This is a genomic window from Enterococcus sp. C63, from assembly GCF_040887215.1.
Taxonomy (GTDB): Bacteria; Bacillota; Bacilli; order Lactobacillales; family Enterococcaceae; genus Enterococcus_B; species Enterococcus_B hirae.
The window spans coordinates 1-47,740 of record NZ_JBFOFI010000012.1 but is presented as its reverse complement, the minus strand read 5'-3'; the positions used below and the strand labels follow the sequence as shown (position 1 = coordinate 47,740).

Here is a 47,740-nt window from a genome sequence, read left to right as displayed (position 1 = left end):
TCATGGTTTTACGGATGATAATCCAACTACTTCGGAGGATAAACCAGTCATTGATCCAACTAGAGCAGGTGCAGCAAATCCTACACTGACAGATGGAACAAATTACGCCCACATTGATCAGTTTGGAGAAATCGAAAACGCAAACTTGCATGTAGCTGGATGGCACATTGCTAACTATAAATACGAGTATATCTTCATTATGGATTACAATACTGGGAAAGAATTAGCTCGAGTAAAAGTTGATGGAATATATAGACCAGATGTAAATCAAGCTTATAATACTTCTGGAAATGTTGGTTATCATGTATCTTTCAATATGCGTAACTTCCCTAATAAAAAAGTTTACGTAATGATGCGTGCGACAAACGATCCAGAAGGAAATACTAAGGGTGGAGCACAAGATTTTCATGACAAGCGTTGGTATTTAAATATTCCACAACGATAAAAAATTCCCCCCTCTTTGAGGGGCGGTACATAAAAATTTATTATTTAGATTCTATAAACATGTGCAACTTATCTAACAAGAAAGTATATATTCTACAGAAGTAAACAAATAGCTTATATTTTAGGATGTACACAAATTGACAAGTATAATAAAACTTTGATAAAATACAAATGTTTTTTTATTTTTATGTGTGATTAGTTAGAACTTACTTAAATCCTATTATAATATTTTTGTTAATGATTTTAATAAAATGATTGGAGAGAAAATGATGGATCAAAAAGCGATTATCGAATCTATTGATTCTACAATCGATAGATTAAAAAAAGAAATTCGATTTTATAATAGAGTAATTGGTATCGGAAATATTATAAAAATAGTCTTATCAGCTAGTATCCCAATATTAATTGATCAGGCTTCCGAACACAGGTCTTTATTATTGATTGTTTCAATTGCTTCAGCAATAATTACAATTATACAAAGTGGGATGTCTGCATTTAATTATCAAGATAAAGTACAGACTTCGACAGAGTTATTAATGAAAATTGAAAAAGAAAAGTTGTTATATATAACGAAAACATCCCCATATAATAAAACAGATGAAGAAAATTTCCATTTAATCGTTACAACCCTTCAAACTGAATTAAATGATATTATCTCTGATTTTAATCAAGTTAATAACTAAAAATTTATTTAATTAGAAAGTAGTGCAGATAATACTAATTGTACAATTAAGAAAAGAGATAAGACTTTACATTCCTAAAAAAATGTAAAGTCTTATCTCTTTTCTTAATGCTATAAATTCATAATAACATTATGGACAATAAATTTAAAATTTATTCAGACTGTAGACAAACTCCTAAATTTAGAGTGTTGTTTGCAGTCTGACGACTCAAAAATGAGTCGTATAAATCAATTATAGTAATAAGTCATTGATTTCTTTAAATTCTTTATCAAGTTCTTTTTCATCATATTTTTCATATTTATCAGCTTCATGAAGAACTTTTTTAATTTCATGAATAGCCTTTCGTTCAACTAACCATTTTTTTAGGTTATGTTTTTTTTCTGGATTTTCAGATAACGTATCAAGTTCGTCTAACTCTTTATCCAGTTTATTGACAACAGAAACAATTTTGTTTACAACTTTTTCTTCTTTGTTTTCTAAATGTGACATTTATCTTCACGTCCTTTTTATTTGATAATTTAAGTATAGAACTTTGATATAGTTTATACAAATAAAAACGCTTCTTTGTGTATTCTGTGCTTTTCTTTTGGAATGAGGAAAACTTTGGAGTAATATGAACGTGGACAGAAAAATATTTAGGAGGAATAAACTATGTGTACGTCTATTACTTATGTAACAAGTGATCATTATTTTGGAAGGAATTTTGATTATGAAATATCTTACAATGAAGTAGTCACTATTACTCCAAGAAATTATAAGTTGAATTTTCGAAAGGTAAATGATTTGGATACTCATTATGCAATGATTGGTATTGCCGCTGGTATAGCTGACTACCCTCTTTATTACGATGCGACAAATGAAAAAGGATTGAGTATGGCTGGGCTAAATTTTTCTGGGTATGCTGATTATAAAGAAATACAAGAAGGGAAAGACAATGTATCTCCTTTTGAATTTATTCCTTGGATTTTAGGACAATGCTCAACAGTAGGAGAAGCTAAAAAATTGTTAAAAAATATCAATTTAGCAAATATAAATTATAGTGATGAACTTCCTTTATCCCCTTTACATTGGCTATTAGCTGATAAAGAAAAATCAATTGTCATTGAAAGTATGAAAGATGGACTTCATATATATGATAACCCTGTGGGCGTTCTTACCAATAATCCTTCATTTGACTATCAATTATTTAATTTAAACAATTATCGTGTCTTATCGAGTGAAACTCCTAAAAATAATTTTTCAAATCAAATAAGTTTGAATGCCTATAGCCGCGGTATGGGAGGGATAGGCTTGCCTGGAGATTTATCCTCAGTATCTCGTTTTGTTAAAGCGACTTTTACGAAGCTGAATTCTGTATCTGGAGATTCAGAGTCAGAAAGTATTAGTCAATTTTTCCATATCTTAGGTTCAGTAGAACAACAAAAAGGTTTGTGTGATGTTGGTGATGGAAAATATGAATATACAATTTATTCTTCTTGTTGCAATGTTGACAAAGGAATCTATTATTATCGAACATATGAAGACAGTCAAATTACTGCAATTGATATGAATAAAGAAGACTTAGATAGTCATAAGTTAATTAGTTATCCAATTATAGAAAAACAACAAATTAAATATATAAATTAGTTAATGTGTTGTGATTGATTATTTAATATAGATATAATACAAAAAAGGCAAAGATATTTTCAAAACATTTTTTCTTGATGTGATATCCTTGTCTTTTTTGTAATGTTTTTAACTTATTGCTTTTGCAAAATTTATTTACCTGTTTTCTGGATCAACAATAGTGTATATTATGCTATCCTTGTTTGGATTTTAGGACGTTTAAAGAGGCACTTTTTTACATAACTTAATCCATAGACCTTTTAAGCATGCTGTGAGATAATAATAAAGAAGAGTTTAAAGCGCACCCCAAACCACTTCCCTTAAGTGTATTACGCTTTAAACTCTTTTATATTTGAAGCCATTAAAAAGCATACCATATAACTATAAAAAATAATGGGAAAAAGACTTATAATTGGAGTGGTAGTTAATTAGTGACTTATTTTTGGTTTTATAGCACTGATACTATAAAATATAGATATCATCATATTACACAATCTTAATACTAACTTAAAAATATCTCCTTTTATAAGTATGGTGATAAAATCCGTTCCGGGCTACCTTTTTAGGTAGCCTACTTTAATCTTTATACCTTTCTGGATCAACGAAAGTATACTTTATATAGTCATAACGCCGATGACCGCTCCGTGCGTCTGACACATTCGTCACGATATCAAATATACATCTTTCTTCATTCTCGTTTTCGCAGCAGGGATTTTAAAGTAGTTTTTATTGGAAAAATAGAGATTAATTAATAAGCTATCTTCTATTGCTAATGGTCAGAGCAGACGGCTCATAACCGTCCTGTCGTAGGTTCGAGTCCTACAGGGTATATAAGGATAGATAAATATACAAGGAGGTAAAGAAATGGCTATTACTGTGAACATTTATTATAGTGGTACAAATGGAAATGCGAAAAAATTTGCAAAAGAGATGGTTTCAACTGGAGTTGTAGAAGATATCCGTGCAGAAAAAGGCAATATTAAATATGAATACTTTTTTTCAATGAATGATGAGGACACAATTCTTCTAATTGATAGTTGGACAGATCAAGATGCACTAGACAAACATCATGAATCTCCGATGATGGCTCATATTACTAAACTTAGAGAAAAATATGATTTGCATATGAAAGTTGAAAGATATGTAACAGATATAAAAAATATTTCCGCAAAAGACTCCGCTTTTATAAGAAAATAATGTGCTTATTTTATTTGATAGGATAGTTTTTCCTTTAGAGTGAGAAGAACACTTGTAGTAACAGTACTCTTAAGTTAATTTATCTATAACTAAACCATTTTTTATACACCTTCGGGTATTTTTTTATTTCAAAAATATAGAATATATAATCTCTTAAATTGGTAAAATAAATGTGTTAGATGTTTTGGTCTATCCGAAAGAGTAGACTTTTTTATGTGAATTTAATAACTGTATCTAATTTTAAATTAATTAATACAATGTTTTAAAAATAATGTTTGTATGCAGTTACATCTGACTTTATCCGAATTAAGAAAAAGATTTATAAAAATAAAATAAAAAAATACATATTTAAATTGACTGATTGTGAAATCATTAACTATAATTTGTTCAGTTTGTGTTAAGGAGAATGGTGATATGAATAAGAAAATTGTAGTAAGTGGATTAATTATAGGTGGATTAGTGTTAGCAGGGATCGCAGGGAAAAACTTTGCCGATGATATTTTGTTATGGGGTGGAGAAGATAATATTGAACAAATCAATCATAATTTGGAGTCATTAGATAAAGCACTAGAAAATAAAGAGCAAAATATTAGTAGTTTAAATTCACGATTATCTTCAAATAATCAAGAACTTGAGCAAGTAAAGGCTAACGTTGAAGAATATAAACAAAAAGTGTTGACTTTGGAAAATGAGAAAAATCAATTAACTATAGATAAAACAAATTTAGAGAATCAATTATCAGGAAAAAATGCTGAATTGCAAGGTAAACAAAATGAAATCAATGCTAAAATTGATGAAATAAATCAAAAAATAGCTGAAATAAATCAATTAAACACTGATTGGAATAATCGTTTACAAACAGAACAAAATAAATTTAATGATGCTCAAAATACTGTTAATAGTTTAAATCAACAAATTAATCAATTGTCAAATGAAAAAAATACTATTAAAAACCAATTGCAAAGTACTCAACAAAAACTAGAAAAAGAGCAATCAGAAAACAGTAATTTGAATAATTATATTGAAAAACTGGAAAAAGCCAAAAGCGATGTAGAAGACACAGCAAATAGATCACAAGAAATCGTGACTGAACATACAGGAAAATAGATGTATTTTTTAGTTTAAATTTCTTTAACAAAATAGTATTTTGTTGCTAAATAATTTTTATTTGAATATTCTACAAAAATATCTCCTCTCAAAATGGAGGGGAAGTACATATTTATATTTTTGCTGAACGACAGGAAACGGGGAAAGCTCTTTTTGTTTGTACTTCAAAAAGACTAAAACATATTAAAAAAGGTCTTCCACCTTTAAATAGATTTGAAATTTTACCAAATAAAGAGACTTCTAGAATTAAATCGCCATTTCGCATGCCAGTTCTGGTGGATTGTGATCGGTTATTTGTCTTAAGTGGTATCTCTATACCATTAACGTTACTTACAAATCGGAGGTATATATGTAGAGAATACCTAGAAAAAATTTTACAAATAAGGAAAAATAATATGAGATGTGAAATTGTGCCTTTAGAGATTAAATCAATGATTTCATTAAATCCTTTGCTAAATTTAAAACCGAAAGATTCAAATCTGACTTTGAGTAGCTAAAGACCTCAACCAATCATTCTTGGCTGAGTTTTTTTCGTTCTTATATTAATTGTTCTAACTCCGGTTTCAATATGCATATAAAAAAGTAAAAATAATAGAAAAACTAGTGATAGTTTTGGTGATAGTGATATTAAAAACCAGAAAAGATGGAAAAAGCAGGAGATAGATAAAATACTGATATTTCAGCGTTTTCTAACGGTACAAAAGAGAAAAAAAGTAATAAATGTACACATGATACAAGAAAAACATGTTCGCACTCCTAGGCAAACCAGGCTTTGAAGACCTTGCCAAAGAATTGAACGAACGTCTTTAAGATAAGGAGTTTTAGGTAATTATTAAAAATAATTATCCAAAACAATTTGCCTTTAAAATGAAAAGTGATACTCATTGAGGTATTTATAAAAAAGGATGGCTAATTATAGCCATCCTTTTTTGGTTTGTTGGCAGAGAAATATTTTGTCCAGAAAATTTTCGTTGTTGATTATTGATATAGTCATTGGACTTATCGAAGTTCGTTCAATACTTTCATATGACACTTGATCCTATAGTTGAATAATAGAGATATCTTTATGACTTATATCTTCATGCTTCATGCCAACTTTTCGGTTAGGCACTGCTTACACATAGCTACCATTATGGACAGTTAGGGGAGAGATGGGCACATTTGTCAATTCTGTGGGCAATAGTATTCACAGTTTTAATTTTTTAAATCAATCAAGCTTACTTTGCTCGGTTGGTCAGAGATTGTGAGCATACATCAAATGTGATTTTTATGTCGTCTGTAATGATTAAATCTTTGTTCAGATCTTTTCAATAGCTTTTATCCGTGCACGAATACTATCATTGACAAATATATCATTATTTTGATAAAATAATAATTGTTATTTAATAGCCATTTTTTTGATTTGTAATTAGCTGAAACATAGGTAAATCCAATTATAATAGTTTTACGACCAAATTTTAATAAAGTGAATGGAGAAATGATATGGATCAAAAAGCGTTTATTGAATCGATTGATTCTACAATTAATAAATTAAAAAAAGATATTCAATCGTATAATAGAATCATTGGCATAGGGAATATTATAAAAATCGTATTATCTGCTGCTATCCCTATTTTAATTCACGAGGCATCTGATCATAAGTCTTTGTTATTAGTCGTTTCGATTGCTTCCGCAATCATAACGATTATTCAAAGTGGAATGTCTGCGTTTAATTATCAAAACAAAGTACAAACCGCAACACAGGTTCTAATGAAAATAGAAAACGAGAAGCTACTTTATGTAACAAAAACATCCCCATATGATAAAACGGATGAAGAAAATTTTCATTTGATTGTTTCGACACTTCAAACGGAGTTGAATGATATCATTTCTGACTTTAATCAAGTAAGCAATTAACCATATCTTCCGTTTAAAGATAGAAAGGTACCAAAGAGATAGGAACAACAAGTAATCCTAGAACAGCATTTATGTATAAATAAAAAATAAACCTAATTTTGCTGATTTAAAAAGGTATCCAAACCTACTCGCTGAGACAGATGGATACCTTTTTTCTTTTACAAAAAAGTTCTGATTTTTTTAGACGGGAGTTATATACTTCAAAACCAATTTTTATTTTTTACCAATAAATTCTTTCTTGATTTTTTTAAAATCAATCAGTATTTTCGTGGGACCGAGCACATGATATTCTTTGACGACCAATTGGTTTCTTTGATTATAATAGCCACTGATTACTAATTTCATTCCTTCATCTACTTCAGCAAGAAAGTTTAAACCATGACCAGCGATTAAACAGTTCGTATCATTCAAGCTAAATCTTATCAAGGGACGAGCCCCAATTTGTAGTATTTTTATTTTTGTTACTGTGCCATATTTCTTAATCATTGTGGACTCTCCCTTATGAGCGATTTCGAGGATGCCAATCCGTAAATATTCTTTAATAGCATTATACGAACAAACGTTCCTTTTGTAAAGGAGAAACGTAAAAAAATTTATGGTATTTAAGCTAATATCCGACTATTAATATCAGGAAAATGGCTGTAAAATTTTTCTGTTTTTTTTATGACCATGCTTAAGTAAAGTTAGGAGAGACCGGACACCGGAAATGTTCACAATAAAAAATAAATTAGGGAGAAAAATCTTACATTGTGCTTTGAAAATGGATAAACGGTGTTCAAAGAGCTGACCTTCGGCGATAAGTCAAAAAATCTCAAAACATGAGGAGCTGTTTCGAGATTTTCATCCTTAATGCTCCTGCGATTACTCGTCGCAGTTTTTACTTGGTGAGCGCTCAGGTCAAAACGCTCTTTTCACAACCTCTGATTCACGGTGTTCAAGCATCAACTCCTTGAAATAAGCCGGAGAGTCCAAAATAGTAGAGACTATTTTCGGATTCTCCGGCTTAGTTATCAGAGCTAGACATTGCTGTCACAGTTCATTTTATTATTTTAGATTAACCTCGCTTACACAACGTATATCCACGTGCTTGGGCCTCTTGCAGCGAGATAGCTACGACAGAATTTGCGTTGTTAAGTCCCGAACAGTTCGGATTTAAATGATATTTTGTACCATGATCTGGAGCAATATAAACCGTTTGTTCGTTGTTTTGTTGCGGTGTTTGTGCTGCTGCAACTTGATTGGCTTGTTCTTGTGCGGCCGCAGCTTGCCGTTGTCGTTCTGCTTCAGCTGCCTCATTTGCTTTGATCGTTGCATCTACTGTAGCTAGTCGAGCAGACAAGTGTTGATTGCCGTTTGGAATAGCCTGGATTAAAGTAGCTGCTGAATTATAGTTTTCTCTAGTTGGATGAGCTTCAGCTTGTGATAGTGCTGTTGTTGCTTCATTTTCAGCTTGTTTTTGACGTTCTTCTTGTGCTTTACGCTCAGCTTCAATTTTCTGTTTTTCTTCTTCTTGTTTTTTGAGCTCAGCCTCAAGTTTCTGTCTTTCTTCTTCTTGTTTTTTGCGCTCAGCCTCAAGTTTTTGTTTTTCTTCTTCTTGTTTCTTACGCTCAGCTTCAAGTTTTTGTTTTTCTTTACGTTCAGCTTTTTGTTTCAGCTGCTCTTCACTAGAAGTACTTGATGTTCTTTTTGTTTCGATCTTTTTTTCAGATTGTGTGCTTGCTTTTGAACTATCGGAATGACTGGTAGGAGAGATAGACGCTCCGAAAATCATAAGAATAAATGCTGTTCCTATAATAATAAAGTTCCGTTTTTTATTCCCTTTTTTGAAAAATGATCGAATCAGTCCTACTAACCCCCAACAAATACCAATTAAACCTACTAACACTAAAAAAGTTCCCATTTTTTTCCTCCAAAAATAAAAATATTTTCCTTCCATGTAGGAATGAAAGAAATAAACCTCCTAATAAAAAAATATATCATTCTGTAATACTTCCCTAAAGATATACAAAGTTGTTTTTTATCTAAAAATTAAATTACAAAATAAAAAATGTGAATTTTTGATCACCTATTGATAAAAATAGATATATAAAGGAAATGATTTGCACAACAGCAGATTACGATAGTTACAAAGTGGAAAAGATCAGTCATTAAGTTAGTACAGTATAATTCTTGTTTTTAACGCTTAGAACCTGCTAAAAAAGCAATCAAACAAGTTAATAAGAATCTTTTAAGGTTAATATCAATGAAATGAATTTTTGCTATACTTATTAGAGGCTTATTGAATAAGGAGTTGAGTGAATTGGTTAAAAATAAATTATCAAATATGATTAGTATCAAGAAGAAAGGCGGAGGAAAGGTTAGGGTACATGGATAGAGTAAAGGAAATGCTTCAGTATGTTAGGCAAAAACAACTTTATTTTATTTGTGGTATCGCTCTAATTCTTACACTAATACGTCTTTATCTCTATTACAAAGCGACTTACAGCATCGATATGACAGCTAGCTATGATGACCAGCTTTTTATTCATTATGCCCGTAATTTAGTGGACGGGCAGTGGTTAGGAGAGTACAATGCTAAAACTTTATCAAAAGGTATTTCTTATAGCTTATTTTTAGCTTTTGCCAATAAAATTCAGCTACCATACTCGCTATTATTAGGTGGGTTTAATATTTTAGCTAGCGTGCTGATTACACTGAGTGTACAGCCGATCGTTAAAAAGAATAGTATCTTGTTTTTTATCTATGTCTTTTTTTTATTTTCACCAATCGGTTTTACCCATGAATATTCGACACGTATTTATCGAAACGCCATTGTAATTCCATCTGTCGTAATTATCGTTGCTTGTTTATTAGCTATTTATTATCGTAAATATCGTGCAACAAAAACTATTTTACCTTGGTTTTTCTTGTTGTCTCTAATCTTTCCATTTTACTGGTATATTCGCGAAGATTCACTCTGGTTGTTGCCGTTTGTTCTGGCAGCCTTAATCATTAGTTTTGTTCAGATTTTATTAGGAGTGGATTTTAGACCAACGAAAACTGTTGAAAAGTTTCTTTCACAAATTACCTTTGATCGAAGAAAACTGATCAAACTTAGTTTGTTTTTTCTTCCTATGATCAGCTTTATCGTGACAAACCAAATGATTAAGCATAAAAATGAAGAAGTCTATCATCTTGCAGTAGTCAATGATCGTACGAGCGGAGAGTTTGCTCAATTGATGAAGAACTTGATTCGAATAGATGATGGAACGAACATAAACAAAGAGAACAGTAGGATTTGGGTTTCTCATGAAGCGTTAAATAAAGCATTAGCTGTGTCACCTGCTTTTGCTAAAGAAGCTGCTAGAATCAAAGAATTATATACGACACATGCTTGGACTCAGGCAGGAAAAGTAAAGGAATTAAAGGGAGACATTATTTTTTGGGCACTGCGAGATGTGTTGAATGAGTCTGGCTACTATCAAAATAACGCAAAAGAAACCAATGAATTTTGGAAACAAGTCAATCAAGAGTTAAGGGCTGCTTATCGTAAGGGAGATTTGAAGAAGAAACGTGAAGTCTACTTAATGAGTACAGGAGATGGGAAGATTGCCGAGGATATTCCAGTACTCTTAGATTTTTTTAGGACAGCTTATAGTGACAATTTATTTTACAAAGATTTTCATCAAGGAGGGAATTACAGTTTTGGAACCCATGCGGATGTAGAAGCAGCGCAAAACTTTTTGCGGGTTCCTTTATTGAATAATTGGATTAATAGTGAAGATCCACAACCGCCAATTTTAGTTTTATCAAAAACAGCGAAAATCTCTAATATTATGATTGCGATTTATCAAAAGACAAGTGGTGTTGTTCTATGTTTAGCGATTTTAGGATTTTTATTTTTGATCTTAGGTTCAATCTATGCTAAAAAAGATCGTGGTTTTTATTGTTCTGCACTAGTCATTACTAGTGGTTTGATATTGACCCAGTTTTTATTTTTATTTGGGGTTTCATGGTTTTGTTCCTACTCGCCAGAGCAAAAAGATTATTTTCTAAGTGTGTATACGGGGGCAGGAGTACCAATCATGCAAATTGCGATGGTTCTAATCTTTCTGGGAATCAGCAAAATTTCATGGGGGAAAATAAAGTACAAACTCAAATTGAATAAATAATAAAAGACGTTTGCTAACTGTATTAGTTGCAAACGTCTTTATTCTTTTTTCGATCCCGAGTTGTTTTCGGTCATTAGAAATGATTCACTCCTTATTTGGATTCATTTAATGCACGGACAGCTTGTTCAATCGTGATACCAAATGCTACGTTGTTTTCATTTGTAGCATCAATTGCCATAAATTGATTGGATACAGTATCAAATGCAACTCGGTATTCAATATTTGTTTTAGTAAATGTCATGTAAGTCACCTCTTTTTTTATTAATGTAAATTGTGGTTGGAATTTTCTGTTAAATTTTCCTTCCTGTAATCAGTGTAGCACCCTTATTTTTTTTTCGCAATTAATTGCTATGTCAACAAGGGATTCTTAATTTTCTGTGAGTCCAATAAGCAATCCAATCAATAACAGGATAAATACAGTAGCTTGAATAACAATCATGAAATTCCCTCCTCACAGAATAGTTTAGATGCTTTTTCGGAGGTTTACACGAACAAAAGGCTAACAGTTTCAAACAAATCTGTCACTTATAAATTACAATTATATCTTGGTATTAGTTATGTGAGAAAAAGGGGAAACTAGATTGAAATCGTGTAATTCTAAGAAAAAATATAAAAAAATTCAATAAATCGTTTTCAAATCTTCTTTTTTTTGTTATTATAAATTAAAGATTAACAAAATAAAGGAGGGAATTGAGAAATGTTAAAATTAGAAATAGGCAAGTCATACATATGCAAACCGATTGGAGTGAACTATGAAGTGATTGGTTGCGTGGAACGTACATATACTAATACGGCTGTTATTTTTGTAGAAAGCTATGATCAGAGAGATCGGTTGGCTGTTTACGATAGTAAGTTTCGTCTACTAGTTAAACTGGACGAAATTTATACAGTAGCAGAATCTGCTTTGGTTTCATAAACACTTTTTTTGAGAAATATCGTAAACTTCTCTATAATTAGAGGAGAGAGAAGGGAGCGAAAAAACATGCAAAAAAGAAAGAGTTCAGGTAAAATGGGCATTATTTTAGCAGTTATTTCTGCTATTCCGGCAATCTTAGCAGTGGTTCGTGCGGTGAAAAGCGCGAGAGAAAGATAAAGTAATTGAAAAAGAACCCCATGGATTCAATCCATGGGGCTCTTTTTTTAACCAACACCTAAAACGAAATTCAATAATTTATCTGAATAGGTGATCTCTTCATCCATTGCTTTGATATTTTCATTTAAGATAGTCATTTGATCAGTAATGATCCCATCAACACCATAAAACATCATACGACTGATTCCATCTGAGTCGTTAACCGTCCAGACATACACTTTTTTACCATCTTGATGAGCTGAATCAATAAAATTCCGATTGATCGTACTATACTCCATCGTCAAAAAGTCAGCCGGAGTAACTGGTGGTCCAACAATATTGAATGGTAGGATGTAACCTACATAAAAATTAGGATTGGCATTTTTCAGATCAGATACCGTCTGATACGTAAGACTTTGTAGAATATGCTGATGAGTTAAAATGTTTTCTTCATATTTTTTGACAAAGCGATCAACGATATCTTTAGAATCATTTTTTGAATTTTTGATTTCGATTAAAAGTTTTTGATTTAATTCATTGGCTCTCTTTAAATAAGTATCAAAGGAAACGACAGGTTCTTTCGCACCGTTTTCAGTTACTTTTAACTTTTCTAATTCTTTCAAGGTTAGATCTTGTGGTGCTTTATTTATCCCTGTTAATTTTTTTAAGTTAAAATCATGCATGACAACGAATTGACCATCTTTGGTTTCTTGTACATCCATCTCCACATAATCAGGATGGTAGGTACGACTTGTTTTTTCTAAAGCAGCTAAAGTATTTTGGGCACTGTTACCTCCACTGACACCACGATGAGAAATCGTTACAGGTTTCGTTTGAGAAGCAGAAGTCAAATAATCCATATTGTAGAGACAAACACCTACACCAAAAAATACAGCAAATAAAACTAAGCTTGTATTTTTAAGAACAGAAAAACGTTTGTTAGGAGATTCTAAACGAAACCAGTTAGGAGTCTCAGGAAGAAAACCTTCATCATCCATGAAATCAATAATAATGTAAAAAATTCCGACTGTTGACATAACGATGTTGAATAAAAGGATAGCTTGAAGAATCGTCATTGCAAAAACAGCGCTAATCAATGAATAATTAGGGAAAAATTGTTCTACAATTATTTGTGCGAGGAGCACAATTAAATAGCCGGCAAATGAAATGAGTAAAATACTACCACCAATAATGATGAACTGTCCAAGGATTGCAAAAAAACGTGATTTGGTTAAATACCAACTTTCTCTAACCGCTTGTTTAAATGGTCGATCACGTAGAATCATTTCTGGTAAGGCAAAAATGAGACGGATACCAATGTAAGCTAAAAAGATATAAAACAGAATGAAGCTGCTAACCACGATCCAACGATTAGTAAAAATAAAATCCATGATAAAAGCTGGGATTTTGACTTTAGATAGTAAATCAGAATTAAAACTTAACCCACTAATCGGTAAAATAAGTACGAAATAAGCTAAGAAAAAAAGAAAAGTCAATGGGCGTATTTTTTTTAATTGACGAAACGTTGCTTGAAGTAACTGTTTCAACGAGATAGGTGTTTGTTTCTTAATAAAGTAAACACTCATCAATAAAAAAGTAAACTCAAAATAAACTAGGAGTAAGATAGTTAGTAAGACAGCAGTCAAAGACAATAAGACACCTGGGTGCTGTGAAAGGATCGTAGAGATATTATCACTAGATATATAATCAATGGCTCCTCGATTCAAGATGAATCTGGTCGTACTATTCAATAAGGGTAAACAAATAAATAAAATAAATAAATGCATAATCAAAACATCACGAAAATATGCTTGAGTTCCTTTAAGAAAGTCCCAAGCATTTCCTAAACTTCTTTTTAAATAAATTAACATTCAATCACCTACCATAAATATTATAACGTAAAAATAAAAATAAGTGGACAGATTGCGCAAATACTTAACGCAGTACGCCCACTTATAATAAACTATCCTAGTAATCCACTTAAGAAATGCCCACCATAAATCAAAGCCATGCTGTATAAGAAAATCGAGAGGGGTTTCGCCAATAAAATGATCCAAGTATATTTTTTTACAGAAATATTTGTTAGACCAGCCATTAAACAAAGCGCATCATCAGGGGCCACTGGTAGAAAAATTGCTAAAGCAAATAACTTTTCAAAGCGATTCTGGTTATCGAGCCAACCAACATACTTGTTATACGTCTTGTCACTGACCATAGATAAAATAAATGGTTTACCATACCGCCGACCAAGTAAAAAAATGATGATCGAACCGATACAAATTCCTACATAATTATAAATAAAACCAGCATAAGGTCCAAAAATTAATACACCGGCTGCTGTACTTATCCCTCCAGGAATGATTGGAATAACAACTTGCAGGATTTGGATTAAGATGAAAATGATAGGACCTAAGATAATTGAATCTCCAACTAATCCTCTTAAAGAATTTAAATCTTTAAATACACCCAAATTGATAAAATAAATCGTTAAGCCTATCGAAATTACTAATCCAATGATAGATATAAAATTGATCAATTTCCGTGATGCCGCAATGTTCAACGTCTATCAACTCCTTTGATACGTTTTCTTATATTACTAATGTACTTTATTAGTGACTCTTTGTGCCACTATTTTAAATGACAGTTATCAAACAATTTTGTAAGTTGTAATAAGTATAATTTAAAAACGATTCAAAAACATCCAACTAAAGATGTATTTGAAGTATTATTTTTGTGCCTGTAGTTTTAGGAAAAAATATCCTCTATTAAATGAAAAATCGGCGTTCAAGTATTAAATCTTTAAAATAAGCTGAGGAAACTAAAAGAAGAAGTTTTTGCTTTACCTCTTCTGCGTTTCTAGCATACTTACGTGGATAGAATACTCTGAACGCCATAACTATATGAAAGCTAAAGGGAATATCTCAGGGGAGTGAAAATCAGTGTCTCATTTTGTCTTTTCACTAAGCCTGTTGAATCAAAGGATTCGTCTAAATACTTTTATATTTAAGATGGGAAGTTCGTACATGAGTTCCACATCATCAATCAGACTTCCAAGTAATCGGAAATCTGATTGATCCAGAAAAACATTTCCAAGCTCTTGGTAATATAGATCCATAGTAGGATTTCTTGGTTCATTGAGCATTTCCGCTAACTCATGCAAATCAGAAGGAGGAGAATAACAAGTTCCTTGAATTTCAATATATAATCCTTCGGGTGTTGATTCTAGCCCAATCCTTATTTCAGTGATCTCGTGAGAATAAAGATAGGTTAAAAATTCACTAATGAGTCTTTTTGATAATTCTTTTTCCAATGCCATTCTTTTCCTTTCTGCCAACAGTCAGGCTGTCTAAGATCGGTACAAGAAAACCTGCAACGAATCCAGTTGAGAATCCACTATTATATAGGCTTAATCCGCCATGTAATGCACTGACGTTATGGACTAAGACAATATGCAAAAATCCAGCCAAAATACCAAAAATACTACCATAAAAACCACTAATAGGAGCAAGTGCAGTACCAAATATCGCTGCTACGATCATTGTTGTTTGAGAGGCATCATGGATAGTAGCCAGATATGAAGCAAGATAAATCCCTATAAGTATGGGGAAACTGTTCTTTAGATGACAACCAAAGGCACTGAATCCAACTGAAGATAGGATTGCACCAATAATCGGGCCGTTGAATTCACCACCAATAAGAAGAACATAGATGGAAAGCATCAGCCCTACTAACCCCATGTTTAGTAAGGTGGCACCGATACTTGAGATCGCCATAAAATCAGTAGTTACTTTTCCTGAAGTTTGAAAAATGTCATGTAAACCAGTGAGCTTCCATGAATTAATAAAAAGACCAAATAGCGTAGTTAAACTAAAAAAAAGAAAAATGACTAATGTAAGTTCTTGATGGTAGCCTGTTGAAACGAACGATTGAACTTCAATTGAAAAATCAAATAACCGAAGGATACCAGCCACGACCATGGCGATCAATCCAGAAGTAAAACCAATATTATACAAATTGAATCCACGATGAAAAATAAGGGTATGCGATGCCAAAGGAGGGAGTAAAAAACCAACGAGTATACCAGTCAGATTACCAAATAAAATACCTAAGCCCAATGGTAAGTTCATACCGAAAGTGATATAACTAACTACAGGTGACAAGGCACTAGCAAATAAGCCAACCATAATATACTGTGAAAATGGTTTATGTACAAAACGTGCATAGAGATAGACACCCAAAATAATGGAAAGAGAGTTATACAGATTTTTTCCAAAAAAAGAAAAGCCTGTGACGGTTAATACAGAAGCAAAGATTAGTCCATTTAGATAGACTTTATGATGATAGCAAAGAAGTACGGACAACAAAGTCAGGACACCAACATTGATAAATGCGCTTCCAAAACCACCTATTGCCAAATAATCGGTCATCAGATTACTAGGAGAAGTAAGGATATTGTTGAGTCCCTCAATAGTTTCAACCGGATGTCCAGAAACAAGTCCGATTATTAGAAAAAACAAGCCAGTAAATGTTAAATAAAAATACTTATTTTTTTGAGATGGCTTTTTTTTGATGGGGTGAATATAAATAACGTCGTTTTTATTAACCATTACATACCTTCTTTGTCGTTTTCTTTAACTATAACGTGAAAGAAATCTTTTGGTCAACTAACAGTTACAGAAAAATCAATTTTTGTAAGGGGAAACAGTATTTTTGTTTATTCTTAAATAATATTGTATCATTGTTAAAAATAAATAAGAAAAAAACTTAAAATATAACGTTTTGAGTAAATTATTTGCCAAAAACTGTGTATATCGGTTACAATAAAACAACATATACTGCAGTAAGAAGTGGGGGAGTTTTAATGAGAAGAAAAGTCTATACTAAAGATCAAATTCTAAAAGCTGCTTATGATGTTGTTGCAAAGGAAGGTTTTAAAGGGTTTACTGCGAGAAATATTGCTAAAAAAATGGGTATATCCACACAACCTATTTATTTAGAGTTCAAAAACATGGAGGATCTAAAAAATACTTTATTAGACTCAATTTTTGAACAACTCAAAGAAAATGTTTTTCCAGTTGAACGTACTGGAGATAAAATTATTGACCTAGGATTAAACTATATCTACTTTGCAAAAAAACATCATAGTCTTTACATGGCATTATATATCGACGAACATGGCGATGGACAAAAAATGCATGATTTTTCTTATAACTATTTCCGTGAAATCGTCAAACAAGATCATCGATACAACCAGTTGTCAGATGAATACGTTGATGCATTACACACTGGAACCTGGGTTGCAGTTACCGGAATCGCATCTTTAATGTCTTCAAACATCATGCACCCAACTGAAGAACAAATTATTTCGTTCATCAAGCGAACGATTGATTCTATTCTTTCTTTAGAAAATCCTGAAACAATTAGTTAGATCTACTTATGAAGTGTGATAACACAAGGTTCATTCCAATACTCTTTCTTACTTCACATTGGGCACTATTTAAGAAGGAGCAGAAAATGATTCTTGTGTTTTTTTGTCTTCTCATAAAATAAATATGCCGGTTTTTGATTTCTATCGGGAAATAGGCTTGACTTTTTACTAAAAAAAGTTTAAAAATAATAGGTATGGAAGGTTGGCAGAGTGGTAATGCACCGGACTCGAAATCCGGCGAACCGGCTAATACCGGCGCGCAGGTTCAAATCCTGTACCTTCCTTATATAACATTTCATAATAGAGGCGAAAACATTGATATACAGGCATTTGCTTGCAATGTTTTCGCCTCTGTTTTTTTGTTTGAATACGTCTTTGAATACGATCTGCTTAAATACCGATATATTTTGCGAATTGCGCTGCTGTTTTTTCTTTTCGTTTATCTGTAATGTGGATATATAGATCCATAGTGATTTGAATAGACGAGTGGCCTAAACGTTCTTGTACGTCCTTAATATTTGCACCGGCTTCTAAAAGTAAACTAGCATGTGTATGTCTAAGACCATGAATAGTAATACGTTTAAGATTATTTTGTTTGATAATCACTTCTAACCATTTACGAGGCTTAGATAATTGGAGATATTCGTTTTTCCGGTTAGAAAATACCAGTTGATTTTTGCTTAACGTATTAATTCCCAATGTTAACAACCATTTTCTTTGTTCTAATCGCCATTTCTTCAAGATGTTCATAGTTTCATCATCGACTGGTATATCTCGCTTAGAATTTTTGGTTTTAGGTTGCTCTACATAAAGGCGTCTATTTTTTCCTCTGGCGAGAGTTTTATTTATCTTGATATAATTATCGTTAAAATCAATATCTTTCCATGTGAGAGCTAAGAGCTCGCCTACGCGCATCCCTGTGAAGGCTAGTGTCCGAAAAAAAGAATATATACGAATATCTTTTTTCTTTTCTACTGATTTCAAAAAAATTTCTAGTTCTTCTTTACTAAAAAAGTTTAAAGTATCTTCTTCATGAATAGAGACCTTCCTTTTCGGAACTGTGATTTTTTTAAAGGGATTATCTTGTAGATATCCTAATTTAATAGCATAATCACATATACGCGAAGCATTATTGATGAATTCTCTATACAACACAAATTTTTTTACCTTTTCATTAGCGAACTTTTGAGCTATATCAATCGATATTTTGTTGATTTTAAGAGCACCAAATGCTGGTAATATATGATTCGCAAACTGTTCTTTTGTTTTAACGAAAGAACTTTCTTTTACTGTTTGCTCATAATTTACGATCCATAGATCGTATACTTCTTGAAAAGTTAACTCTTTAGACTTATTTAGACCATTATTTTCGTATTCCAATTGCAGTTTGGTCAGCGCTAATTGAGCTTCTTTTTTTGTTTTAAAACCTCTTCGTGTAGTTCTAACTTGTTTGCCAGTCAAGGGATCTACTCCCAAATAAGTTTGAAACTTCCACAATTTTTTACCGTTTTTCTTTTTGTATTGTTCGAATGTTGCCATTTTTTTCGTCCTTTCGCTCGGGTAAGTGTTCGGACTAAAATAGCTGGCATCACCTCCTTAAAATGATATGCTCGTTTTGGAATGTGTATTCGTACAGTAGATGATATTGTGTTATAATTGATTGAAAAAACTCCAGCCAACTAGAGGTGAATATATGCTTTTCAACAACTTCAATATTTTAACTGCACTGTTCCAATCTGTTATCACAGGATATTTTACGTATTTCCTTTTGAAAAGTAATGATTTGTTAGTTTTGTCAAATGCAAAAAAAGAAGAAAAGACAGCCATCGTGTCGTTTTTATCTATTCTAAATTGGTCGATCTATTGGATAATGCAACAAATTTTGAAGAATATCCTACCACACTTAGATTTTGCTTGGTTAACGACTGTTACGGCAGTTATAAGCTTTGTCTTAATCTTAGTTCTAGGAGTATATATTTTCCCTAAAGTACTTAGTTCCTTTTTCGAATGGTTCAATAAACTTCGTACAAAAAATAATAAACTGCCATTTACTAGAAAACCAATTCGAGATGAGGCCCTAGATGGAAAAAAATTAAAATATATTTATCTCTTTGATTTTGATGGTAAGTATATAGCTTCTGGTTATCTAAATGTCTATCAATATGATATAGATGAATACAATGAACTGTTATTGTATGCTCCTAAAGAGCCAGAGCTTACAAAGACGATTGAAGATGTTGAAAAATTATTTCAGAAATACGATATAAACATTCTTGTTGATTATGAAAAACGAGTAAAACTTTACATTGTTCCTATGGGCGAGGTTGAGGACGAGCTGGTAAGGGAGTAGGTCCTTTTTTGCCATCATTTCTTTTCTCGCCAGTTTTTATAGTACGGGTTTCACGTGAAGCGAAAATCATGGATGCATTCCCTCTCTTTCTCTGATACAATAGACAGCGTAAAGAAGCCTATTAAGGCTCCATTTTTTATCACGTCCACAAACTTTGATGAGGGAGGGGACGTGATTTTTTGTTCAAACATAAATTATAACGAGTCATGATGCTACATGCAGTATTAGTGTAGAATATATTGGCCAAAAGAAAGACCAAGATTTGAAAGAGAAAATGTGTAACTTTGTCTACCGTCTCCACCTACAGTCAGTCCTTCTAAATGCCGGTTTAACAGACCAAAATCGCTCAATCTGTTTAAGGAACCTAATACTAACATTTGATCTACACTAGGTATATTTGGAATACCACGCTTACCTCCATTTCGCATATACAATGCTAAAATTTCAATTTCTATTCTTGTTACTTTTGAAAGAATGTCAACGTATAGCTCGTCAATATCTTGATTATGCTGTTTTGTACCGAGCAAAAGATTTTTATAAGCATTAACAAAGTACACTATTTTATCATGTGATTTTGATTTTTCAATTTCGTCATGTATAGTTTCTATTATTCCAACTAACTGTTCTGAATTTTCACCATCTAAATCAAATTCTTCTAATGACTTCATTCTGTTTGCCAACTGTTTATAAAAATACTCTATTCTTTTGAATCTTTTTTCATTTTTAGTGCCAAAATAAAGAGTTTGTATACTTCCACCAACGTAGGGGATTAACCCGATTCCTGCCTCAATAACTGCATCTCTATAATCTTTAAAGGTTAGGTTTACATGGTTTTCTGCTTCTGGTTCAGTCATAGTTTTAATATCTCCATTCTCTTTTATTTATCTACTTGATATTTTCTAATGCTCTTATTTGAATAAATCCCAAAAACTAAACGAAGTTCTCTTGTAAACTTTGTTGTAAGCAGCCTTTTTGGGATCTTTGATCCATCCCGATCCTTTTTTACCGTAACCAGGAATTACTGCTTTTTTCACAGCTCTTTTTGCTTTACCAGTAGTTCTAGCGCTGATAGATTTTTTTATACTCGGTTTTCGTGGTCCTATTTTCATATAAAATTCTCCTTACGTTGTATTATAATTCACAAGTAACGATCGAATTCATCTGGTAATCCAAAGCAAACGAGCTTTTCATATTTTGTCATATGATCAAAGCCGTCCAATTTTGGATCAATAGTCAGATGAGTTGCGAAATAGTTTGCCTCTTTTTCAATTTTTAATTCGGATACTAGCGTTTTTTTAGACAACATAGGTGTGTTTTCATTTGAATGTAAAACACAGTGGCCTAATTCATGACTACAAGTTATCCATTTTCCCATTTCATCTAAGTTAGAATTTATGTGGATCATTTTTATTTGTTTTAATTTACTATAGTAACCATAAATTTCTCCCAAATCTTCTTCTAAAACTAGTATCTTCAATTCTCGTGCAATTCTAAAAGGATTGCGTGTTTGATATAGTTTTACCAGTTTATTAATTTTTTTATCAATTTGAGGTAAATACATAAACATCGCACTCCTTTTAATCGCGATATTTTTTAGGTGTATATTTTTTCTTAGCTTCTATCTTAGATATCCGCAATGCATTCTCTAAAGAAATAATGAGAGCTTCACGTGTAGCTTCGCTCATTTCACCATCCTTCTTCGAAAAAGCCATTCCATCAGCATTAGATAAATCGTCGATTAAGGATTGTAATTCTTTTTGAATATCACGTTCGTCTTTTTCCGTTAAATCGTAGTACCTTTTTTTCTCAGTGCGTCCTAATAGATAGTCGACAGATACATTGAAATAGTTTGCAACTAATTGCACTTTGTCAACACCAGGTGTATTTTTTCTCCAGCGGTTAATAACTCCATTACCAAATCCAAGAGCTTCTTCTAACTGTCTTATAGATATCTTTTTTTCATTGGCAAGTATTTTTATTTTTTCGTATAAATCCACTTGTATCAACCTTTCTGCTAAATACAAGGTTTAGATATACAAAAAATCTACAAAAACAATTGACAATGTAGCAAATTTGTATATAATAATCCTTGTAAGATAAATTGTAAGTAAAAAAAGCGAATTAAAAACATACTTCCTAGCATTAAGTTTGGCGACCGAGTGCAGTAAGAAGCTTTGCTATAGGCTTATTTAACTATGTTTTGATTGTAGAATATTTGTATAAGTATGTCAATGTTTTTATACAGAAAAACTTACTATTTATCTTACTAAAATATATTAGCGAGGTGAAAAAGATGCCAGATGCAAATATCGGCAGAGAAAAAGTTCTTCAATATTTAAAAGAAAATAATATTCAAAAAATCGATTTGGCTGTTTTGTATGGGATCCCTAAACAAGATATCGGTAATTATCTAGAAGGAAAATTGGTTGATACTCCAAAAGCAAAACAGTTGCTTGTCAAAATTATTGCGGATTTCAAAATCAGATAGGGAGGAAAACGAATGAAAGAACTAATCAAAGTAACAACAAATGAAGAGAATGAGCAGTTAGTAAGTGGTAGAGAGTTACATGAATTTTTGGAAGTAAAAGAGCGGTATAATGATTGGTTTCCGAGAATGAGAGAGTATGGATTCTCTGAAAATGTTGATTTTATAAGTTTTACTGAAAAATCAGTAAAAGGTGGAAGACCTCAGAAAAACCATTTTTTAAAGTTAGATATGGCAAAAGATATCTCAATGCTCCAACGAACAGAAAAAGGTAAACAAGCTCGCCAGTATTTTATTCAAGTAGAAAAAGAATATAAACAACAGTTGCTTGATACTTCAAAACTAAGTCCAGAACTCCAAATGTTCCAAGGAATATTTAATGCAGTAGCTAAGCAAGAGTTAGAGACAAAACGTTTAGCAACACAAATGGACAATATTACTGAAATTGTGGCATTGAATACAACTGACTGGCGTAGAGAATGTCGAAAACTCGTAAATAAAATGGCGGAAACTCAAGGCGGATACGGTGCTTATCAAGAAATTCAAACAGCGATATATGAAGAAGTTGATCGTAGAGCTGGTTCCTCTCTCAAAACTAGATTAACCAATTTACGTAACCGTATGGCTGGCGAAGGTGTTTCAAAATCCAAGCGAGATAAGACAAATAAGTTAGATGTAATCGAAAGTGATAAAAGGTTAAAAGAAATTTATTTATCTGTAGTCAAGGATTTCGCTATTAAGTATGGAGTTTGGAAAGAAAAATAAAATTTGATAGGAGGTTCAGGATTATGGAAGTAATCTTAACGCCTGAAAATGAGGCAGCACTACGTAGCTACATTCATGAAATCATAACTGATGAAATTGCAAAAGCAAGAAGAGATGCCTCAGTTGATAAACGTGTATTAAAGCAAATAGAGATAGCGAAATACTTCGGAGTATCAACTGCAACTATTCGTAAGTGGGAAGATAAAGGACTTCCATTCGGGCGTATAGGCGATCAAAAATTTTACGACAAAGAAAAATGTAGAGCATGGGTTCTAGCACAATAAAATATCGGGTAAGTGTTCGGACATAATAACAGCAAAGAGGGGGAAAGACATGGGCAAGTTTAATCGAGCATTAGTATTCAGCGCACCACTAATTATCTACGCTTTAGGTCTTTGGGGAAGCAAACAAGCATTAATCGGCACGATTGTTTACATGGTATGGATCTTCATAGGTCTTGATGAAGCTGAGTATAGAACCAAAAAAAGACACGATCGCCGGCAAGCATAATCGTGTCAAAAAAATAAAAATCACAAGGAGATTTTATCACATGAACGTAAAAATTGAAAACTTAATTAAAGAATTAGCGAATGAGCTACAAGAGCAAGAAGCCGGAATGTCGTTAAGTATTGTCAATTCAGAAGGCGAAACAATCATTGCACAAGGAGGCAGCGACATATTAGTCAGCTTAGGGGTTCTTGAACAATATGAAAAAACAAAAGAAAAATTGGAATATAGCGATTGTGATTGTCCTGGCCATCGTGAAGTTTTCAAAGGGTTTGGTATTGAACGTGAATACAGCGGAGAAGTTACAGAAGAGACAATCAAAGATTTTACTGACTTCCTTAAATTCTTAGCTAATGGAATGGGAGGTACACAAAAATGATTTCAGTAAAGGGATTAGGCGATGAAATATTCGAAGTAATGATGAATAAAGCGCAACAAGACATCCAAGAAAAAATTCTAACCACAGCAAGCTATGGACAAACGAGTTGCACTGTTCGTTCAAAAGGACTTACACCATCATTTCTAGTGGCACTGGAAAGTGAAGGCATTTCAAACATCAAGCAAGATGATGGCACCATCAAATTATTTTGGGAATTTTAGGAGGCCATGATGAAAGACTTTGATTCTTTAGGAGCTATGCAAGAACCACCAAAAGAAAGTAGTCCTATCGGAATTGACTGGCAAGACAATCCTATTTATGAAGGTGACTCTTGCTACTTAACCGAAGATGGATATGTACAAGAAGAGGATATTTTGGAATATGTACAACAATATTTTCCAAAGATTGAACTAGGAGGAGTTTAATATGTCAAATGAAATGGCTACTTTACAAAAAGATATTACTGATGTTGTTTTAGGAAAAATAACTGAATTGGAAAGTCAAGGTGTTAAGTTACCGAACAATTACAATGCAGCGAACGCATTAAAACAAGCATTTTTCAAAATCAATGAGGTAGCTCTAAGCCAACGAGAAGGTGGTGGGTTATACATGGAAAAATATGGTAATACGCCAGTTGGTAAAGCTAGTATAGCTAATGCGTTATTAGACATGATTCAGCAAGGATTGAACCCTGGAAAAAATCAATGCTATTTCATTGCTTATGGTCCAAAACTTCAAATGTCGAGATCGTACTTTGGTACTCAAGCAGCATTAAAACGACTTGATGGGATTAATGATGTCAAAGCAGAAGTAATCCGAAAAGATGATGTCTTTGAGATTGGTTCGATTGATAACGAGACAGTAGTCACAAAGTTTGTTCCTAGTTTTGAAAACATGGATAAAGAAATTATTGGAGCATTTGCAACAATCACTAAGTCTGACGGAAACAAAGTTTATACGATTATGACAAAAAAACAAATCGAAAAATCATGGTCAAAAGCTAAGACAAAAAGTGTTCAAAATGATTTCCCAGAAGAAATGGCCAAGCGTACAGTGATTAATCGTGCTGCTAAACCATTTATCAATACTAGTGATGATGCTGAACTTTTTTCAGATGCATTCAACCGAACGACCGAAAATGACTATGATTACAATCGCAAAGACGTTACACCTCAAATTGAAAAAGTGGCCACACTTGAAGAAAAACTTTTTTCAAATAAAACTGTCGAACCAATTCAAAAAGAAGCAGAAGAGATTGTGATTCCTAACGATATTCAAGAAGAAAATACTCGTATTGCGGATATGCCAGGACATCTAGAAGTTGAACAAGCTCATCCGATTGAAAAAGAAACATTGAACGAACCGATTCAAGAAGAATTATTAGATATTCCAGATTTCGGATGTGAGGAAGGTGCAGATGATGTCTCAGAATTTGAAGACGATGAGTACCCTTTCTGATGAGAATTATTACTCAAATGAAGCTGACTGGCAGTACATGTCAACGTCACAATATAAGTCCTTTTTAAAATGTGAAGCGGCCGCCTTGGCCAAACTCAAAGGGGATTGGCAACCGATATCTAATCCTAAAGCTCTTTTAGTCGGGAATTATGTACATTCGTATTTTGAATCGAAAGAGATACACGAAGCGTTCAAAGAAGAAAATAAATCCAAAATGTTTTCTAGTCGCAAGCCGTATGGATTATTGAAAGATTTCCAGATTGCTGAACAGATGATTGATCGATTAAAACAAGAAGAAGCTTTCATGAACATTTATCAAGGTGAGAAAGAAACGATTGTAACTGGTGAATTATTTGGAACTCAGTGGAAAGGCAAAATTGACTGCTTGAATTTAGAAGAAGAATACTTTGTTGATATCAAAACAACGAAAGACATGCATGAACGTAAATGGAATGAAGATTATGGATCAAGAGAAACATTCCTAGTCAATTTTGGATATGTACTTCAAATGGCTATATATCAGGAGTTACTTTTACAGCAATACGGAAAGACGTTTACACCGATCATTGCAGCAGTTTCTAAACAAACACCAAGTGAAGCAAGACTGATCACAATTGACCAGGACAATATGGATTATGAGCTGGTTATGTTAAAAGAAAAAATTGAAAGAATTGTCAGAGTGAAGAATGGTGAAGATAAGCCGAACCATTGCGGTTTATGCGAGTACTGTAGAGGTAATATTCCAATTACTGGATTCACTAGCATGGACGATCTTTAAACGGAGGTGCTTTGCGAATGAATCTAGGATACATCAAGTTATACCGTAAAGTGACTAGTTCATTCGTTTGGACCAATTCCGATATGTTCAAGCTATGGATATTGTGTTTAATGAAGGCTAGTCATGAAGATAGAAAATTTTTATTTAACGGTCAAGAAGTACGTTTGACAAGCGGACAATTCGTCACGGGAGCCCATGCAATGGCAAAAGAGTACAACGAAGGAGTACCGAGTGACAAAGCAATTGCATGGCGAACGCTATGGAGATGGCTTAAGAAATTTGAAAACGAAGAATTATTGACAATCCAATCGAACGCTAGATATAGCGTTATAACAATAATAAATTGGTCTGACTATCAATCTAGTGACAAGCCAGTGACAAGCGACGGACAATCGAGTGACAAGCCAGTGACAACAAACAAGAATGATAAGAATGAAAAGAATGATAAGAATAATAATTATGTCGCAACACGCAAAAAACGCGTGTACGCAGATGACGATCCAAATAAAAAATTGGCCATTCTTTTATTAAAACTAATTCGAAAAAATCAAAACATCAAAGAACCTGATTTGGATAAATGGGCGAATATGATTCGTTTAACAATTGAATCTGACAAACGAACTGGTAGAGAAGTTCAAGACATGATTGTGTGGGCCACTAGTAATGATTTCTGGTCTGGCGTGATTTTATCACCAACTAGCTTAAGAAAGCATTTCGATAAGATGGCTATCCAAAAAAATAAAAGAAAGCAACAAAATATTTCTAATGATGAGTTACCAGAAACAGGTGAGGATTGGTAATGGATAAAAAACTAAGTGCAATGGCTGCACCCTATGGCGGTTTGAGGATTGTTGATCATCCTTGCCCAAAATGCGGGGATCCATTGTACATGTGGAAATCAAAAAACAAAGATGGTACGGATCGATGCGGTCCTACATGTATCAATAAGAGTTGCGGATATCGAGAAATGGTAACGAAAAATCAAAAAGAAGCTATCAAAAAAGCGAATGAAGCAATGAAAAGGGATGCCATCAATCGAATGATTAACAGTTCAATGATTACGGACGATGCCATATGGACCTTCGATTTTGATGGATACAAAGTAGTTGATCAGGAAACAGCACAAATAAAAGGAATGGCTCAAGAATGGGCTAAAAAAATCGTAAGTGGTAGCACGATTCACGCGGTTATTACTGGTAGAACAGGAGCCGGAAAAACTCATCTAGCTGCTGCAGTGATCAAAGAAGTGATGATGGCATCTAATTATAAAATTGCCTGTTCATTTATAAGCTATCGAGAATTATTAGAGCAATTGAAGTTCGCGATGAATGATCCAGAAGCAAGAAAAGCTGTGACAGGATCGTTGATGGCTGAAATAAAAAAGACAGATTTTGTGGTGATTGATGATTTAGGTGCGGAGCTAGGTCGAATGGAAGAAAATAATCAAGCAACACCATACGATGTCGATGTTCTTACATCGCTCACAGAAGCCCGTTTAAACAAAGCTACGATATTCACGACTAATTTATCATCAAAGCAATTAAAACACGCGTACGGCGATCGAGTGTTCTCTCGTGTCATGAATGGAACAAAAGGGAACATTGCCGTATTCAAATCAACAACAGATAAAAGGAGGAATCCAGTTTGACCTTTGTAATTAAGAAAATGTGTTATTTAGACAAAAACGGAAAAGGCGTTATTTCATCTGAACAAGCACATCATTATGAGAGCTATGAAGCAGCTGAATTAGTTGCAAATACGTGCGGTGGTGAAGTTTTTAAAACACTGAACCCGAACGGAAGAGCGCTTCTCAAATTGCTAAACCAATCAAAAAAGAGCTAGGCAATCAAGCTTGGATGCGAGGTGCAAAATGACTTGCTTAAGATGTAACGATGAAATGGTCATTTGGTACAAAACTTCGCTTGGATGGTCAACATGTGAACCTTGCCCAGTTTGCAATGAGAAGGGGCAGAAAGCAAAAGAATACATGGAAAAACGGAAAAAGGAGTTGCGAGATGGCGACACGAAGCAAATACGGAAACAAAAAGATAGAAGTTGATGGCATCATGTTCGACTCGAAAGCAGAAGCTCGCTATTACATGAAACTAAAACGAAATGGCATGAGCTTCATGCCTTTGTCAGAAACTTATTGTGCGATGCAAGAAAATGTTTTGCTGCAAGAAGGCTATCTATGTAACGATCGTAAAATCGCACCAATTCATTACAGAGCAGATTTCGTTATTTACGAAAATGGCAAAGTGAAAAAAGTGATTGATGTGAAAGGTTATCAAGATGCGATCTCAATGCTGAAAATGAAGATGTTCGCGCATCGTTATGGTTTCCCAGTAATCTTTGCCAAATTTGATTCAAAGATTAATAAATTTATCGAAATGGATTGTTTTGAATCAGCAAGACAGCAACGAAAAAGACAATCAGACAGACGTAAGAAAAAATTGGAGGAAAAATAAAATGACAAATCAAGTAAATTTCAGACCAGAATTAAAGAAAGCCACATCAAAAGGAAATGGAAATACAAAAGTATTACTAGTTGTGAGTAACGGCTCGTTAGTCGGTAAAAAAGACGATTTAGACGCGTTGTTAGGCAAAACAGTATCTGTGACAATTCAACCGGAAACGATCGAATACACATTGCCAATCAACAAACAGACAAAGAAACCAAACGTTGAATACGTTGTGAATTCTGATGGAACAATTGAAATGTTGAAAGAAGAACAGACTTCGCTTGAAATTGGCGATAACGTTGAAGAAGTCGAAAACGTCACAGTTCTAGTATCAAAAGAAACAATTGACGAATTTATCAAAAAAGCAACGACGTTAGAATTACCTGAAAATGTCACTGTCAACGTTCGTGACGCTCTTATTCGTTTAGAAGACGGCGATAGCTTAAATGACATTGCTGCAGATCACGAACTATCTGAAACAGCTCTAATCGATCAAATCGAAACAGCTCGAAAATATTTTGCACCGTTTGCGGATACATGGTCAAAACATAAAGAAGACATCATTTTTCCAGAGAAATAATGCGTGGAACTGATCCAGTAATTATTTTGGAAGAAGCTAAATTTATTTGGACTCATGAGGAAATTGAGCAGGCTCGCTTGCTCTTTTCTCAAGGAGTTAAGCCGAGTAAAGTAGCTGAAATAATGGATCAAAAGATTCTTGATGTCGGATTACTTTTGCTCCATTTAGCAGAAAAAAATTTGATTTGAGGTGAAGATGATGATTCAACTTGCAGGAATACAAACTGGAAAAATTTATTTTGTTGGCAAGAACAAAAGTGAAACGAGTCAGTGGTTGCTGAAAACATTTACCGATAATAAAAAGTTACGAAAGCATTATCCAAATGAATTTTTGAAAGATGATCAGATTATGCCAGAACCAATGTTATTAATTCGAAAGAAAGACCACGAATAATGGATCTTATTAATCAATACAGTGACATCATCCTCAAGAAAATCATGATGAAGATCCAGAATGATAAAAAAGCAAAAGAACGAGCTGAAATAGTTAAATTGGAAATGGCTGAAACAGGATCGGGAGTTCGGACATCAAGACATTGGAAAGCAGCAGCAAACATCGAATTTTATTACAAAGAGATTCAAAAAGGGTTCGATCAGATGTGCGAACTGGATAAGCAAACAGGTTGGAGCAAGAAACTTCATCAAGATCGTTTCAAATTTGTAGAGAAATATAAAGAGATATTAGACGAATACATGGAGGTCAGCAAATGATACCGAAGTATAGAGTGTGGGATAAAAAAACAGAAACTATACAAGAGATAGAATCAATATCTTTCAAAGAAAAAAAGCTAGTGATTGATCAAAAATCTGTAACTTGGTTCAACTCTGATTATATTAGAAACTTTGACGAAGCTGAACTCATGCAATCCACAGGACTGAAAGATAAGAATGGTGTGGAGATATTTGAAGGGGATGTAGTATCAGTCAGCGTGCGAAATGGATTCGATTACTTAGATAATAAAGTTTGTATTGTCAAAAATTCAATAGATTATTCCGGATTAGTTTGTGCCACTGTTGATGAAGACTTAGAGTATCAAATTTTTAACACAGAGCTGTTTGAAGAATACACGTATGAAGTCATCGGAAATATATACGAGAATAGCGAGTTATTGGAGGAACAGCGATGAATAAACTGGAAGCCATCAATGAGTTAGAAAGTCTTAAAATGAAAAGTGAAGACATGAGAGCGGATTGTTTCAATAACGGTTTAAATGCTGGTATTACGGTAATGAAAAATAAGACATCACCTGTGTGGGCGATTAATCCATAATGTGATGATTGGTTTACTGAAGATGAATATATTGGATTAGACTTGGAGGAAAAAGAATGATTTATTCTATTATCTTTATTGTATTTTTTGTTTATATGCTAGTAATCATCCAAGAGGGGAACAAGAAATAATAGGAAAGAAGAACAATAAATTCTGGCCAATTTTTATTAAATAGTCAAAATCGAACGAAATGTTGTTGTGGAAAAACAATTGTATGGAAAAATAGAAAATAAAAAAGCCGGATTCCTCCGACTTTGGTTAATAATTCTGACACAATTATTATATCATAATTGGAGGAATCAATGGATGGTACTTTTCGATGTAAAGAAGTATGAGACACCAGAGGCAAAAGATGTGGATATGGAACGCACGAAACACAATGTCGCTGTATTCCTTTCCGCATATCTGTCAGCTAGATGTAGGGTAGGTCAACCTCGTGAACCTAAGGTAACAGCATCTTACTCCTTGGTTCCGCCTTCTACAGCAAATAATACATTTGAAGCAGAACGAATGATGATTGAGAAAGAGGAAGCACAAGAGGAATTTGAGTACTTGCACAAATTATTTATTCGTGGCTATTCAGCAATTCAGCATCCACATAAACCTGATATAACAGAAAGACGGAAAAAGATATTCTACGATCGCTATATCAACGGTATGTCAATTTATGTAACTGCCCAAAGAAATAATACGAGCGAGGAATCTGTTAAAGCAGAATCAAACAAAATCATCATTCAATTTGCTTCTTCCTTAGAACTGGTTGCTTTTAAGTAGCCAGTTTTTACACTTTTTATACCCATTTACTAACCAAATACTTTCCTTTTTATACCTTTTTTGTACCAATCAACTACCTAGCAAGTGATTTATTATGATAGTGTCGAAAGATTGCGAAAAAGGATCGACAAAATAAACGAAGGGAAGAAATCTCTCTCATCGTTTTAAATTATGCTTTGATAGACAGCAACTAATCAATCGCAAAAATATGAAAAAGGAAGTGAAAACCTCCTTTACTTTCCATTGTTTATCTATATCAACTGGTTGCTGTCTGTTTTGATATAAAAAAATTAGCTATCCTCAAAAGATAGCTAGCAATACAATTATTTTTTACTGCAACAAGAACGACAACAGTATTTGCATCCAGAAACATTTAAATTTGGTTTTTTGATACGAATATATCGGAGCGCTGATGAACATTCTATATAGTATCCAATTTCAATCGAATGATTTTTGTCAGGGGCATATGGACAGTCTATTTCATGTAGTATGTGAGTATTATTTTTTGTAGATGTTGTATCAATAACATAATTAGGCATATGAAAAACCTCCTTAATTAATTATATAACGACTAAAAATAATTTCGCAATACACTTATGTCGCTGTGGCGGAAATAGAGAGACGCGAAGGTGAAGGTAGGTTGCGTACGGCGAACTACTGGGACCTTGTACAAAACTAGAGCGGACTAGTGCATGAGTGGTGCAATCCCACTCCAGCGACTTTGGGTTTGCGGTACAAGATCCCGAAAGTAAAACCGCATTGAGATTGAGTAGTAGTGGAGGCAATCAGACCCATATACTATTCTATGGCTACTACAAGATGAATAGGCAATCTCAATTATATAGCATGCTAGAGCTATACCTCATGAGCTCCTCTGAGGTGTAGTTTTTACATATTAGATCACTCGTTGAGTGGTCTTTTTATTTTGAAAGGAGTTTTATCTATGAATGATTTTCATGAGGCTGTACTTACTTTTGATGTTACATCGGGTATGGGTCAAGTTTATAAAAAAGCAATTGAAGCTGAGAATAGTCCTAATGGGTTGAGAGATAATTGGAATGGTAATTATGCATATGTTGAAGTAGTAAATAAAGGCACAGGTTTTGAGTTTTTAGTAATAACATTACTATCCCACACTCTACCTAATCTGCAGGAAACTGTTGGGTGGTATGAACGAATGGGTGCAAAAGTAATCAGTACAAATTACAAAGGAGAGAATCAAAATGGTAATGAAAAAAATTAGATCATCAATTACTGGAACTGAGTATTGGGATTCAGAAAAGAAAAAGACTGTTGTGGTTCCAAACGGTCAAGAACCTAACTTTGATACAAGTGAACAATCTGATAAGACTGTAGTTGCCAAGGCGATCGTTGGCGATGGTGTCTTGTTCAAGGGGGATGAAGAAATTCATTTGTCAGGTGAAGAACTAGACAGTGATGGAAACACTACTGCTGGCTTTGGTGAAGGCGAAGTTACTAACGATCAGACTGTTGAAGAAACGAATGAACTGGAAAACATGACTGTAAAAGAATTACGTGCATATGCTAAGAAACATGGCGTTGATATTCCTGGTGCTATCCGTGCAAAAGGAGACATCCTAAAGTTTATCCGTGAATCAGAATGAAATACTGTCAGTTTGATGGATGCACGAACAAGATAGCAAAGGGGATCTATTGTGCTGAACACAAACGATCAAGTAAATCACGCAAGAAGAAGCAACAAGCAAAGACGATTTATCATCATGAGAACAAACCATTCTATCGAACACAGGCATGGAAAGATATGCGTCAATTTATTTATGAAAGAGAAGATGGCCACTGTCAGCGATGCGGTAAGTTCATCTTTGGAAAGAGAGCACACGTCCATCACATTGTACCAATCAAAGACAATGAACTGCTTAAGCTTGATCCAAATAATCTCATGCTCTTATGTTCAAAATGTCATCCAATTGTTGAAAATGAAACGGAAGATAAAAAAGTTTTTCCTTCGTATTTCAATTAAAGCCCCCCTATCTATTTTCAAAAAAATTTTTCGTGGGGGGATAGGGTAGCGGGGAGTCACGCGCATCGTTAGGTCAAATTTTTCAAAAACAAAGGGGGGTGTATACAAAAATGACGACTAAAGCGCAACGTAAAGCGATTATTGATGAAAAAGTAAGTGCTGAAAAAGCTCGTATTTTAGAAATAATGCGTAAGTCTGATTTGTACACTATCACTCTTGATCCGTTGATTGAATCATATCTGGATATTTTTGAAATATACCAACATAAATATTTATTGTGGAAAGAAAAAGGTTTTCCAGAAACTCAAAAATTCACGAATAAATCAGGTGCTACTAATCAATCAAAACATCCGTTAGCGCAACAAGTAGAAACTTGGGCTGATAAGAAAATGAAAGCTCTGGATTTATTAGGATTAACGAACAAAGCAAAAAATGGTAGACAAATTACTGGAGGATCGACTGCAAGAAAAGATGAAGAAATTACACGTCCGGAAGTAAAACCAGTAGATGAACTAGCAGCGCACAGAAATAAATGGCGTAAGAAGGCAGGTGCTGAAAAATGATTGAACCTGGTGTAAATTATGCTGATTTATTTGCAAAAGAAGTAAGAAAGCAACCTAAGAAGTATCCTAAAACCGTTCGTTTAGCAATAGATCGTTGGTATAGGTGGAAAAAAAGAAAAGACATTTGGTTTGATGTAGATCGGGCGAATGAAATGATGGATTGGGTAGAAACATTTATTGTTCACACAAAAGGAGAAATGGTAGGAAAACCATTTCTATTAGAATCCTGGGAAAAATTTATTTATTCTTGGATTTATGGTTGGGTTAAAGAAAATGAAAAAGGTCAAACTGTTCGCGTTACTCGTGAGGCTTATGTTCAAATCCCAAAAAAGAATGGTAAAACATTGATTGCCGTAGGTTCATTAGGTTATGCAATGTACGGTGAAGGTGCTTTATCAGTCGATTGTTATGCGTGTGCCTCTGATTTTGCTCAAGCTCAATATGCTGCTAAGCCTTTTGCGGCTACCATTTTAAACAATCCAATTCTACTTGAAGGAACAAAAATATTTAAAGGACCAAAGGGAACTGTTTCTAGTATTACTTATGACTATATTCATGAAGATATGGCTTACTCAAATAAATTTATTGTTCAAACCAAGAATATTGATAATATCGAGGGTTCAAATCCATATTTTGTGTTGAATGATGAATTGCATAAGCAAGAGAAAATGGAACAGTATGACAATTTTAAGTCTGCTCAAATATCTTTACCACAGCCATTGATGTTTAATATCTCAACTGCTGGGAAAGGTTCGTCGTCTGTTGGAATGCGTGTATATCGCGAAGCAAAAGAAGTGTTGAAACGTGATGATAATGATTCAAACTTTGTTCTAATCTATGAGCCAAATAAAAATTATGATTGGACGGATAGAAAAGTCTGGGAAATGTGCAATCCTAACTGGGGAATATCAGTCAATTTATCTGCTTTAGAATCAGCATTTAAAACAGCGCAACGGTCAGCTCATTCCAAAGCTGAATTTCTAACGAAACACTTGGATGTATTTGTGAATGGCGCAGATAATTTCTTTGAACAGGATCAAGTAGAGCCATGTTTAGTTACCACGCAAGAACTTGGTGATTTAAGTAATGAACCATGCTATATCGGTTTAGATTTATCACGTACACGAGATTTGACCTGTGTATCTTTAAACTTTCCAACATGGGATGAAGATGGTAAAGCGATTCTTAAAGTAAAGCAACTCTATTTTATTCCGAATGAAAATTTAGAGTTTCGAGAAAAAGAAGATAATGTTCCTTATAGTGATTTGGCTGAACAAGGTTTCGTTGAATTTTGCGATGGAAAAATGATTGATCAAGATCAGATTTTGCAGTACATAGAGGACTGCATGGATTTATACGATATACAGCAAGTGAACTACGATCCGGCAATGAGTGACAAACTTGTAGAAAAATTGGAAAACTTAGGGCTAGAATGTGTTGAAGTACCTCAATTTCCTAGAGTATTGAATTCGCCATTTGATGATGTTGAAAGATTATTTTATGAGAAACGGATACAATTTGATAATCCCTTATTCCTATATTGCACTTTGAACGTTGTAGCAATTACTAACATCAATGGACAAAAAGCGCCAAGTAAACGCCAGTCGAAGAAAAAGATTGACGGTTTCGTGGCGTTTTTGTGTGGTCATAAAGAAACGATGAATAAGATGACAGATATTGATTCGAACGAATTGGATGAATATCTCGATAGTATTTACAGGTAATTAGAAAGGCGGTGAGAAAAGATGAGAATTCGAGATAGAATATCAAACGCAGTATATTCATTCATGGAAAAACGAGGCTACATTGAAGATATATTCGGTCAAACCACTCGCTACACTCAAAGATATGTCACAGACAATTCAATTATGGAATCATCTGATGTGTATGAATTGGTTCAAGATATTTCAAACCAAGTAGCACTTGCAATACCAGTTGTGATTGGTCCTGATGGTAACGAAGTAAAGAATCATTTTTTGCTTAAAACATTGCAAAGTCCAAATGATTATCTAACGGGTTTTGAGTTTTCAAAGCTTGAGACGAACACGCTACTGATCAACGGAGAAACCTTCCCATTGACTGACCGAGATCAACTTCATTTAGCATACGGTGTGACAACTAAAATAAATGAACGTCTACAAGAAGAGTTTGAAATGAATGGTCAAAAAATACCAAGTCAGATGATTCGTCACATTAAGAATATCGGTACAGATTCTCTAAAAGGTGCAGGGATAATCGATTTAGCAAGAAGCACGCTAGAAGGCGTTCTAAGCGCAGAAAAGGTTTTGACGGATAAATATACCAAAGGCGGTTTACTCGCTTTTATGCTTAAACTGGATGCGCATATCAACCCGAATAACAGCGCCCAAACGAAAATTATTAAGGCAATACTTGATCAGTTAGAAAGAACACAAGATGACAGTAATCACTCGGTCAAAATGATACCTCTTGGTAAAGGGTACTCAATTGATACACTGAAAAGTCCAGTAGATGATGATGCAATCTTGAACTATCTAGGCGTGTACAAAAAGGATTTAGGGAAATTCTTGGGTATAAATGTTGATACCTATCAATCACTAATGAAGACAGACATCGAGAAAGCGATGATGTATCTGCATAATAAAGCAATCAAACCAATATTGAAGAACAAGAGCGAGCATTACACCGCTCTATTTTTTATGCCTAATTCTGGTTATCGAGTGGAATGGAAAATCAACATTTTGGATTTTGTTCCTTATTCAACAAAAACAAATATAGGATACAACATTGTTCGTACTGGAATTACAAGTCCAGATAATGTGGCAGAAATGCTTGGGTTCCCTAAACAAGGAACGCCAAAAACTGAAGCTGTTTATATTTCAAATGATCTGACAGAAATCGGCAAGAAACATGCTACAGATGATTCCTTACCAACGAATGATCAAAACTTGAAGGGAGGTGATGGAAATGAAGAAAAAGGAAATTCGAACGATTGACATCACCAATCTTTCAACACGTTCTGATGAAGAAACACAAACAAGAACGATTAGTGGTTATGCAGCAGTATTTAATAGCCCAACAAGATTATGGGAAGACTTGGATGAAGTGATAGCTCCCGGTGCCTTTTCAAGGGCTATTAGTAGTTCAGATGTTCGCTGCCTTTTCAATCATGATTGGTCCAATGTTTTAGGACGTACAAAAAGTGGCACGCTACGTTTATCAGAAGATGAACGTGGGTTGAAATTTGAAGTTGATCTTCCGGATACAACAGTTGCTAGGGATTTGATCAAATCGATGGAACGTGGCGATATCAATCAATGCAGTTTTGGATTCATACCAACTGAAGAAACATGGGACTACAACTCTACACCAATGCTTCGAACGATTCACGAGGTGGAATTGTATGAAGTTTCTATCGTGCCGTTGCCAGCATATGAAGATACCGAAGCAGCTTTAAGAAGCAAGGAAGACTTAGAAAAAGTAGTCGAAAAAAGAAAAAATTTAATCAAAAAAATCAATCAAGCACTAGGAGCTTAGGAGGAAAAGATTATGGATAAAGAATTATTAAAAAAACTGAAAGCACGTCAAGAGCAAAGACTGGAAGAGTTACGTGGAAAAATCGAATCTGGTGAATTGCGTGAAGCAGACATCGAAGGTGTGCAACAAGAAATTGATGCAGTCATTGAAGAATTAAATGGAATCAAAGATGCGTTGGTAGATGATGGTGATCCTGGCGATGCAGGAGATGGAAAAGATGGTGGTGTAGGAAATGGCACTGATGATACTGACAATCGTTCTGGCGATGAATCTAGTGGAGATGGTGCTGATGAAGGTGGAGAGGGAGAAGATAATCCTGAAAATCGTTCAGGCATGATTTCGCAAGAACAACGTGATGGATTGCTAGATTCCATTAAATCAGGATTAGAGGCAAGAAGTAAAATGACCAAGACACAAAAAGATCAACAATTACGAAAAGCATTTGCTAATTTTGTAATTGGAAATATTTCTGAAGCAGAAGCTCGAGCTTTAGGGATTGAAGCTGGCAACGGTTCAGTTACTGTCCCAGAAGTAATTGCATCTGAAGTTATTACTTATGCTCAAGAAGAAAATTTACTTCGTAAATACGGAACAGTGGTGCGAACATCAGGTGATGTAAAATATCCAATTCTTGTGAAAAAAGCAGACGCGAATGTCAATAAGAAAGAACGTTCAACTGATATTACTGAGACAGCTATTCAGTTTGATGAAATTTTACTTGATCCGGCTGAGTTTGATGCATTGGCAACAGTAACTAAGAAATTACTAAAAATGTCTGGTGTTCCAGTTGAAGATATTGTTGTCGAAGAATTGAAAAAAGCTTATGTACGAAAAGAAATCAATTATATGTTTAATGGAGATGATGCTGGAAATGAAAATCCAGGTGCATTGGCTAAAAAAGCTGTGTCATTTGAAAAACCGTTAGATTTGACTGCTCAAGGTGCTGGACAAAAATTATATGATGCATTAATTGAATTTAAAAATACACCAGTGACAGAAGTAATGAAAAAAGGTCGCTTTATTATTAATCGAGCTGCTTTGACTGCTATTGAAAAAATGAAAACAGACGATGGATTTCCTTTATTGCGACCATTCACACAAGCAGAAGGTGGAATTGGTTACCAATTAGTTGGCTATCCTGTAGATTGGACAGATGCAGCGGATAAAAAAGGTGAACCAGATACGCCAGTTTTATATTTTGGCGATTTTTCTGCATTCAAAATTCAAGAAGTTATTGGTGCCTTAGAGATTCAAAAACTTGTTGAAAAATTCTCTGGTAAAAATCAAATTGGATTCCAAATTTACAATTTATTAGATGGACAATTGGTTTATTCCCCATTTGAACCTGCAGTATATCGTTATGAAATTACAAAACCAGTTGGTGATTAAGATGGAAGAGCAAACTAAAGAATTGTCTTTAGAGGAAAAATTCAAATCACATATTCATTTTGAAGAGGGCATGGATGATTCTTTGCTCTCTTTTTATTTAGATATGGCAAAAGACTATGTTAAAACAGCAACTGGTGGCCAACAAGAATATCTTATTTTGATGGTTGCCGGCATTGCCTATGAATATAGAGCTTCAGAAGATGAACTAGATAAAGCAATGAATGCTATTACTCCATTTATTGTGCAAGGAGCAATTCAAAATGCCGAAGAGACAAACTAACAATTTCAGATGGAGAGCAGAGTTGCTAGATATCAAATCAGGGACTGACGAAAATGATCGTCCAACTACAGTTTACGAATTTAAGCGTCCAATATTTTATGAGGAACTCGGTGTGACTTCTCAAGAAAAATATTTATCACAGCAAGCCAAGACAGACGTTGTCAGGCGAATTAAAGTTCGATGGGATAAATCTATCACAGAGAAGCTAAATGCCCTCAAAATTGATTCTGTGACGTATAACATTACTCGGATTTATACAAATCCCGATACAAGAGAAATGGAGTTGAGTTTAGCTTATGTCGAATAACTTCAATGAATTAATAAAAGCATTGAAATCAACTAAGTTACCGGTGTTTAGAGACAAAGCAGCTAAAGAGACGAACTTTCCATATATCGTTTATTCAAATGTGAGCAAAAGTAAAAAAATGGCATCTTCAAAAGTTCATCGACGATTGCCGTATTATCAAGTTTCACTCTATACAACAGGAACAGAAAAAGATTTGTCAATTTTGGAATTAGCATTTGAAAAAGCTTGTATCCCTTATGCTGATTTTGTAGGTATACAAGGTGATGAGAACGACGATACCGTGACCAATTATTACACATATGTGAGGTGTATGGAAAATGGCCAATAATGCGAACGGATTTGCTGATATGGCGGATTATTTAGGAAATCTTTCAAAGGTAGATCCGAAAAAAATATCAATAGAATCTTTAGAAGAAGCTGCTAATTTTTACATGAAGCAACTATTGCCTAAGATACCTAAGTCGTTATTAAAGAAAAAACATATGAAAGATCATGTAAAAGTTGTAGTAGAAGATGATCGAGTAAAAGTCAAATTTGAAGATACAGCCTTTTACTGGCGTTTTGCCGAAAATGGGACAACAAAGCAACGCGCTCAACATTTTGCAAGTGGAACATATGAGCAAAATAAGCAACAGATTGAAGAGATTATGACAAAGAAAATTATTAAAATGTGGGAAGGGTGATTTAAGTGGGAAAGCAAGATACTTTCTATTTTGAAGGATTAGACGATATATTGATTGGTATGATGACTACTCCTGATACTGTTGGAGAAGCACCAACTTATAGCGAGATTGTTCGTTTACCAATTGCTACAAAATTGGGAATAAAGGGAAATGGAACAGCTCTTGAAAAATGGGCATCTAGCAAAATGTTTCGGCGCGTAAGTCGAGAAACAAAACATGAGTTAGCTCTGGATCATGTAGGAATTCCAATTGCTGTTATGGACGAATTGAAAGGTTTGATTGCTGAAAGTGGTGTAACCTTTGGCAAAAATACTGCTCGTGAATTTCCTTACTTCGCATTTGGTTTTATTGGAAATATTGAAAACGGTGGAAAGAAAGCTGTTTGGTATCCCAAAACACAGTTGTCCAATGTTATTGATGAAGAATATGCTACTGCTGATGATGAGACGAAAATTGATGATGTAACTGCGAACTTCATTTCATCTGGATTGAAGTATAACAACGTAATGTATTCAAGCTTTGATTCAAATAGAGACGGAGCTTCTCTCGAATTATTTAATAAATTCATTGCTCAACCTGTATATGATGAAGAACAGTGGAAAACATTGGCTAAAGTTGGAGGTGCAGGTTAATGGCTCGGTTATCTGATTATGGAATTCACGTTGAAGACTTAAAAAATTCTGCTACTGTCACTATTCAAGGTGTAGAATTCCCTATCTCATTTACTATGCAAACAATGGAATTTATAGCAGATGTATATGGTGGAGATTATTCGCAATTTGAGTCTGATATGAATACCATGCTATACAAAAAAGAAGGAAAAATTTCTTCTGCTAACTTATCGCCTAGTGACTTAAAAATCATGCGTGCCTTGATTTATGCAATGTTGCGCACTGGTGGTTTAGATGAAAATCCAGAAACTATTTTTAAATTCTTAGGAATGAGTGGAGAGGTGTTGTCTGCTTATAGTACCTGTATGGAAATTTTTGCTAGTCAGACATTTCAGGTAGAAGACCTAAAAAAATCCAAGAAGCCACAAGACTTTCAAAAAGCGCAAGCAAAAAGAAAGAAAAACAAAAAGAATCGGAAGAAATAGGAACTCCTTGGAGTTTTTATATTTATGTTGCTCTCACTCTATTAAATTGGAGTGAGAGTTTCTTTTTGAAATCTACGCCTAACTTGTGGCTGAAATCATACCTACAGTGGTTACAGCAAAATACTGAGTTTGAGCCACCTCAATCTATAACTATGGATAAGAGTCCGTGGTGGTAGGAAAGGAGCGCTAAAATGTCAGGGAAAGAATCAGATGTTGTTTTAAATTTTAAAACGAATGGCGAAGTTAGCTATTCAAAAACAATTAAAGAAATCAATAAAGAAATGAACTTAGCAGCTACCGAGTACAAAAACCAAGTGTCTGCCATGGATAAGAATGCAACTCAAACAGAGAAATTAACAGCTACTAAGAAAAAATTAGAAAAACAACTTTCTTTAGCAGAAAAGCGAACCCAGATGTTAAGGGAAGAGTATGAAAAATCAGTTAAAGAAACTGGTGAATATTCAGACCAATCTCAAAAACTCTATAAAAGACTTTTGGAATCTGAAACAGGAGAAAATAAACTGCGTTCTGCATTAGAGCAAACTAATGATGCATTAAAAGAACAGGGAAATGTTTCTGTTGATACCGCAAAAAAACTTCAAAAAATTGAAGAAGCTGGCGAAAAAGTTAAAGGTGTCGGTGAAAAAATGTCTATTGGCGTAACTGCACCAATTGTTGCTGCAGGTGCTGCAGGACTAGCAGCTTTTAGTGAAGTAGATGAAGCTCTTGATACTATTATTACTAAAACCGGAGCAACAGGTGATCAAGCTGATAGACTATCGCAATCCTTCGAAAATGTTGGTTCAAATACTCACTTGCCTTTACAAACGGTAGGAGAAGCCATTGGTGAAGTAAATACGCAATTTGGATTCATGGACAAAAAACTGGAAGATTCAACTAATTATCTACTACAGTACGCTGAAATCAATGATACAGATGTTTCACAATCGGCTATTTTTGCTCGCCAAGCAATTGAGGCTTATGACATGTCTTATGATGATTTAAATTCTGTATTAGATGTAACAACAAAGACATCTCAAAATACAGGACAATCTGTAGATGATTTAATGCAAAAGGCGATTGATGGCGCCCCTCAAATCAAACAATTAGGATTGAGTTTTGGAGAAGGTGTTACGTTGATGGGGCAATTCGAGCAAGCTGGTGTTGATTCTAGCGCAGCTTTGAGTAGTCTATCTAAAGCGACAGTTACCTATGCTAAAGATGGAAAAACTTTGTCACAAGGACTTGGAGAATTGCAAGATAAAATTAAAAATGCAAGCTCAGAAACTGAAGCAATTAATGCAGCCGCCGAAATTTTTGGTAACAAAGGCGGTCCTCGAATGGCTGATGCAATTAAAAGGGGGACTCTTAATCTAGAAGATTTAGCAAAAGTCGCCTCAGAAAGTGGCGGAGTAGTTGGTTTTACTTATGAAGCTACACTTGATCCTATTGATAAGGCAAATATGGCCATGAATAACGCAAAATTAGCAATGGCATCTGTGGGAGAAAGTGTACAAATAGCTTTGTTGCCTTTTTTTGAATTGGCAATAAATGCATTGCAACGATTTAAAATTTGGCTTGATTCACTTGATCAAGGGCAAAAAAATATGTTAGTAACAATAGCTTTAGTAGTAGCAGCAATTGGTCCACTATTAGTGATTTTAGGAACACTTATGGGTTCAATAACTAAAATTGTTGGTGGAGTTAAATCTTTTATAGGGATTTGGCAGACTTTATCTGGTTTTCTTGCAACGAATCCGTTTGTTTTAGTAATCGCAGGAATAACTTTATTGATTGCTGGATTTGTATTGGCATATAACAAAGTGAAATGGTTTCATGATGGAGTTAATGCATTTTTCAAAGGCATTTCAGATGTCGCCGTAGAAGTTTTTAAATTTATAGGTGGCTATATTTCTGGTGTTTTCGAAGGAATAGTGGTTAATTTCATGAATTTTTATAATGCGGGAAAGAGGATATTGACAGGATTTATTGACTTTATTACTAGTATATTTACAGGTGATTGGTCAAAAGCATGGCAAGGTGTTGTGGATATTTTTGGAGGCATTTTCGATGGTATTGTTGCTGTGGGAAAAGCTCCTATTAATGCCATGATTGGTTTGATTAATGGTTTTATTGGTGGACTGAATAATATCAAAATACCAAAATGGGTTCCTGGTATTGGTGGCAAATCATTTTCTATATCCAAGCTCCCATATTTAGCTCAAGGTGGTCATTTAATCAATGGACAAGCGATTGTTGGTGAAGCTGGACCAGAGTTACTAACTGCTAAAAATGGAAAAACTACTGTGACTCCATTATCTGATGAAGAAAAACGTAGAGGTATCGGTGGAAAAGTTTCTGGTGGTAATATCGAGCAACATATCCATATTGGCAAAGTTGATGCAAATAATCCATCGGAATTAGATCGAATGAACCGTAAATTTGCAAGAGCTAATCGACAAGCTATTTATGATTTGGGAGGTATTCCGGAATGAGTCAACGATTCATGAAACCAGATGAGCCAAATTTTATCTGGAAAAACTTAAATGCTACTCTCGATATGAATTGTATTATCGAGAGTGAACTTCCTGAGGTCATGCCAGCTAAAAGATATGAAACATATACTGTTCAAGGTAGAAATGGTGAATTGAATGAAACTTTTGGTGATTATGAATCTTTTGATTTAAAAATAGAGAATATCACTGTTCCCCATTCTAAACTTCGAGAGGTCAAAAAGTGGCTTTCTGGAAGTAGTAGACTAATTACGCATAATGATCCAGATAAATATTTAGATGCTATCTGTAGCATGAGTAAAGAAATTCTGTTCGAAAATGAATGGGGCTATTTTTATACCTTTGATGTTACTTTTCGCTGCCAGCCTTTCAAAAGAAAAGTTGGCGAAACACCTAAAAACTTCAATGTGTCTAAAGTTGAAATTTATGATCATGGAGACGAAAAAGCCCAACCATATCTTGAAATTGATTCAAAAGGTGGGGACATTTCAATAAAAATTGGCGATCGAATGTTAACTGTTTTAAACACTGTAACTGGAACTGTGGCGGTTGATACTGAACTGGGTAAAGTTGTTCAGGAAGGTTTATCGCTGTTTACAAAAGGCGATTGGCCGATTTTGGCACCAGGAAAAAACACCATCGAATTATCTGGTAAGTTCAATCAAATTCGATTTTGGAATAGGAGTGTGTATCTGTGACAAAAGAATTTATTTATGCTTATGACAAAATGCCAGATGATTTATCTGTGAATGGATTTTCTCTGGTTGATTGGGAAGACTTGCCAGAAATTAATCGAGTGTTAAACGGTCAGTATCGTTTTTATGGAAATTACGCTAGGAATGGTCAATATCGATCCTATTTGAAAAAAGGAAATTTTTTAAAAGCAAAAGTTCCTGATGGTTCATGGCAATATTTCGAAATTTACAATATCAAAAAGAATTTGACTTCGGTATCTGTTACGGCTCGTCATATTGGATTTATGGCCAACAAAAATTTCATCGTGGAATCATTTACTAGCAATGGGAATGGTACGCAAATTATGAATAGCTTAAAAAATAATTTGGCGTTCAAACAAAAATTCAATTACCTGTCAAATGTCGGAACCACTCATCAATTCACTGCGAAGCAAGTCCCACCAGTTGAAGCGATTATTGGTTCGAACAACGGAAATCAAAATTTGACTGGTGTTGCTAGTGCAGAATTGGACATGAATAATTACAATTTAAATCTAGTGAAGCAGATCGGTGCAGATAACGGATTTCGCATTGATTTTGGTGTCAATTTAGAATCAATCGAAGAGGAAATAGACGAGGAATCTATCGTAAATAGTCTGTTTCTAGTTGGTGGTGTTCCTGATAATGACTATGACCAGGACAAAGAACCAATTTCGTATGGCTATTTAGAGGTGGCAGGCGTAACAGATGAAAACCGCAGAATCGGTAAAAGAGAAAATGCCGATTGTAAAACTATTGATGAGCTTATTAAGTGGGGGAAAACACTATTTGATAACGACAGAATCCACGAACCAAAAGCCACTCATCAGGTAAGCATGGTTTCGCTTGAGCATACGCTCGAATACGGTGAAATGTATCGAAAGCTTTCAAATCTAAGCTTTGGTGATGTCGCTCACGTGAGAGCGAAAGAGCTAGATATCGAAATAAAAGAAAGGGTCGTTGAATATACCTATTTTCCAACGTTAGGAAAGTATAAAGACCTCGTTTTAGGCAATGATCTATCTCTTTACACATCGACAGTTAATTCGCAAACTCAAGAACTCAAAAAGAAAATTGATAATAGGACAGAAACATTAGTACAGAATGTACTAAATGCAACGGCATGGATCACTGGGAATTCTGGTGGACATGTCGTTTTTCGTCCAGAGAAAGCACCATCCGAGATACTTATTATGGATACTGATAATGTGGCTAGCGCAAAGCGTGTTTGGCGATGGAATTTGAATGGTTTAGGTTATTCAGATAATGGCGTAAATGGCCCATTCGGTATTGCAATAACTTCTAAAGGAGAGATTGTTGCTGATTTTATTAAAGTCGGTACAATCAACGCAGAAGTATTTGAAACTTCCTTTAATGCTTACGGTGATGTTCTGAAACTTGTTAAAGGTACACTGCAAATCTGGAATGAGAACAAAAAAATTATGGAACTAACTAAAAAAGGTATGGAATTCTGGAATTCTAAAGAATCAATTGGAACGATTGGTACAACTGATTCTGCTGGTAATCCTTTTCCTGGAGCTTCTACTCCCACACCTATTGAAGATAATTCTTTAGTTATTCGTACAAATGGAGACGGCAAATATATTTTGATTTCTCCTAAAGTCGGTAAAGGATTAGTTTTATTAGGAAATGGTAAAGCAATTTATTTTGGAGACTTAGATGTACAAGGCAAACTCACAGTCAACGGAAAAGAAATCACAGGGAACAACAGTGGAGGAAGTGATCCTGGAACTATCCCTCCTCAATTGACGACGGAAGCTGAAAAAAGAGCATGGAAAATTTGGACAATGCTGAAAGCTCGTGGCTATTCTGAATATGCAGCTGCAGGTATTCTAGGAAATATTCAAGGGGAAGTTGGAGCAAGTATGAACCCTGATACAGAACAACTTGGTGGTCCAGCTTATGGGATTGTTCAATGGGATGGTTCTGCTTATCCGTTAGTCGGATCACCAACTTGGCACGGACGAGAGTATGTTCAGCGTTTGATGAACACCGCAGGGATTCAAGAAGATTATCGAAGTATTGAAGCCCAAGTAAAATTATTAGATTGGTGTATGTTCAACGGTCAATGGCTCGGAAAAGTAAATCCAACCACAGTATCAGGATTTAAATCGATCAATGATGCCCAAAGTGCAGCGTATGCTTTTGAAATGAACTTTGAACGTCCAGCTTCTGCACATCCAGAACGCCAAAATTATGCCCAATCTTGGTATAACAAATTACATGGATTAACTAGTCCAGAACCTGGAGGGAATTTCATTTGTCCAATTCAAAAACCAGTGACAGTTACTTCAGAATGTGGATGGAGAACTAGTCCAATAAATGGCGGCCAAGAATTTCATAATGGAATTGATCTTGTAAATGGAAATCCTAATACACCTGTTTTTGCAGCATTAGATGGGGAAGTTGTTCAGGCTGGTGCTAATTATTATGACTGGTATGGTAATTACGTGGTTATTAAACATAATAATGGGAAGTGGACAGGTTATGCTCATTTGTCTCGTATTGATGTTTCTGTTGGACAAAAAGTCCAGAAAGGTGCTCAAATAGGCTTGATGGGAACAACTGGTCCATCTACAGGAGAACATCTACATTTTCAAATTATGAAAAATTATTGGCCACAGCCAGTTGTTGATTTTGAGAATCCAAGAAATTATATCCAATTTTAAGGTGGTGATTCTATGAGTAAATGGAATGTCGTTTTAAGTACAACAGAAACATATAATTATGTGGGGATGATTCAAGTTCGACAAGGAGATGTTTCAACCCAAAAATTGGTTGTTGAAGTGGTGGAACATGGGATATTAAAAACATTCGATGGCCTAGTGCCATTTTTTATTAACACAACAAAATTTGGCGAAAACCAACCTGTTGAACAAAAAGTACAAGAATACAGTCCAGGACAAGCAAGGCTTGTTTATACGTTAAGTGAGCCTGACTGGCAATGGGGCGGTGAAAACACCGCACATTTCAGTTTCCGATCACTTAATGGTGATGGAACTTGGAGTGAACAATTTAGCACACAGGATTTTACCTATCGAGTCATTTCTGGAATATCTAGAAGCCAGTTACGTGATTCTGGCTATGTGTGGACCTTTGAGGATTTGCTAAGAAAATTCAAAGATTACATGGTTCAGGGCAAAAATGACTGGGAGCAGTGGTTAGAAGATAATCGTGAAATACTGGAAAGTATCGATCCAGGTGGTACGATCATTAACATTCTGAATGAAGCGAAAGGAAATTATGAGAGTTTAGCTGATCGCTTAG

At 34.3% G+C, this 47,740-nt stretch carries 60 protein-coding genes, 1 tRNA gene and 2 pseudogenes; 49 read left to right on the top strand and 14 right to left on the bottom strand.

Going from position 1 to position 47,740, the window contains the following annotated elements; translation table 11 throughout:
• Together AB3H90_RS14235 and AB3H90_RS14230 are read left to right on the top strand one after the other, a co-directional pair.
• Window positions 1-445: pseudogene (locus AB3H90_RS14235) on the top strand (N-acetylmuramoyl-L-alanine amidase); the annotation flags it as partial.
• A gap of 250 nt (window positions 446-695) precedes the next feature.
• Complete coding sequence (locus AB3H90_RS14230) at window positions 696-1,127, top strand: DUF4231 domain-containing protein (protein WP_368016913.1); 432 nt, start codon at window positions 696-698, stop codon at window positions 1,125-1,127.
• Window positions 1,128-1,358: 231 nt separating this feature from the next.
• Here AB3H90_RS14230 and AB3H90_RS14225 read toward each other — a convergent pair whose 3' ends face one another.
• Window positions 1,359-1,616, bottom strand: coding sequence for a hypothetical protein (locus AB3H90_RS14225; protein ID WP_176581853.1), 258 nt, complete (start codon window positions 1,614-1,616; stop codon window positions 1,359-1,361).
• 162 nt (window positions 1,617-1,778) lie between these two features.
• Between AB3H90_RS14225 and bsh the strand changes: the two genes are divergently transcribed.
• Entirely contained in the window at window positions 1,779-2,753 is a 975-nt protein-coding gene (gene bsh, locus AB3H90_RS14220) for a choloylglycine hydrolase (protein WP_002295271.1), read from the top strand.
• Between the two features lie 555 nt (window positions 2,754-3,308).
• Here bsh and AB3H90_RS14215 read toward each other — a convergent pair.
• A pseudogene (locus AB3H90_RS14215) lies at window positions 3,309-3,505 on the bottom strand (DUF5960 family protein); the annotation flags it as partial.
• Between the two features lie 91 nt (window positions 3,506-3,596).
• On the opposite strand from AB3H90_RS14215, the gene AB3H90_RS14210 reads away from it, so the two are divergent.
• From AB3H90_RS14210 to AB3H90_RS14200, 3 genes are all read left to right on the top strand, one after another.
• Window positions 3,597-3,929: a putative quinol monooxygenase gene (locus AB3H90_RS14210; protein WP_010718759.1), complete on the top strand. Its 333-nt coding sequence runs from the start codon at window positions 3,597-3,599 to the stop codon at window positions 3,927-3,929.
• Window positions 3,930-4,343: 414 nt separating this feature from the next.
• Window positions 4,344-5,036 (top strand): DNA-directed RNA polymerase subunit omega, encoded by a 693-nt coding sequence (locus AB3H90_RS14205; RefSeq protein ID WP_081123338.1) that lies wholly within the window; start codon window positions 4,344-4,346, stop codon window positions 5,034-5,036.
• A gap of 1,482 nt (window positions 5,037-6,518) precedes the next feature.
• Window positions 6,519-6,932: a DUF4231 domain-containing protein gene (locus AB3H90_RS14200; RefSeq protein WP_010718761.1), complete on the top strand. Its 414-nt coding sequence runs from the start codon at window positions 6,519-6,521 to the stop codon at window positions 6,930-6,932.
• 213 nt (window positions 6,933-7,145) lie between these two features.
• Here AB3H90_RS14200 and AB3H90_RS14195 read toward each other — a convergent pair whose 3' ends face one another.
• Both AB3H90_RS14195 and AB3H90_RS14190 read right to left on the bottom strand, forming a co-directional pair.
• Window positions 7,146-7,418: a hypothetical protein gene (locus tag AB3H90_RS14195; protein ID WP_010737819.1), complete on the bottom strand. Its 273-nt coding sequence runs from the start codon at window positions 7,416-7,418 to the stop codon at window positions 7,146-7,148.
• A gap of 568 nt (window positions 7,419-7,986) precedes the next feature.
• On the bottom strand, window positions 7,987-8,832 hold the full coding sequence (locus tag AB3H90_RS14190; protein WP_368016912.1) for a hypothetical protein: 846 nt from the start codon (window positions 8,830-8,832) through the stop codon (window positions 7,987-7,989).
• A 466-nt stretch (window positions 8,833-9,298) separates the two neighbouring features.
• Here AB3H90_RS14190 and AB3H90_RS14185 point away from each other — a divergent pair, with 466 nt between their 5' ends.
• Window positions 9,299-11,083, top strand: a complete 1,785-nt coding sequence (locus AB3H90_RS14185) for a glucosyltransferase (protein ID WP_368016911.1) — start codon at window positions 9,299-9,301, stop codon at window positions 11,081-11,083.
• 91 nt (window positions 11,084-11,174) lie between these two features.
• Here AB3H90_RS14185 and AB3H90_RS14180 read toward each other — a convergent pair whose 3' ends face one another.
• The gene (locus AB3H90_RS14180) at window positions 11,175-11,324 is read right to left on the bottom strand and encodes a hypothetical protein (RefSeq protein WP_010718765.1); all 150 of its coding nucleotides are present in this window, start codon (window positions 11,322-11,324) and stop codon (window positions 11,175-11,177) included.
• Window positions 11,325-11,780: 456 nt separating this feature from the next.
• Between AB3H90_RS14180 and AB3H90_RS14175 the strand changes: the two genes are divergently transcribed.
• Window positions 11,781-11,999, top strand: coding sequence for a hypothetical protein (locus AB3H90_RS14175; protein ID WP_010737815.1), 219 nt, complete (start codon window positions 11,781-11,783; stop codon window positions 11,997-11,999).
• A 224-nt stretch (window positions 12,000-12,223) separates the two neighbouring features.
• On the opposite strand, the gene AB3H90_RS14170 is transcribed toward AB3H90_RS14175, so the two are convergent.
• The 4 genes from AB3H90_RS14170 to AB3H90_RS14155 form a co-directional block, all read right to left on the bottom strand.
• Window positions 12,224-14,026: a glycerophosphoryl diester phosphodiesterase membrane domain-containing protein gene (locus AB3H90_RS14170; RefSeq protein ID WP_368016910.1), complete on the bottom strand. Its 1,803-nt coding sequence runs from the start codon at window positions 14,024-14,026 to the stop codon at window positions 12,224-12,226.
• A 92-nt stretch (window positions 14,027-14,118) separates the two neighbouring features.
• Complete coding sequence (locus AB3H90_RS14165; protein WP_010737813.1) at window positions 14,119-14,715, bottom strand: TVP38/TMEM64 family protein; 597 nt, start codon at window positions 14,713-14,715, stop codon at window positions 14,119-14,121.
• A gap of 414 nt (window positions 14,716-15,129) precedes the next feature.
• Window positions 15,130-15,465, bottom strand: coding sequence for a hypothetical protein (locus tag AB3H90_RS14160; RefSeq protein ID WP_368016914.1), 336 nt, complete (start codon window positions 15,463-15,465; stop codon window positions 15,130-15,132).
• Window positions 15,434-16,762, bottom strand: a complete 1,329-nt coding sequence (locus AB3H90_RS14155; RefSeq protein WP_368016909.1) for a DUF1576 domain-containing protein — start codon at window positions 16,760-16,762, stop codon at window positions 15,434-15,436. Before AB3H90_RS14155 ends, AB3H90_RS14160 begins: the two co-directional genes overlap by 32 nt.
• A 254-nt stretch (window positions 16,763-17,016) precedes the next feature.
• On the opposite strand from AB3H90_RS14155, the gene AB3H90_RS14150 reads away from it, so the two are divergent.
• Together AB3H90_RS14150 and AB3H90_RS14145 are read left to right on the top strand one after the other, a co-directional pair.
• Window positions 17,017-17,583 (top strand): TetR/AcrR family transcriptional regulator, encoded by a 567-nt coding sequence (locus tag AB3H90_RS14150; RefSeq protein WP_010737811.1) that lies wholly within the window; start codon window positions 17,017-17,019, stop codon window positions 17,581-17,583.
• A gap of 196 nt (window positions 17,584-17,779) precedes the next feature.
• Window positions 17,780-17,867, top strand: a tRNA-Ser gene (locus AB3H90_RS14145).
• A gap of 106 nt (window positions 17,868-17,973) precedes the next feature.
• On the opposite strand, the gene AB3H90_RS14140 is transcribed toward AB3H90_RS14145, so the two are convergent.
• Window positions 17,974-19,122 (bottom strand): site-specific integrase, encoded by a 1,149-nt coding sequence (locus AB3H90_RS14140; protein ID WP_081127324.1) that lies wholly within the window; start codon window positions 19,120-19,122, stop codon window positions 17,974-17,976.
• Between the two features lie 121 nt (window positions 19,123-19,243).
• Here AB3H90_RS14140 and AB3H90_RS14135 point away from each other — a divergent pair, with 121 nt between their 5' ends.
• On the top strand, window positions 19,244-19,933 hold the full coding sequence (locus AB3H90_RS14135) for a hypothetical protein (RefSeq protein ID WP_368016908.1): 690 nt from the start codon (window positions 19,244-19,246) through the stop codon (window positions 19,931-19,933).
• 224 nt (window positions 19,934-20,157) lie between these two features.
• Here the strand turns inward: AB3H90_RS14135 and AB3H90_RS14130 are convergent, their stop codons facing one another.
• The 4 genes from AB3H90_RS14130 to AB3H90_RS14115 are packed head-to-tail and all read right to left on the bottom strand — an operon-like array spanning window position 20,158 to window position 21,930.
• Complete coding sequence (locus AB3H90_RS14130; RefSeq protein WP_368016907.1) at window positions 20,158-20,787, bottom strand: hypothetical protein; 630 nt, start codon at window positions 20,785-20,787, stop codon at window positions 20,158-20,160.
• Window positions 20,788-20,841: 54 nt separating this feature from the next.
• Window positions 20,842-21,042 (bottom strand): hypothetical protein, encoded by a 201-nt coding sequence (locus AB3H90_RS14125; RefSeq protein WP_368016906.1) that lies wholly within the window; start codon window positions 21,040-21,042, stop codon window positions 20,842-20,844.
• A gap of 29 nt (window positions 21,043-21,071) precedes the next feature.
• On the bottom strand, window positions 21,072-21,494 hold the full coding sequence (locus AB3H90_RS14120) for an ImmA/IrrE family metallo-endopeptidase (RefSeq protein ID WP_081127329.1): 423 nt from the start codon (window positions 21,492-21,494) through the stop codon (window positions 21,072-21,074).
• A gap of 16 nt (window positions 21,495-21,510) precedes the next feature.
• On the bottom strand, window positions 21,511-21,930 hold the full coding sequence (locus tag AB3H90_RS14115; RefSeq protein WP_081127330.1) for a helix-turn-helix domain-containing protein: 420 nt from the start codon (window positions 21,928-21,930) through the stop codon (window positions 21,511-21,513).
• A 296-nt stretch (window positions 21,931-22,226) separates the two neighbouring features.
• Here AB3H90_RS14115 and AB3H90_RS14110 point away from each other — a divergent pair, with 296 nt between their 5' ends.
• From AB3H90_RS14110 to AB3H90_RS13925, 38 genes are all read left to right on the top strand, one after another.
• On the top strand, window positions 22,227-22,421 hold the full coding sequence (locus AB3H90_RS14110; protein WP_031315891.1) for a hypothetical protein: 195 nt from the start codon (window positions 22,227-22,229) through the stop codon (window positions 22,419-22,421).
• 12 nt (window positions 22,422-22,433) lie between these two features.
• Entirely contained in the window at window positions 22,434-23,183 is a 750-nt protein-coding gene (locus tag AB3H90_RS14105; protein ID WP_368016905.1) for an antA/AntB antirepressor family protein, read from the top strand.
• Window positions 23,184-23,206: 23 nt separating this feature from the next.
• The gene (locus AB3H90_RS14100) at window positions 23,207-23,467 is read left to right on the top strand and encodes a hypothetical protein (protein ID WP_002323902.1); all 261 of its coding nucleotides are present in this window, start codon (window positions 23,207-23,209) and stop codon (window positions 23,465-23,467) included.
• 49 nt (window positions 23,468-23,516) lie between these two features.
• Window positions 23,517-23,693: a hypothetical protein gene (locus tag AB3H90_RS14095; protein ID WP_179134373.1), complete on the top strand. Its 177-nt coding sequence runs from the start codon at window positions 23,517-23,519 to the stop codon at window positions 23,691-23,693.
• 40 nt (window positions 23,694-23,733) lie between these two features.
• Entirely contained in the window at window positions 23,734-24,069 is a 336-nt protein-coding gene (locus AB3H90_RS14090; RefSeq protein ID WP_081127333.1) for a hypothetical protein, read from the top strand.
• Window positions 24,066-24,290 carry a hypothetical protein gene (locus AB3H90_RS14085; protein WP_081204301.1) on the top strand — a complete coding sequence of 75 codons (225 nt, stop codon included), beginning with the start codon at window positions 24,066-24,068 and terminating at the stop codon, window positions 24,288-24,290. Before AB3H90_RS14090 ends, AB3H90_RS14085 begins: the two co-directional genes overlap by 4 nt.
• A gap of 9 nt (window positions 24,291-24,299) precedes the next feature.
• A complete protein-coding gene (locus AB3H90_RS14080; RefSeq protein ID WP_081127336.1) occupies window positions 24,300-24,494 on the top strand; it encodes a hypothetical protein in 195 nt (64 codons plus the stop codon).
• Window position 24,495: 1 nt separating this feature from the next.
• Window positions 24,496-25,527, top strand: a complete 1,032-nt coding sequence (locus AB3H90_RS14075; RefSeq protein ID WP_368016904.1) for a recombinase RecT — start codon at window positions 24,496-24,498, stop codon at window positions 25,525-25,527.
• Window positions 25,490-26,305, top strand: a complete 816-nt coding sequence (locus AB3H90_RS14070) for a PD-(D/E)XK nuclease-like domain-containing protein (RefSeq protein ID WP_179133699.1) — start codon at window positions 25,490-25,492, stop codon at window positions 26,303-26,305. Before AB3H90_RS14075 ends, AB3H90_RS14070 begins: the two co-directional genes overlap by 38 nt.
• A 17-nt stretch (window positions 26,306-26,322) precedes the next feature.
• A complete protein-coding gene (locus AB3H90_RS14065; protein WP_081127341.1) occupies window positions 26,323-27,105 on the top strand; it encodes a hypothetical protein in 783 nt (260 codons plus the stop codon).
• Complete coding sequence (locus AB3H90_RS14060) at window positions 27,105-27,953, top strand: ATP-binding protein (protein WP_081127342.1); 849 nt, start codon at window positions 27,105-27,107, stop codon at window positions 27,951-27,953. Before AB3H90_RS14065 ends, AB3H90_RS14060 begins: the two co-directional genes overlap by 1 nt.
• Window positions 27,950-28,147, top strand: a complete 198-nt coding sequence (locus tag AB3H90_RS14055) for a hypothetical protein (protein WP_226062948.1) — start codon at window positions 27,950-27,952, stop codon at window positions 28,145-28,147. The genes AB3H90_RS14060 and AB3H90_RS14055 overlap by 4 nt, the downstream gene beginning before the upstream one ends.
• 173 nt (window positions 28,148-28,320) lie before the next feature.
• The gene (locus AB3H90_RS14050) at window positions 28,321-28,773 is read left to right on the top strand and encodes a DUF1064 domain-containing protein (protein WP_081127344.1); all 453 of its coding nucleotides are present in this window, start codon (window positions 28,321-28,323) and stop codon (window positions 28,771-28,773) included.
• Between the two features lies 1 nt (window position 28,774).
• Complete coding sequence (locus tag AB3H90_RS14045; protein WP_368016903.1) at window positions 28,775-29,347, top strand: hypothetical protein; 573 nt, start codon at window positions 28,775-28,777, stop codon at window positions 29,345-29,347.
• On the top strand, window positions 29,347-29,535 hold the full coding sequence (locus AB3H90_RS14040; RefSeq protein ID WP_081127347.1) for a hypothetical protein: 189 nt from the start codon (window positions 29,347-29,349) through the stop codon (window positions 29,533-29,535). Before AB3H90_RS14045 ends, AB3H90_RS14040 begins: the two co-directional genes overlap by 1 nt.
• 7 nt (window positions 29,536-29,542) lie before the next feature.
• Window positions 29,543-29,740, top strand: coding sequence for a hypothetical protein (locus AB3H90_RS14035; RefSeq protein WP_081127349.1), 198 nt, complete (start codon window positions 29,543-29,545; stop codon window positions 29,738-29,740).
• On the top strand, window positions 29,740-30,057 hold the full coding sequence (locus AB3H90_RS14030; protein ID WP_081127350.1) for a DUF1140 family protein: 318 nt from the start codon (window positions 29,740-29,742) through the stop codon (window positions 30,055-30,057). The genes AB3H90_RS14035 and AB3H90_RS14030 overlap by 1 nt, the downstream gene beginning before the upstream one ends.
• Window positions 30,054-30,473 (top strand): YopX family protein, encoded by a 420-nt coding sequence (locus AB3H90_RS14025; protein WP_081127352.1) that lies wholly within the window; start codon window positions 30,054-30,056, stop codon window positions 30,471-30,473. Before AB3H90_RS14030 ends, AB3H90_RS14025 begins: the two co-directional genes overlap by 4 nt.
• Window positions 30,470-30,616: a hypothetical protein gene (locus tag AB3H90_RS14020; protein WP_241546345.1), complete on the top strand. Its 147-nt coding sequence runs from the start codon at window positions 30,470-30,472 to the stop codon at window positions 30,614-30,616. The genes AB3H90_RS14025 and AB3H90_RS14020 overlap by 4 nt, the downstream gene beginning before the upstream one ends.
• A gap of 306 nt (window positions 30,617-30,922) precedes the next feature.
• Window positions 30,923-31,390, top strand: a complete 468-nt coding sequence (locus AB3H90_RS14015; RefSeq protein ID WP_010720123.1) for an ArpU family phage packaging/lysis transcriptional regulator — start codon at window positions 30,923-30,925, stop codon at window positions 31,388-31,390.
• Window positions 31,391-32,333: 943 nt separating this feature from the next.
• Window positions 32,334-32,633 carry a hypothetical protein gene (locus AB3H90_RS14010; RefSeq protein ID WP_081127355.1) on the top strand — a complete coding sequence of 100 codons (300 nt, stop codon included), beginning with the start codon at window positions 32,334-32,336 and terminating at the stop codon, window positions 32,631-32,633.
• Window positions 32,614-33,015 (top strand): Rho termination factor N-terminal domain-containing protein, encoded by a 402-nt coding sequence (locus tag AB3H90_RS14005; protein ID WP_081127363.1) that lies wholly within the window; start codon window positions 32,614-32,616, stop codon window positions 33,013-33,015. The genes AB3H90_RS14010 and AB3H90_RS14005 overlap by 20 nt, the downstream gene beginning before the upstream one ends.
• Window positions 33,012-33,392 (top strand): HNH endonuclease, encoded by a 381-nt coding sequence (locus AB3H90_RS14000; RefSeq protein WP_081127364.1) that lies wholly within the window; start codon window positions 33,012-33,014, stop codon window positions 33,390-33,392. The genes AB3H90_RS14005 and AB3H90_RS14000 overlap by 4 nt, the downstream gene beginning before the upstream one ends.
• A 110-nt stretch (window positions 33,393-33,502) precedes the next feature.
• Window positions 33,503-33,955, top strand: coding sequence for a P27 family phage terminase small subunit (locus AB3H90_RS13995; RefSeq protein ID WP_010718806.1), 453 nt, complete (start codon window positions 33,503-33,505; stop codon window positions 33,953-33,955).
• Window positions 33,952-35,679, top strand: a complete 1,728-nt coding sequence (locus AB3H90_RS13990; RefSeq protein WP_081127366.1) for a terminase large subunit — start codon at window positions 33,952-33,954, stop codon at window positions 35,677-35,679. Before AB3H90_RS13995 ends, AB3H90_RS13990 begins: the two co-directional genes overlap by 4 nt.
• Window positions 35,680-35,700: 21 nt before the next feature.
• Window positions 35,701-36,930 carry a phage portal protein gene (locus tag AB3H90_RS13985; RefSeq protein WP_368016902.1) on the top strand — a complete coding sequence of 410 codons (1,230 nt, stop codon included), beginning with the start codon at window positions 35,701-35,703 and terminating at the stop codon, window positions 36,928-36,930.
• Window positions 36,902-37,471, top strand: a complete 570-nt coding sequence (locus tag AB3H90_RS13980) for an HK97 family phage prohead protease (protein ID WP_010752177.1) — start codon at window positions 36,902-36,904, stop codon at window positions 37,469-37,471. Before AB3H90_RS13985 ends, AB3H90_RS13980 begins: the two co-directional genes overlap by 29 nt.
• A 12-nt stretch (window positions 37,472-37,483) precedes the next feature.
• Complete coding sequence (locus AB3H90_RS13975) at window positions 37,484-38,860, top strand: phage major capsid protein (RefSeq protein WP_081127369.1); 1,377 nt, start codon at window positions 37,484-37,486, stop codon at window positions 38,858-38,860.
• A gap of 1 nt (window position 38,861) precedes the next feature.
• Window positions 38,862-39,140 (top strand): head-tail connector protein, encoded by a 279-nt coding sequence (locus AB3H90_RS13970; protein WP_081127370.1) that lies wholly within the window; start codon window positions 38,862-38,864, stop codon window positions 39,138-39,140.
• Entirely contained in the window at window positions 39,121-39,447 is a 327-nt protein-coding gene (locus AB3H90_RS13965; RefSeq protein ID WP_081127372.1) for a phage head closure protein, read from the top strand. The genes AB3H90_RS13970 and AB3H90_RS13965 overlap by 20 nt, the downstream gene beginning before the upstream one ends.
• The gene (locus AB3H90_RS13960) at window positions 39,437-39,775 is read left to right on the top strand and encodes a hypothetical protein (RefSeq protein WP_081204311.1); all 339 of its coding nucleotides are present in this window, start codon (window positions 39,437-39,439) and stop codon (window positions 39,773-39,775) included. Before AB3H90_RS13965 ends, AB3H90_RS13960 begins: the two co-directional genes overlap by 11 nt.
• Window positions 39,765-40,130 carry an HK97-gp10 family putative phage morphogenesis protein gene (locus AB3H90_RS13955; RefSeq protein ID WP_081127375.1) on the top strand — a complete coding sequence of 122 codons (366 nt, stop codon included), beginning with the start codon at window positions 39,765-39,767 and terminating at the stop codon, window positions 40,128-40,130. Before AB3H90_RS13960 ends, AB3H90_RS13955 begins: the two co-directional genes overlap by 11 nt.
• Before the next feature lie 5 nt (window positions 40,131-40,135).
• Window positions 40,136-40,762 (top strand): major tail protein, encoded by a 627-nt coding sequence (locus AB3H90_RS13950; protein WP_081127376.1) that lies wholly within the window; start codon window positions 40,136-40,138, stop codon window positions 40,760-40,762.
• Window positions 40,762-41,226: a hypothetical protein gene (locus tag AB3H90_RS13945; RefSeq protein WP_081127378.1), complete on the top strand. Its 465-nt coding sequence runs from the start codon at window positions 40,762-40,764 to the stop codon at window positions 41,224-41,226. The genes AB3H90_RS13950 and AB3H90_RS13945 overlap by 1 nt, the downstream gene beginning before the upstream one ends.
• 191 nt (window positions 41,227-41,417) lie before the next feature.
• Window positions 41,418-43,721 carry a phage tail tape measure protein gene (locus AB3H90_RS13940; RefSeq protein WP_368016901.1) on the top strand — a complete coding sequence of 768 codons (2,304 nt, stop codon included), beginning with the start codon at window positions 41,418-41,420 and terminating at the stop codon, window positions 43,719-43,721.
• Window positions 43,718-44,437: a phage tail domain-containing protein gene (locus AB3H90_RS13935; protein ID WP_081127382.1), complete on the top strand. Its 720-nt coding sequence runs from the start codon at window positions 43,718-43,720 to the stop codon at window positions 44,435-44,437. The genes AB3H90_RS13940 and AB3H90_RS13935 overlap by 4 nt, the downstream gene beginning before the upstream one ends.
• Window positions 44,434-47,142 carry a phage tail tip lysozyme gene (locus AB3H90_RS13930; protein ID WP_081127384.1) on the top strand — a complete coding sequence of 903 codons (2,709 nt, stop codon included), beginning with the start codon at window positions 44,434-44,436 and terminating at the stop codon, window positions 47,140-47,142. Before AB3H90_RS13935 ends, AB3H90_RS13930 begins: the two co-directional genes overlap by 4 nt.
• A gap of 12 nt (window positions 47,143-47,154) precedes the next feature.
• Window positions 47,155-47,740: BppU family phage baseplate upper protein (locus AB3H90_RS13925; RefSeq protein WP_368016900.1), on the top strand; the 586-nt coding region annotated here is incomplete at its 3' end.

Bases quoted from the DNA above. Each gene is read 5' to 3' on its own strand.
- AB3H90_RS14230 (WP_368016913.1), top strand. From the start codon at position 696: ATGATTGGAGAGAAAATGATGGATCAAAAAGCGATTATCGAATCTATT.
- AB3H90_RS14225 (WP_176581853.1), bottom strand. From the start codon at position 1,616: ATGTCACATTTAGAAAACAAAGAAGAAAAAGTTGTAAACAAAATTGTT.
- bsh (WP_002295271.1), top strand. From the start codon at position 1,779: ATGTGTACGTCTATTACTTATGTAACAAGTGATCATTATTTTGGAAGG.
- AB3H90_RS14210 (WP_010718759.1), top strand. From the start codon at position 3,597: ATGGCTATTACTGTGAACATTTATTATAGTGGTACAAATGGAAATGCG.
- AB3H90_RS14205 (WP_081123338.1), top strand. From the start codon at position 4,344: ATGAATAAGAAAATTGTAGTAAGTGGATTAATTATAGGTGGATTAGTG.
- AB3H90_RS14200 (WP_010718761.1), top strand. From the start codon at position 6,519: ATGGATCAAAAAGCGTTTATTGAATCGATTGATTCTACAATTAATAAA.
- AB3H90_RS14195 (WP_010737819.1), bottom strand. From the start codon at position 7,418: ATGATTAAGAAATATGGCACAGTAACAAAAATAAAAATACTACAAATT.
- AB3H90_RS14190 (WP_368016912.1), bottom strand. From the start codon at position 8,832: ATGGGAACTTTTTTAGTGTTAGTAGGTTTAATTGGTATTTGTTGGGGG.
- AB3H90_RS14185 (WP_368016911.1), top strand. From the start codon at position 9,299: ATGGATAGAGTAAAGGAAATGCTTCAGTATGTTAGGCAAAAACAACTT.
- AB3H90_RS14180 (WP_010718765.1), bottom strand. From the start codon at position 11,324: ATGACATTTACTAAAACAAATATTGAATACCGAGTTGCATTTGATACT.
- AB3H90_RS14175 (WP_010737815.1), top strand. From the start codon at position 11,781: ATGTTAAAATTAGAAATAGGCAAGTCATACATATGCAAACCGATTGGA.
- AB3H90_RS14170 (WP_368016910.1), bottom strand. From the start codon at position 14,026: ATGTTAATTTATTTAAAAAGAAGTTTAGGAAATGCTTGGGACTTTCTT.
- AB3H90_RS14155 (WP_368016909.1), bottom strand. From the start codon at position 16,762: ATGGTTAATAAAAACGACGTTATTTATATTCACCCCATCAAAAAAAAG.
- AB3H90_RS14150 (WP_010737811.1), top strand. From the start codon at position 17,017: ATGAGAAGAAAAGTCTATACTAAAGATCAAATTCTAAAAGCTGCTTAT.
- AB3H90_RS14140 (WP_081127324.1), bottom strand. From the start codon at position 19,122: ATGGCAACATTCGAACAATACAAAAAGAAAAACGGTAAAAAATTGTGG.
- AB3H90_RS14130 (WP_368016907.1), bottom strand. From the start codon at position 20,787: ATGACTGAACCAGAAGCAGAAAACCATGTAAACCTAACCTTTAAAGAT.
- AB3H90_RS14125 (WP_368016906.1), bottom strand. From the start codon at position 21,042: ATGAAAATAGGACCACGAAAACCGAGTATAAAAAAATCTATCAGCGCT.
- AB3H90_RS14120 (WP_081127329.1), bottom strand. From the start codon at position 21,494: ATGTATTTACCTCAAATTGATAAAAAAATTAATAAACTGGTAAAACTA.
- AB3H90_RS14110 (WP_031315891.1), top strand. From the start codon at position 22,227: ATGCCAGATGCAAATATCGGCAGAGAAAAAGTTCTTCAATATTTAAAA.
- AB3H90_RS14105 (WP_368016905.1), top strand. From the start codon at position 22,434: ATGAAAGAACTAATCAAAGTAACAACAAATGAAGAGAATGAGCAGTTA.
- AB3H90_RS14100 (WP_002323902.1), top strand. From the start codon at position 23,207: ATGGAAGTAATCTTAACGCCTGAAAATGAGGCAGCACTACGTAGCTAC.
- AB3H90_RS14095 (WP_179134373.1), top strand. From the start codon at position 23,517: ATGGGCAAGTTTAATCGAGCATTAGTATTCAGCGCACCACTAATTATC.
- AB3H90_RS14090 (WP_081127333.1), top strand. From the start codon at position 23,734: ATGAACGTAAAAATTGAAAACTTAATTAAAGAATTAGCGAATGAGCTA.
- AB3H90_RS14085 (WP_081204301.1), top strand. From the start codon at position 24,066: ATGATTTCAGTAAAGGGATTAGGCGATGAAATATTCGAAGTAATGATG.
- AB3H90_RS14080 (WP_081127336.1), top strand. From the start codon at position 24,300: ATGAAAGACTTTGATTCTTTAGGAGCTATGCAAGAACCACCAAAAGAA.
- AB3H90_RS14075 (WP_368016904.1), top strand. From the start codon at position 24,496: ATGTCAAATGAAATGGCTACTTTACAAAAAGATATTACTGATGTTGTT.
- AB3H90_RS14070 (WP_179133699.1), top strand. From the start codon at position 25,490: ATGTCTCAGAATTTGAAGACGATGAGTACCCTTTCTGATGAGAATTAT.
- AB3H90_RS14065 (WP_081127341.1), top strand. From the start codon at position 26,323: ATGAATCTAGGATACATCAAGTTATACCGTAAAGTGACTAGTTCATTC.
- AB3H90_RS14060 (WP_081127342.1), top strand. From the start codon at position 27,105: ATGGATAAAAAACTAAGTGCAATGGCTGCACCCTATGGCGGTTTGAGG.
- AB3H90_RS14050 (WP_081127344.1), top strand. From the start codon at position 28,321: ATGGCGACACGAAGCAAATACGGAAACAAAAAGATAGAAGTTGATGGC.
- AB3H90_RS14045 (WP_368016903.1), top strand. From the start codon at position 28,775: ATGACAAATCAAGTAAATTTCAGACCAGAATTAAAGAAAGCCACATCA.
- AB3H90_RS14040 (WP_081127347.1), top strand. From the start codon at position 29,347: ATGCGTGGAACTGATCCAGTAATTATTTTGGAAGAAGCTAAATTTATT.
- AB3H90_RS14035 (WP_081127349.1), top strand. From the start codon at position 29,543: ATGATGATTCAACTTGCAGGAATACAAACTGGAAAAATTTATTTTGTT.
- AB3H90_RS14030 (WP_081127350.1), top strand. From the start codon at position 29,740: ATGGATCTTATTAATCAATACAGTGACATCATCCTCAAGAAAATCATG.
- AB3H90_RS14025 (WP_081127352.1), top strand. From the start codon at position 30,054: ATGATACCGAAGTATAGAGTGTGGGATAAAAAAACAGAAACTATACAA.
- AB3H90_RS14020 (WP_241546345.1), top strand. From the start codon at position 30,470: ATGAATAAACTGGAAGCCATCAATGAGTTAGAAAGTCTTAAAATGAAA.
- AB3H90_RS14015 (WP_010720123.1), top strand. From the start codon at position 30,923: ATGGTACTTTTCGATGTAAAGAAGTATGAGACACCAGAGGCAAAAGAT.
- AB3H90_RS14010 (WP_081127355.1), top strand. From the start codon at position 32,334: ATGAATGATTTTCATGAGGCTGTACTTACTTTTGATGTTACATCGGGT.
- AB3H90_RS14005 (WP_081127363.1), top strand. From the start codon at position 32,614: ATGGTAATGAAAAAAATTAGATCATCAATTACTGGAACTGAGTATTGG.
- AB3H90_RS14000 (WP_081127364.1), top strand. From the start codon at position 33,012: ATGAAATACTGTCAGTTTGATGGATGCACGAACAAGATAGCAAAGGGG.
- AB3H90_RS13995 (WP_010718806.1), top strand. From the start codon at position 33,503: ATGACGACTAAAGCGCAACGTAAAGCGATTATTGATGAAAAAGTAAGT.
- AB3H90_RS13990 (WP_081127366.1), top strand. From the start codon at position 33,952: ATGATTGAACCTGGTGTAAATTATGCTGATTTATTTGCAAAAGAAGTA.
- AB3H90_RS13985 (WP_368016902.1), top strand. From the start codon at position 35,701: ATGAGAATTCGAGATAGAATATCAAACGCAGTATATTCATTCATGGAA.
- AB3H90_RS13980 (WP_010752177.1), top strand. From the start codon at position 36,902: ATGAAGAAAAAGGAAATTCGAACGATTGACATCACCAATCTTTCAACA.
- AB3H90_RS13975 (WP_081127369.1), top strand. From the start codon at position 37,484: ATGGATAAAGAATTATTAAAAAAACTGAAAGCACGTCAAGAGCAAAGA.
- AB3H90_RS13970 (WP_081127370.1), top strand. From the start codon at position 38,862: ATGGAAGAGCAAACTAAAGAATTGTCTTTAGAGGAAAAATTCAAATCA.
- AB3H90_RS13965 (WP_081127372.1), top strand. From the start codon at position 39,121: ATGCCGAAGAGACAAACTAACAATTTCAGATGGAGAGCAGAGTTGCTA.
- AB3H90_RS13960 (WP_081204311.1), top strand. From the start codon at position 39,437: ATGTCGAATAACTTCAATGAATTAATAAAAGCATTGAAATCAACTAAG.
- AB3H90_RS13955 (WP_081127375.1), top strand. From the start codon at position 39,765: ATGGCCAATAATGCGAACGGATTTGCTGATATGGCGGATTATTTAGGA.
- AB3H90_RS13945 (WP_081127378.1), top strand. From the start codon at position 40,762: ATGGCTCGGTTATCTGATTATGGAATTCACGTTGAAGACTTAAAAAAT.
- AB3H90_RS13940 (WP_368016901.1), top strand. From the start codon at position 41,418: ATGTCAGGGAAAGAATCAGATGTTGTTTTAAATTTTAAAACGAATGGC.
- AB3H90_RS13935 (WP_081127382.1), top strand. From the start codon at position 43,718: ATGAGTCAACGATTCATGAAACCAGATGAGCCAAATTTTATCTGGAAA.